The sequence below is a fragment of the Aquiflexum gelatinilyticum genome (genome assembly GCF_024741135.1).
Taxonomy (GTDB): Bacteria; Bacteroidota; Bacteroidia; order Cytophagales; family Cyclobacteriaceae; genus Cognataquiflexum; species Cognataquiflexum gelatinilyticum.
Map to the genome: position 1 here is coordinate 1 of NZ_JANSUY010000012.1, position 57,671 is coordinate 57,671.

Sequence of the window (57,671 nt, forward strand, 5' to 3'; positions counted from 1 at the left end):
ACGCACAAGGCCTGGGCCGGCCCGGTCCGCCGTCATTCCTTCCCGCCTCGAACAAATGAATTTCAGTTTAGGGTAGGGATTCGGTATCTACGGTACTTCCGTCTTCCGTCTTCCGGCCTGTCTGAATTAGGATAATGAGGCTTTTGCAAAGAGGCTGAAAATAAATTCACATTAACTCCAAAATAACCCAAAAATGACGATGTTCGACAAAATGGACAAAATCAACAACGGGTCCAAAACCCCGAAGTACCAGCAGGTAGTCAACCTGATCCTGGAAGATATCGAAAGCGGCAGGCTGAAGATCGGAGAGCGGATCTCTTCGATCAACGAGATGAGCTTTGATTTTTTGCTTTCGAGGGATACCGTCGAAAAAGCGTACAACGAACTCAAAGACCGGGGCATCATCACTTCGGTCAAAGGGAAAGGCTTTTATGTGAGTTCGACCAACACTTCCAATAAACTCAAAGTCCTGCTCCTTTTCAACAAGCTCAGTTCCTACAAGAAAATCATCTACTACTCGGTCTTGGAAACACTCGGCGAAAAAGCCACCGTGGACATCCATGTTCATCATTACAATAAGTCGATGGTGCAGGAACTGCTCGAAAGGAATATGGGAAAATACCATTACTATGTGCTTGCACCCCATTTTTATGATGAAGATTCGCACCTGATGGATTCTTATGACATTGCACGGCAGTTTCCCGAAAACAAACTGCTGATCATGGACCGTGCGGTCAAAGGCCACGAAAATGAATTCCCCGGCGTTTATCAGGATTTTGAAAAGGATATTTTCCATGCCTTGGAAGATGGGATCGAGCATTTGAAAAAATACCAAAAACTCAAACTCGTCTATCCGCGGGGACTGATGTATCCGCCTGAGATTGTGGATGGGTTTAAGAAATTCTGCTTTTACTACAATTTTGACAATGTCATCCTTGACGGTATCGACGCCGAACCCCTGTACGAAGGTGATGTCTATATCACATTGGCGGAGACGGACCTGGTGAATGTCGTCAAGAAAAGCCGGGAACAGGGTTTGGAATTGGGAAAGGCAGTGGGATTGATTTCTTATAATGACACGCCGCTAAAGGAAATTTTGGCGGATGGCATCACGACGATCTCCACGGATTTTGAGCATATGGGAAAAAGGATTGCAGAACTGATTTTGGGAAAAACCACCGAAAAAGTCTCCAAAAATCCATTTAAGATGACGGTGAGGAAGACGCTGTGAGGTTTAAATCAGGTTTTTTCAATTATCCGATTTCAAAAAATCAGATGCTTTAATAAATAATTATTTGATCCAACCACCTTATAAATCCCATACCTGATAAAGTCCTCCTCCACATCAGGATTGATCAATTGGATCAAAAGCCTGTTGCCAGGTAAAGTCATGGTTACTTTTCCATTAGTTGGCAGTGGAATGTCAGCACTTACTTGTTTGGTCCCATCAAACAAAATGAGTCTGTGGTACGCAGGATCTTCAAAATGATGATAAGTAGGATCGTCAGCTTTCTTACTCTCATAAGTACCATATTCTATTCCCCGGATATAATCGAGAACAATCATTCCACCGTCAAGGGAAAACAATTTGCTGTTTTTAGGACTTAAACTGATTCTTCCATGAGACGGAAAATCATCATCTGATATCAGACTCTTTTTGACCATGCCAAAATCACCATGGTTAATCTTTATTCTTGACTCCAATTTCCGGGAAGTCAAATCATAAATAGTGATTTCATTGTCCAAATTCGTTGTCAAAAAAAGCTTCTTTTTCTTTGGGTCAATTTTGTAAATAATTGAATGAAGATTATTTATTGTTGATTTATCGAATTTCTTATTCATGGACCTATCTAGGGCGGGGGACATTTTGTACAACTCCTCTTTCTCTACCTCATAAATTTCAATCAAATCAGAACTGTTTTCCCTATCAGGCCTGGTAGAATTTGTACCTGAGGGAGTGGTGATAAATGACAAACTTGATTGGGATTGATTTTGGTAGAAATAGGGAAAAAATTCCATTCTCCCATAAATATGCATTTTTGTACCCGACAGATAGCGGATCTTGTTTTTAACATTCAGCTTTTGGTTATAAAGAAAAAGCTGATAAGGCGTCTGAAGCCAAATATCACCTTCTTCTGTAAAAGCCATGGCATTGAATGCAGCCGAGGATTGATTAGGTCCTTCCCCTACCAAACCTTTATTGATGACAAATTCTCCTTGTTCGTCTATCAGGACTATCCTCGTCCCTTTAGAATCGGAAATATATCCCAAGTAAAGTTTGCTCTCTGGATGGTAATCAACGATTACGACCGGAAGCAAGGAGTTGATTTTAAACTCTTCCACCTTCTCTAATTGGTATTGGGAAAAGGAGTCTGTTGGCAAAAAGAGCATTGATAAAGAAAAAACAAATTCCAGCGATAGTTTTTGGGTTATTGTGGCCATGGTCTGGGGAAATAAATGGTTGAAAAGTGTTTGGATAAGGCGTATAACGATCTAAAATAAGTTTAGGTTGTTATTCAAAATATTCATATTCCTCAAAAATACCCCTCACATCATTCCTCTACTTTCAGCCCTACCCTGAACAACCTGAAATAATCTTTTTCTTCTTCCTCATTCGGTTTTTCCATCATCCAGAGTTCTCCGTTTCGGAGCAGCATACTTCTGGGTTCCAGACCTTCCGGAACAAAATCATTGATGACATTTCCAAGTGAGTCTAGGATGGCAATTCTTTTTGGATACTTTTCCATCATCTTTTCTCTAAAAATCGATGCTTCTACTGGAGATTTGTTTTCAAAATTGGTTTCAGAATCTGTTTCATTATACCCCTGAAAATAGGCAACTATAAATACTCCATCAATCTTTTTGATATTGTCAATCCTACCTGAGGAAAAAAGCATACTTATAAACCTGAAATCGTTTGGATCTTCTGTTCCTTTAGAATAATTATAATCAGGAAGATTAAGTGGAATGGAGGATTTTAGAGAATAAGGCTCTTTAGCTTCATAAACATGAATTACAGGCTCTAAACCAAATGCTACATAAATATGCTCTTTATCAACGGTAAAAACAGGAAACCATGTGGGAGAAAAGAAATAGTTGCCATTTAAAAAAACACTGTTCTCCGGAAACCCGATGATTGCATTTCTTTTTCCACCTACGGGATCAATTACTGATAACAATTTGAGGTCTTTATATTGATGGACTTCCGAAGGCCTCGGCTCAAAATTAAGGTAAAGGAGCTTATCTGTTAAATTTTCCATACCAAATCCCATGGCCGTCATACGTTCGTTGGGAACATGAAAATCATCGTATTTTACCAAAGACAATAACTTCCCATCAAAATCATAAGTAAAAAAACCTTTATAGCCATACACCAAAAAAGAATCAGGTCCAGTAATTTTAATTGTGCTCATCAAAGCCCCATACGTATCAGGCATGTCACCGAACTTGGAAAAAGATGAAAGGATCTTACCCTCAAAGTCAGCGATAAAGATATCTTCCGAAAATTCTTTATGATCCATAAACAGAACCGTTCCGGATTTTGGATCAATATCATGAACAGTGGGAATGCCTAGGTAATCAATCTGGATACTATCCAGCTTTACCAAGGAAATTGATTTTTGAGGTGAAGAAGTCTCTATAACTTCTGTATCCTGATTTTTTGAATTGCAGGAGATAAATAAAATGAACAAAATAAAGAAGACCAGATACCGCATAGGATCAATTTTTTTTAAAACCTGAACCGATTCCTGGAGTAAGTAGCTTTTTGGAATCGGGAGACAATTAAACCTAAAAAATAAATTCTATACATCAAAATGAAATTATCCACCTAATCAAGATTCAGGAAAAATAATCTTAAGATTTAGGAAACCTGAATTCAAAAAATATTGATTTCGGCATGCCAAATTAAGCCCAAAATAAAAAAACACACAAAGCTAATGGCTGATTTTTCAGATCGTAATCGAAAAATTAGGCGTATTTTTTCGATTAGGGGAAAAGGAAATCCCACTTTCAAATTATTCTTATATCCCAAGACCCGACACTACAGGATATTTTATTAATCAGACTTTTTGAGATTGAGAAACAAAATTGTTTTAAATGATATTGGTGGATACTAATTGATATTTATGGATATTAACAGACATTATAGAGCACTAATTGTACTGCATTTCCTTCACCAAAATATCAATCAATATCTCTGTATCCATTAATATCAAATTCATAAAATGCCCGAGAATAAAATAAAAATAGGACTTTTCATCCCCTGTTACGTCGACCAGTTTTATCCCAAGGTGGCGATTGCGACTTTGGAATTGCTTGAGAAATTGGGTTGTCAGGTGAAATACCCTATGGGTCAAACCTGTTGCGGGCAGCCCATGGCCAATGCGGGGTATGAACGGGATACAATTGCCACGACCAGGCATTTTATCAGGATTTTCAAGGACTTTGATTATGTCGTCGCCCCATCAGGAAGTTGCGTCCTCCATGTCAAAGAACATGCTCCCGTGATCGCAGGAATGGAAAAAGAACAGGCTGAGCTCCATGACAAGATTTTTGAACTGACGGAGTTTTTGACTGATATTCTGAAAATAGGGAACATCAAAGGAAGCTTTCCACACAGGGTCGGCTTCCATGCCTCCTGCCATGGGCAACGGGGTTTGAGGCTTTCGTCCTCAAGTGAATTACACCAAACTCCTTTCAACAAAGCGAAGCAATTGATGGTTAATCTGGAAGGATTGGAATGGGTGGAATTGGAAAGGAAAGATGAATGCTGTGGTTTTGGAGGCACATTTGCGGTCAGCGAAGAAGCCCTTTCCATCCAAATGGGCAAAGACAGGTTGGCCGACCACCAAGAACACCAAGTCGAAATCCTGACCGGAGGCGACATGTCCTGCATCATGCATTTGCAGGGAATCGCCAAACGAAACGGAAATCCGATCCAGTTTAAGCATATCGCCGAAATCCTTAACGAAGCCATCTCATGAGTCATCCCATCCAGGCAGCGGAATTTTTGCAGGATCAGGCCAAGTCCAAATGGCACGATGAAACCCTGTGGTTTGTCAGGGACAAGCGGGATAAAATCAGCAAATCCGTCCCCGAATGGGAAAACCTCCGGGACCTTGCCTCCCAGATCAAAGACAATGTATTGGCCAATTTGGGCAGTTATCTGGAGGAATTTGAAAAAAATGCAAAAGCCAACAACATCCATGTCCATTGGGCAAAGGATTCAGAAGAACATAACCGGATTGTCCTTGGGATTTTGAAGGAAAAGCGCTGCAAAGCCATCGTCAAAAGCAAATCCATCCTGACAGAAGAATGTCACCTGAATCCCTATCTGGAAAAAAACGGCATCGAAGTCGTGGATACGGACCTTGGCGAGCGCATCGTACAGTTCCTTAATCAGGCCCCAAGTCATATAGTATTACCTGCAATCCACCTGAAGAAAAGGGATATTTCTGAGATTTTTCACGAAAAACTCCATACCGAAAAAGGAAACGAAGATCCGGATTACCTCACCCACGCGGCAAGAATCCATTTGAGAGAAAAATTCCTTTCCGCAAAAGTGGCGATCACAGGAGTGAATTTCGGAGTGGCTGAGACGGGGGAGTTTGTGGTCTGCACCAATGAAGGCAATGCCGATATGGGTGTCCACCTCGCAGATGTGCACATCGCCTGTATGGGAATAGAAAAAATCATCCCGAAGCGGGCCCATTTGGGGGTATTTCTCCGTCTGCTCGCAAGATCGGCAACAGGACAAAGCGTCACCAATTACACTTCCCATTTCAGAAGTCCATCTCCGGGAAAAGAAATCCATATCGTCTTGGTCGACAATGGCCGGACTGCCCAATTGGCAAGACCTAAATTCAAAAATTCCCTCAAATGCATCCGCTGTGGGGCCTGTATGAATACCTGTCCGATTTATAGGAGAAGCGGTGGTTTCAGCTATGAAAGCACTGTTCCCGGACCGATTGGGTCTATCCTTTCCCCCGGTATCGATTTACAAAAACACAGTTCACTGCCTTTTGCCTCCACCCTTTGCGGCAGCTGCACCGACGTCTGTCCAGTGAAGATCAACATCCACGAGCAACTCTATGAGTGGCGGCAGGAAATTACCAAAGCACAGCCTGACAGGGCTAAAAGCCTGGCGATGAAGATTGCCAATGGGGTTTTTGCGGTTCCTTTTGCCTATAATCTGAGTGGAAATATGATGCGTGGCGCTTTGAAAATCCTGCCTGACAGCATCACCTATTCAGGTTTGAATACTTGGGGAAAGCAACGGGACTTGCCTGAGTTGCCAAAAGAATCATTCAAAGACTGGTATAAAAAGAACCGCAAATGAGCAGCAGGGATCTGATATTGTCCAAAATCAAGGCTGTTCCTTTGGCAGCAAAGAAACTACCTATTATCCCTGAATTTGAATTTGAGGGTGATTTGAAAGCCAGGTTTATAGCTTCCATCCAAGCCAACAAAGGTGAAGTAATTTCAAAGGCCGATCTTCTGGGCTTATTGGCTTCAGGGGTTTTCGAAAAAGTTTATTCCCGTATTGAAGATTTTTCTTCCTTCACCAATATCAGAATCACTGAAGACGCCCATCAACTCAATGACCTGAATCTTGCCATTATTCGGGGACAATTTGGGGTGGCAGAAAACGGGGCTATATGGCTGGAAGATCAGGATATGGGTTTGCGGGCACTGCCTTTCATCACGGAGCATTTGGTGATTGTACTGGATTCCGCCAATCTGGTGGGGAATATGCATCAGGCTTATGACATGATCGGCTTGCAGGAATCAGGTTTTGGGCTGTTTTTAGCTGGACCTTCCAAGACAGCTGACATCGAGCAGTCACTCGTCATCGGAGCCCATGGCGCAAAAAGTCTGAGGGTGGTATTTATGTAGAAGCGAGAGTTTAGAATCGAGAAATGAGACTAGTGCCATAATGTTCCGGAGATAAAACTTAAAAATAGAATTAACGTAAAGGAAAAAGCAGTTATAGATTTTTTGCGCTTTAATTCTACATTTCATTCATGTCTTAATTACAGAAAAGATGAAAAAGTTATCCTTCCTAATTTTATCGATTTTCTTTGGATCATTTTCTTGCCAAGAAAAAGCCGAAGAACCCACATTTGAGGTTTGCGGTGTAAAAGACCCTGTTAAAGAATTGGCTTGGCTGGCTGAAAGAATAGCATCTTCTGGACAATCTGAATTGAATAAATATTTTTTCATTACGGTAGCCGAATACAATGAAGAAAATATTTTTCTAATGAAAAACTGTTGTCCCTTTTGCAATTCAGTTGTGACAGCATATAATTGCGAAGGTACTTTCTTGGGTGTAGTAGGTCCGGAATCTGAAATTGATGGCATTCAATTATCAAATGAAAGAGTTATCTGGAGGCCTGTTAATTCTTCTTGCTCAATTTGATTTTATACTCTTATTTCAGGATCACTATAAAGCAAAGAGTCTGAGGGTGGTGTTGGTTTGAGATTGGAGTTTTTTATTTAAATTAGAGTTATTATAAATGCAGGAACATGAGAGAGGTCACCTTAAAAATTCCCGACGAAAAATTTGAGTTCTATATGGAGCTTTTTGAACAACTTGGTTTGGAAGCAGAGATGGAATATAACATTCCTGAAGAACACAAGGAGATCGTAAGGGAACGGATTAGGAATTCCAAGGCGGAAAACTTAATCCCTTGGAAGAACGCCAAAAAAATGCTTGATCACATCGCTGATTCCGATGGGATTTGAAGTTGTAATTGAACCTGCTGCTCTGCAGGACATTCAAGATGCTGTTAATTATTAAAATTTACAAGCACCAGGCTTAGGATATAAATTTGAGGAAGAACTGGATCATTCTTTTGAAGTTCTTGAAAACACCCAATTTTTCAGATAAGATATGATGAGACAAGATGTCTTCCACTCAAAAGATTCCCTTATATGATTCATTACTCTGTGGATGAAAATAACAAATTGGTTATCATAAGGGCGATTTTCAATACTTCCCGAAACCCAAAAATCTGGAAATCAAGAGAATGAAAACAGAACATCGCACATTTGCCTTCAAGATGTCTATCCGTCCCGGCATGGAAGAAGAATACAGGCGGAGACATGATGAAATATGGCCCGAACTGAAAAAACTACTCGAGGATTCAGGAATTTCTGAATATTACATTTTTTTGGACAGAGAAACATCCACCCTATTTGCCTTTCAAAAAATAACCGGAAAGGGCAATTCCCAAGAACTTGGTAACCATCCTGTCGTACAAAAATGGTGGAAATACATGGCCGATATTTCTATTTCAAATCCAGACAATTCCCCTATTAGTGTTCCAATGGAGGAAGTATTCAGGTTGTGATTTTTCTTTCTTCCAACAATATCATTTTGGTAGTGTAAGAATTTAAAAGGAAAATTTTAAATTCCTAAATTGTAGACAAAACCCACCATACCATGAAAAATTTCCCAAAATACTTCTTCATTTTCTGGTCGATTGTATTCTTGCTTTTTGCCTATTGGCAAGTCAACGACCCCGATCCTCAAATATGGGTATCCGTCTATATACTTGCAGCTATATTTAGCGGACTTGCCGTAATGGGAAAACATCCAATAATCCCTTTGGGAATAATTATTGTAGCCTGCATCGTCGGAGCGGTTTATTTCTATCCGACTTCGGTATCCGAGTGGGTCAATTATGAACTGGAAAACAAGGACCTGACCATGAAAACCCAGGAATCCGAAGAAGCAAGGGAAACATTTGGCTTGCTTATCATTGCAGCAATCCTTTCCGTATCAGCCTATTTTGGCTGGAAAAACAAAATCTAAAATTACAGTCCAATTAAATTATAATTCCTTATGAAAAAGTTTTCAATTATTATTTTGGTCCTTTGCGGCCTGATTCCCAATCTGATCCATGCTCAGGATACCCGGTATTTTGAAATGAGGACTTACACTGCACATGAAGGAAAAAGACCCGATCTGATCAAAAGATTTCAAGACCATACCCTAAAATTGTTTGAAAAAAACGGAATTGAAAACATTGCCTATTTCATTCCTACGGACGAAACCAATAACACCTTAACCTTCATTCTTGCCTATCCCAACAAAGAATCAAGGGATTTATTGTGGAATAAATTTGCCAACAGTCCCGAGTGGCAAGCCGCTGCGAAGGCCTCAGAAGCAAATGGTCCTTTGGTAGCGAAAGTTGAACAGGTATTTATGGAAAATGCACCTGACCTGACACCGGAAATCATCCGCGATGATTACCAAGGAGAAAGGGTTTTTGAATTGAGGACGTATACCATGATGCCAGGAAAAGTGGACGCAATCCATGCGAGATTCAGGGATTATACACGTGAATTGTTCCAAAAACACGGCATGATCAATGTGATGTATTGGTACACTGTCGAAAAAGATCCTGCTGTACAGACCAAATTGGTTTATCTTTTGGCACACAAGAATGAAAAAGCTGGCAAAGCATCCTTCGAAAAATTCGGAAAAGATCCTTCTTGGATTGTGGTCCGAGATGCTTCAGAGCAAAACGGAAAAATAGTCGAAAAGATAACCTCGGTATACCTTAAGCCTCTCCCTTTTTCGCCTTTGAAGTAAAGGAACATTTATTTGCTATTTTTCATTTTCAAATAAGAAAGCCCCAAGAAAATCTGTCGATTTTGTTGGGGCTTTACTTTTGACTGTAATCAATCGTGCTAATTAATGCAAACAAAGTCAGAGGCTTACTTGGCCTTGAATTCCGCAGATACCAAAATCGCTGTTGGTTCTCCTGCCGCCGCCGGTCTTGTTACAAAATAAATATCGTGCTTTTTGCCATCAGTAATTGGTTCAATGGTGATGTTTGCCATTCCCCCTGCGCGTCCTCCGGGACCACCTGGATAAGTCATCAACTTGGTTTCGCCGATTTTCTTACCTGAAGGTGAATCCAATCTGACTTCAATGACAAAACCTTCATTACTAGGTTCCTGACCACCTCCCAATACCTGTATAGAGCCTATATCAGTAAGGTCAATTCCTTCGAAAGCAAAAGATGCTTCTTTGTCAGGAATCATCATCAAGGTCATTCCGCCAAACGACATGGTTGAGAAATCGACGAGGTTTCTTGCCTGATCCATTCCCATCTTCGGATTTCGGAGGGTTACTGCACTGTTTCCTGTCAAAGGTTTGACTCCTTCTGCTCCTCTGTCCGTAAAACTTCCTGAAAGGACAAACACCCCATTGTCACTCAGGGCCTTACTAACCGTTGGGTCTACCGATCCAGATGCCGGTAGTGAAGGCTTTTCGACAGCATCTCTTCTTCCAAGTGAAAGGATATAGGCAACTACTTTTTTGGCATCATCATTCTTCAGGTTCGGGTTTGCAGGCATTACCGTTTCACCCCAAACACCGCCTCCTCCTTTTTGGATTTTATTCACAAGGTAAGTTGTTGCGGCTTCAGGGTTTCTTCTGTATTTCCGCGCCACATCCACATAAGCAGGGCCGATGGATGCTTCGTCTTCTTTGTGACAAGTCATACAAGTCAATGAACTTATTAGGCTCTTTCCTGTCATGGCTTCAGTCATAATCAGGTGACCTTTGCCTGCCTCTGCCTGATCCAATCCTGAAATATAGTCTGCTGAGACATACAAGGTCGAAAGATCATTGCCTGCATCGGCATCATCAGGATCTGATACAGAAACATTGTATGCTACTTTCTTACCAGGGAAATAGAATGTCTGATTCCCTTTGAGTTCAATGTTTACAATCGGGGCAACATTTCCTGCATAAACAGAAGCTATCGTACTTTTTGCACTCAAATTGCTAGGATCGATGGCCGAAACCTGTACATCATAATCACCGACTGCAGTGAAAGTATGTGTCAATTTTGGTTCTGTGGTATTGACTGTTTCTCCGTTTCCAAGATCCCAAACAAAATTCAAGGGGTCGTTTTCGGGGTCATTGGCTTCTACAGTAAATGTTGCCGTGAAGGGAATTGAACCGGATTTTTTATCTACGGAAATTGATTGGACGACAGGGGTTCTGTTTCCTGCATTGAAATCAATTCTGGATAGTCCCGAATCCGCATTTTTGGTAAACCACCCATTTCCATATTCCAACACATAGAATTTACCATCCGGGCCGACTTCCATATCGATCAGGGCATTGAATTTGGTTTTGGACATAAAGGGCTCCATTTTGTCAAAGTCACCGTTTGGCAACATAGTCACCACTTTGATCCAACCCCTTACCCAATCATACATAAAGAACTTCCCATCATAGTAGGAAGGATATTTTGTATCTGCAGGATACATGTCCGAGTAATAGACAGGACCTGCCATGGCATTTCTGCCGCCTGTACCGAGCTGTGGAAACTCAGCAGAAACTCCATATGGATACCATATAAATGCAGGCGACATCGGCGCTACCACTTTCACCCCGGTATTGTTTTTGGAGTTGTTGGCTGGCTTCTCAGGATCGAAAGCCGCACCAGGAGTTCCTGTGGTGTAGTCAAATTCACGGTAAGGGTAATTATTGCCAACAAAATACGGCCAACCAAAATTACCCGCTTTTCTTGCCTGATTGACTTCGTCATAACCTCTTGGACCTCTTGTATCCAAGCTGTCATTGGCTGCATCAGGACCTACCTCTCCCCAATAGAGGAATCCTGTTTTTTGATCCACGGAAATTCTATAAGGGTTTCTGTTTCCCTGAACATAGATTTCAGGTCTTGTGCCTTCTGTTCCTTTTGGATATAAATTGCCTTCTGGGATATCGTAGCTTCCGTCTTCGTTTACTTTGATTCTCAAAATCTTTCCTCTCAAATCATTGGCATTTCCCGAGCTTCTTCTAGCATCAAATTGCTCAAAACCATCTCTGTTGTCCAAAGGTGCAAAACCCCTATTGACAAATTTGCTGTCTTTCTGATCAAAAGGCGTAGAATTATCTCCTGTAGAAAGGTATAGTAATCCGTCTTTGTCAAAAGCAATGGAACCACCGGTATGACAGCATATTTCCCTTTGGGAAAACAATTCCAAAATGATTTTTTCAGAAGCCAAATCCAGCTTGTCATTTTCAAATTTAAACCTTGAAAGCCTGTTGACTTCCTTGCCCGTTGGGCTGTAATACATGAAAATAAAATTGTTTTCCGCGAAATTCGGATCTTTCTGAATACCCATCAAACCTTCCTCAGCATTGACACCAGGCGTACTTGTTTTCCAATACACATCCAGCTTGGCAATCTCTCGGACTGTGGAATCACCGTTTTTGTACAGCATGACCTCACCTCTTCTTTGTGCTATCAAGATGTCAAGATTGGGCAAAATGGTCATTTCGGTAGGTTCGGTAAATTCACCGACTACAAGGTTGATCTTTTCAAACCTGTTTTCTTCAGGAACTCTTTGGGTTTTTGCTTTGGAATAATCAAGTTCTTTGTTATCTCCAATGGCATATTTGATTCCTTCCAAAACGTGCTGAAGGAAAAGCTCTTCTGTATATGATTCCTTGGTGTGACCGCCGGCTGTGTAGAATGCCCTTCCTCCGTCAAAATCATGGTACCAAGCCATCGGATGGAATCCCATCGGTTTGGTCTGCAAGTAGCTAGACTCATCGATGTCCATCAAAACATTGACGTCAGGATTCATCTTTTTGAAATGATACCATTCGTCTCTTCTGTTCCAAATCTCCGGTAAAAAACGGGTGGTAGAATGATTCCTATCCGTAACATTCAATTTACCATCCTGAACATTTGGATGTGGGTCACCTATGCCGGGATGATAAGAAAAATTAGCGCCGGCAAGTCTACTATACCATCCCCACTCATATTCTGTATCCGCTGCAGCGTGGATACCTACATAACCCCCACCTGACTGGATGTATCTTTCAAAATCAGCTTCCTGATAATGATTGAGCACGTCACCTGTTGTACTTAACCAAATGACTGCTGAATATTGTTGAAGGTTCTCCTCCGTAAACATCTCCGCATTGGTCGTGGTGTCCACGTCAAATTCGTTTTCTGCACCGAGCTTTTGGATAGCAGCTACCCCATCCACGATGGATTCATGATAAAATCCGGCTGTTTTACTAAATACTAGGACTTTTGGTTTTCCGCTTCTCTTATTGCAGGACGAAAAAACCACCAAGACCATCACTAGAAGAAATAAACTTCTTTTCAAGGAATTCAAGGTTAACATAGGTTATTGTATTTTGGAAATATTTGGAAAGATAGAGAGATTCTCAATATGCTTGCGGTTGAATCATTTAAGTGGGCATTTGGCCGTAAGATTGGTCGATTTCTTTGAACCAAAAGCAAATATTAATTAATTAAATTGACCTGCAAAAATTTCATTATGTATTTTTTACATTTTGAAATACATTTGGATATAAATACGCTGACCATGAAACAAATAACCAAAAAAACCATCCCCATGTTTGCGATAGCAGCCATGTTGATGTCCTGCGAAAAAAATGTGGTGGAAGAAACCCCATTAGATGGAAATATCACCATCCTCACCCAATCAAAAGGTGCAAAACTCGGTTATTCAAAATCTTCGGGTGTCAATATTCTTGATGAAAAAGGGTTGAAATTCAAGGACCTGAACAAGAACGGAGAACTTGACAAATACGAAGACTGGAGGCTTTCCTTTAAGGATAGGGCAACTGACTTGGCCACCAAATTGTCAGTCGAACAGATTGCAGGACTGATGCTTTACAGTTCTCACCAAGCCATCCCTGCTGCACCCGTGGGATTTGGTGCAGGTACATACGAAGGAAAACCACTTTCTGAAAGCGGTATGCCATCTTCCTCGCTTTCAGACCAACAAAAGAAGTTTTTGACTGAAGACAATCTCAGGCATGTATTGATCACAGGGGTAGAAAGCCCTGAAGTAGCTGCCCAATGGAACAACAATGCCCAAGCTTATGTCGAAGGTTTGGGTTTCGGAATCCCGACCAATAACAGTTCAGACCCAAGACACAGCCCAATCGCGAGTACGGAATACAACGCTGGCGCAGGAGGCAATATCTCCATGTGGCCTGAAGCCCTAGGATTGGCAGCGACTTTTGATCCGGCTTTGGTGCAAAGGTTTGGAGAAGTTGCTTCCATAGAATACCGGGCTTTGGGATTGACGACAGCACTTTCTCCGCAGATAGACCTTGGTACCGAACCAAGGTGGAACAGATTGAAAGGGACTTTCGGAGAGGATTCAAGACTATCGGCGGACATGGCACGGGGATATGTAGACGGATTTCAGTCTTCTGCACCTGAATATGAAATCTCCGGAGGTTGGGGCTTTCAAAGTGTCAATGCCATGGTCAAACACTGGCCAAGTGGCGGACCTGAAGAAGGAGGAAGAGACGGACATTTTGCTTACGGAAAGTTTGCGGTGTATCCCGGGAACAACTTCGAAGAACATTTGGTACCCTTCACAGAAGGCGCATTTAAGCTGAGCGGAAAAACCAAATCTGCTTCAGCAGTCATGCCTTACTATACCATTTCTTATGGGCAGGACAGCAAAAACGGAGAAAATGTAGCCAATGCCTACAGCGAATATCTCATTACCGATTTGTTGAGAGGAAAATATGGATATGAAGGCGTCGTCTGCACCGATTGGGGAGTGACAGGCAATGAAAGAGACAATGTGGAAGTCTTCGCAGGAAAACCATGGGGCATGGAAACCGCCAGCATTGCCGAAAGACATTACCGGGTAATCATGGCAGGTGCCGATCAGTTTGGCGGCAACAATGACATCAAACCTGTCTTGGAAGCCTACCAGTTAGGCGTTAAAGAACATGGTGAAGAATGGATGAGAGCAAGATTTGAAAAGTCAGCGGTGAGGCTGTTGAGGAATATTTTCCAGACAGGCTTAATTGAAAATCCTTACCTCGAAATCGCCCATACCAGGGAAACTGTCGGTAATCCGGCATTTATGGAAGAAGGATTTCAGGCGCAAGTCAAGTCCGTGGTCATGTTGAAGAATAAAGAAAATGTCCTTCCCATCGCCAAAAACAGCAAGGTCTATATCCCTAAAAAATTTATTCCTTCAACTACCAATTGGTGGGGAATCAAATCGGAAGAACAATGGGTAGATGCAGTGAACCTTGAAATCGCCAAAAAATACTTTCAGGTTACCGAAAATCCCGAGGAAGCAGATTTTGCATTGGTCTTTGTCAGCAACCCTGAATCAGGAACGGGATATGACCCTGCAGACAGAATGAATGGAGGCAATGGCTATGTGCCCATCAGTCTCCAATATGGCACTTACACAGCTGCTACTGCCCGAGAACAAAGCCTTGCGGCAGGAGATCCGGTACTCGCTCCACAGGTTACCAACAGGTCTTATAAAAACAAAACCATCACAGCTTCCAATCTGAAGGACCTTCAAAACATCATGGATACCAAAAAAGTCATAAACGGAAAACCTGTTATAACCATTATTTCGGCCTCTAACCCAATGGTTTTTTCAGAATTTGAAAAAGAGGTTCAGGGAATCGTGTTGCACTTCAATGTTCAGGATCAGGCAATTTTAGATATTTTATCAGGAGCTGCAGAACCAAGCGGATTATTACCGGTACAGATGCCTGCCAATATGGAAACGGTAGAAAGCCAATTTGAAGATGTAGCCCATGATATGGATTGCCATGTAGATGAGGCAGGCAATACCTATGATTTCGCTTTTGGATTAAATTGGAAAGGAGTAATCAAAGACTCAAGAACAGAAAAGTATAAGAAAAAATAAATAGCCCTAAGCACGTAAATCAAGACCCACAGTCAAAAGACTCATAGTCTTCTTTGAATATGGACCACAATTTACCGTCCTCATCACGGTAGGTTATGGTCCCTGTTCTTGTATTCTGCCTGATGTCCTGACTCATTTCGATGGTGGTACCATCCTTAAGAAGGACAGTACATGTTCCTGAGATTTCTTCGATATCGGATATACAACCTGCCAATCCCAGGATAAGGATGGATGTAAAAAAGATTTTTTTCATGGGTGAAGATTTAACAATAAAGGCCAAAATTACAATTTTGTAGCAAAACGCAAGGAGGATTGAATTATTCTTTCTTATATCATTTTTGGAGGTAAAGGACTGAAAGAAAAAAGGCCGACAATTACCGGCCTTTTTTCGTAATCTATTCACTTACTTTTTATTAACTTTTATCAAGGCATTAAAGCTGCCACTCCTGGCAATACCTTGCCTTCCATGTGTTCTAGCAAAGCACCTCCACCGGTAGACACATAAGATACTTTGTCACCAAAACCAAATTTGTTGACAGCCGCGGCCGAATCACCGCCACCGATCAAAGAAAATGCGCCGGCCTCTGTGGCGTCTGCGATAGCTTGGGCTACAGACACGGTTCCATTTAGGAAACTACTCATTTCAAAAACCCCCATTGGGCCGTTCCAGAGAATGGTTTTGGAGTTTTTGATGACATCTCCGAACAATTTCCTTGTTTCCGGTCCGATATCCAATCCCATCCAATTGTCAGGAATTTCTCCGGCTTTGGCCAGACCCTGTTCGGCATCATTGGCAAAAGCCTTAGAAGTAACCGTATCCAATGGAAGGATGATTTTCACTCCTTTTTGCTCTGCCTTTTTCATCAACTCCAACACATAGTCCAACTTGTCAGGCTCACAGAGAGAGTCTCCGATATTTCCACCCTTTGCTTTGGAAAAAGTATAGGACATTCCGCCGCCGATGATTAAGTTGTCGACTTTGTCCAATAACCTTTCGATGATCAAAATTTTATCAGAAATCTTTGCGCCGCCCATGATGGCTGTATAAGGTCGCTCAGGATTTTCAAGAACTTTGTCAGAATTGTCAAGTTCTGAAATCATCAGGTAACCGGCGGCTTTGGTATTGAAAAATTTGGCAATCACAGCCGTGGAAGCATGTGCACGGTGAGCGGTGCCAAAGGCATCATTCACATACACATCACCCAATTTTGAAAGCTTTTCTGCAAAAGCTTCATCTCCTTTTTCTTCTTCTTTGTAAAACCTGAGATTTTCAAGCAAAAGCACTTCCCCTGGTTTCAAGCCTGCAGCAAGGTTTTTGGCTTCCTCTCCGATACAGTCAGGAGCAAATTTCACCGATTGTCCCAATAATTTTTGGAGATTGCTGATGACATGTTTTAGGGAATATTTATCCACAGGACCATCTTTTGGCCTGCCAAGATGCGACATCAGGATCACTGAACCGCCGTCTTTCAATATTTTTTCGATCGTGGGAATGGCCGCACTGATTCGCGTATCGTCTGTTACATTTTGATGCTCATCCAAAGGGACATTAAAATCTACCCTGACAAGGGCTCTCTTACCCTTAAAATCAAGATTGTCCACACTTTTGATTCTGTTGTTCATGTTTATTGTTGTTTAAAAGGTTTTGAAGATTAAAGAAAGTGGGAAGTAGGAAGTTAGAAGTAAGAAGTTGGAAGTAATTTTGGTTTTTTGACCTTTCATCGAATGAAGAAAATAATTCTGACACTGAAAACTGATCCACTGACACAGGTTTTTTACTGAACACTGCCAACCGTAAACTGAATACTGTAAAACTGCCCACTGAAACCTGCCTACTGAACAGCCGCTCTCCGCAGTCTGTCGTTGATCGCCCTACCCAATCCTTCTTCAGGCAAAAGCTCTGATAAAATTACGGAAACATCCATGGTATCCAAAGCCCGCATGGCAGCAAATAGATTTTTTGCTGCTTCATTCAAATCCTTTGTTCGGCTCAATTGGATTTGTTTGGATTGATCTAGGGATGAAAATTTTTGATGGAAAGATAAAATCGCGAATGGAATTCCTTTTGTGGAATATTCCAAAACAAGATCTTCTAATTTACCAAGAATAAATGGTTTTGTGGGAGAATAATGGCTCTTGAGCATACCAGGTGACTTTGGATTGGAGCTCGAATGCGTCATTACTTTCACTTCGCCCACCACTTCACGGATGGCATTCAGGTCCAAACCTCCCAAACGGTAGACTGTCACTTCTCCTTCTTCCAATCCTACGATTGTACTTTCCAGTCCGACTTCACAGTCTCCTCCGTCAAGGATATAAGCTATTTTGTTCCCCAATTGGTCATTGACATGGCTTGCTTTGGTAGGACTGATGTAGCCAAAGGGATTGGCACTCGGCGCTGCCAAAGGAAAAGCCAGTTCTGACAATAGCTCGTTGGTCAAGGAATGACTCGGCACCCTTACTGCCACGGTATCCAACCCACTTGTCACCAAGTCAGGTACAATTTCTTTTTTTGGCAAAAGCAAAGTCAGAGGCCCCGGCCAAAATTTTGATGCCAACAGATCCAAAGGAAAAGGGATTTCATTGACAAAATCATGGACCCGTTCCATGGCCGAAGTATGCAAGATCAAAGGATCAAAATCCGGACGGTTTTTGGTTGCAAAAATCATGGCCACGGCGTCAGGATTGAGGGCATTGCCGGCCAATCCATAAACCGTTTCGGTTGGGATTCCGACCAATTGCCCTTGCTCGAGCAGGGTTTTTGCTTTTGATATATCCTTACCGATTGTGGCCATTATTCTTTACAAAAATCGTCTATCCAGGTTTTTGCCTCGGCATATCCTAGGCTTAAGGCAAGCTTGAGATTGGCACAACCGTCTTCTTTCTGACCGAAAGCACTCATCTGCGTCACACCCAAAAGGTAATAGGCCGCTCCGTTTTGCTTGTCAAGGTTTACAGTATTGATCAGTGAGTTGATGGCTGAGACAGGGTCATTGTTGCCCAGTTGGGCTTTTGCTTTGTTGAATTGTGCCAAGGCATTGTTTGGATCCGACTGAAGCGCCACATCAAAATCGAAGATGGCATCTTCATATTGTTCCAAAGCCAATAAGGCAAGCCCTCTGTTATAGTAAATGTCGTTTTGTTTTGGATCAAGTCCATTGGCAGTATTGTAATCCAACAGTGCTTCTTTGTAGGATTTTTTCTCCAAATAGGCATTGCCTCTGTTGAAGTACGGTTTGTAAGAAGTGGAATCCACATCAATTGAAGCTGAAAAAGAGGCTATGGCTTCATCAAATTTACTTTGTTGGAAAAGGGCAACACCTTTTGCATTCAGTGCGGTGGTATTTGCAGGATTCTTTTCGATGGTCCTGTCAAAGAACTCAATGGCTTTGTCATATTGCTCGGTTTCCATCATTTTGATTCCCTCATCTAAGAGCTCTTGCTCGGAAGGACTACAAGACCAAAACGAGATGATGGCCATCAGCCAAAGGAGATTTTTTTTCACGGTTTTTTAATTTTGGGCAAAGATAAAGAATTATGCCTCTTTGGAAGATTTCCCCATTAATTTTAAAGCATACTCCTCGGGAACAGGGACAGGGCGCATTGTGTGCATGTCCACAAAAACCATAGTGGTATAAGCTTGGGCAAAGATTTTATCCCCGCCGTCTTTTGATTTCCCCATCAATACCTGCTCCAATACAAATGAAGTATTCCCGATTCCGGTACATTTTACATAGACATCGGGCTTGTCCTCTGCATGGATGGGAGTCCGATAGTCAATATTAATATTGGCCACTACCGTACCTACTTTAAAAATATCCCATTCGCAGACCCTAAATAAAAATTCTGCCCGGGCATGCTCAAAATAATTGAAATAGATTCCGTTGTTGACGTGCATATAGCCATCGATATCCGAAAAGCGGACTTGGATTGGGACTGAAAAAGAAAAAGAGGACAGTACATCCTCAATTTTATATTTATTCATATCATTTAATTATTGATGTACTACATCAAAATTTCGGACTTAGAAGTTTTTTCCAACATCCTTAAAATAGATGGATTTAGCCCCACTATATCCTCCACGGCATCAAACTGTATCCAGGCAAGATCCTTACTTTCTTCTGAAATCTGCAACGGCTCGTTCATTTCGGCTTCAAACAAAAACCGCACATCATAATGAAAATGCTCAGGAACATCGCCTCTCTGCGGAATCGTGTGCCTGTCAATGTCAAAAATCCTTGAATCCACAATCCTCAAAGATGTCAACCCGCTTTCTTCCTGTGCTTCGGCCATGGCCACCTCGAGAAGGTTTTCATGCCCATCCGCATGGCCTCCTAGTTGGAGCCATTTGTTCAGTTTCCGGTGCAAAGTCAACAAAGTATGTGTCCTTCTCTTATTGACAATCCAAGCCGATCCGGTAAAATGTCCCTCCAGTCTTTCCCTGACATAGGCATTGTCATCAAAGGTCAGCTCGATGAAATCATCCACAAAAGAGGATTCATCTTCAAAGGGTGTTCTGTAATTTTCAAGGTTTTCTCTAAGTGATTTTCGGTCCATACTAAGGGTAGGTTTGAAATAAATCGTCGATAAACTGGTCAAAGGGCTTTGCGTTTTGATACAAATGGTCTGAATAGACCGTGACCAAAACTTTGAGGAAGCTGGGTTTATCGTTGATATTGACCTTTTCGATGCTCACATTGCCAAACATCTGGTCAATCTTTTGGGAAAAATCAGTGCTACTCAGGGGTGGCTTGAAATACTGTTTTTCAGTAGTCCTGACATTTTCCTGAATTTCTTCCATTTTTCTGTCCAGACTTACACGATGGTATCCCAAATCTAACATTCGTCTGCCAAAAGCAAAGAAAAGATGGGAAAAAGTTTTTTCGTCCAAAGGGCTTTCAAAAGAAACTGCAAATCCGTTGGCATATGGGGAATTGAGGATATGCACCTCAGGGGAACCCGTGATTCCTGACTTTTTGAAATGGTAATTTTTATTGATGAGCTTCAGCGTCGCCAGCCCCTCCTCTGATTCCATCCAATTCGCGACCATGTCCTTTTCCCCTTCAGATTGGGAAAAATTCTCTTTCACGTTCATGGGAGCTGATTTTTTTGGAAAAAGTTTTCCCAAAATATCATCAATAAATGAAGCCATCAGCTTTTGATTTTATAGGTACCATTTGATTCAGTCATGATCAGTCCTTCTTCTTCGAGCTCTCTCAAAATCCTGACCGTAAAGTCATCGTTTTTTAATCCTGGAATTTCATGAAGATTATGGAGTGAAAACAAGGTTCCTCCACTTAAAGTTTGAATAATCTTTTTCCTGAGCCTTTCTGCTTCGGTCTCATGGTGTTTTCGGTTTTCCAGACACACATCACAGATCCCGCAAAAATCATCGCTTTCTTCCCCAAAATAAGAGGAGATCTGATTTGCCCGGCAAAGCGAAGCGTTCTTGATATAGCCTAACATCGATTTGGCTTTGGAAATGGCGTTTTGCCTCCTTTCCTCAATTCTCTTTGCATTCAAGGGAAGCTTTCCGGCATCAAACCTCGCTGTCAGAAAAGTGATTTGGGGTTTGTCTTTTCTGGGATGGTAAGCCAAAATCCCAACCTGATCCAGGTATTCGAGTTGTTTGATCAGGTCAGACTCTTCCATCTTAGCGTTTTTGGCCACTTTAGATTCTTGGATTTTGAGGTATTCGACAAAAAGCTCCCCGCCATAGGTCCGCATCAAGACTTTGATCAAAGGGTCCAATTTGGCATTGGCGATCTGAAATTCGTAGAGTTTGCTTTGGTCCACCAAAAAATGAATAGTCGAAGGTGAATAAAATCCTTCATTCAGCTCCAAAAACCCTTCTTCTTGAAGAACTTTCAAAGCATTATACGTGGTCAGCAAATCAAGCCCATAAGTCGACGTAAAGGAAGACATGTCAAAATCATAACTGACCATAAATCCGCTTCCCACCGCAATCCTGTATTGGTTTGCCAGACTTTGGTATACCTTCTTCAAGAAATCAATCGGAGGATAAGCCATTGCCGCACGCTCCTCCAAGACCATCATGTCCTGCTCATTGGTGAGCAAAACCCCATAAGCTTTGTGTTCATCCCGCCCTGCACGACCTGCTTCCTGATAGTAGTTTTCCAGGTTTTCGGGCAGGTCCATATGGATTACTACCCTGACATCAGGTTTGTCTATACCCATCCCAAAGGCATTGGTGGCGACAATGACCCGGATTTGGTTTTTCTTCCATTCATTTTGCCGCTTGTCTCTCGTCTCATTGTCTAGGCCGGCATGGTAAAAACTCGCCGAAATCCCCATCTGATTGAGCACATTGGCGATATCCTTGGTGCCTTTCCGGTTTCTGACATAGATAATGGCCGAGCCGGGGATTTTATTCAAAATCTCAATGGCTTTTTCCAGTTTGTTTTCTACTAATCTGACCGAATAGCTGAGGTTTTTTCTGGAAAAAGAACGGACAAATACCGATGGTTTTTTGAGCTCCAACTTCTCAATGACGTCTGCCTTTACTTTCAAAGTAGCGGAAGCAGTCAGGGCAAGACATGGAACATTCGGGTGGAATTCACGGATCAGCGCAATCTCCAAATAAGGCGGTCTGAAATCATATCCCCATTGTGAGATGCAATGCGCCTCATCAACAGCGATCAGATTGACTTTCATTTTTTTGAAGCGCTCAATAAAAATCTCGGTTTTGAGCCGCTCTGGGGAAACGTAAAGGAACTTGTAATTACCGTAAATGCAGTTGTCCAATACGGTATCGATCTCTCTTTTTCCCATCCCTGAATAAATCGCTGCAGCCAAAACCCCCTTTTTCCGAAGGTTGTCCACCTGATCTTTCATCAAAGCAATCAGCGGGCTTACCACCACACAGATTCCGTCCATCGTCAGAGCCGGAACCTGGAAACAAATGGATTTCCCCCCCCCGGTGGGCAAAAGGGCAAGCGTATCCTTTCCTTCCAAAACAGAAAGCACGATCTCCAACTGAACAGGACGGAAGTCACTGTATCCAAAAACCGTACTGAGAATATGGAAAGCCTTTTCTCTCAATTTACCATTTGATTTGCTCTTTATTCAAAAATGCGGTGACGCCTTTTTTACAATCATCTGTTCCTCTAGCCTTGGCATTCATCGAAGCTCCATATTCCAAAGCCTCTTCCAAAGTCCTTTCCTGCACCCTTCCGATCATTTCTTTGGTAAGCGACATGGCTTCACCCGAGTTTTGTTCAATCAGTTTTTGCGCAAAAGCATAAACCTTTTCCTCTAACTCGGCGGCTTCGACCACCCTGTTGATCAGTCCAATGGATTGGGCATAGGTAGCAGAAATCAGGTCTCCTTCCAGAAGCAGCTGCTTGGCTTTGCCTTCACCGAGTTTCCGAAGGAGAAAAACCATAACAATCGCGGGAATAAATCCGATTTTGACTTCAGTATAACCAAATTTTGCTTCGGAAACGGCAAATGAAAAATCACAGATACTTGCCAATCCACATCCCCCGGCCAAAGCATGTCCCTGAATCTGTGCGATGATAACTTTCGGAAAAGTATAAATTTTGTGAAAAAGGTCTTTAAGACCACGGCTGTCCATCAGATTTTCCTCGAAAGAATTGAACTGAAGTGCATGCAATGCTGCAAGGTCAGCGCCTGAACAAAAAACTTTCCCTTCCGCTTTTATAACAATTACTTTGACTGCGTCATCCCTTTCAAAATCCGTCAGTGCAGCATCAAGATAAGCGATCATTTCGCCGTTTAAAGCATTTCTTTTTTCGGGTCTGTTGAGGATGATGTAACCTATCCTGTCTTTGATCTGCGTTATTATCGGTTGGTCCATGGCGACGGAAAATTCTTAAAGCTTGTGAAAATCGATAATTGAAAGATAGCCGACTGCTTCTGCTCTTCCAAGATTAGGGTGAGTTTAATATTATTTTGTACGAATGTGAATCCATCAAAATAGAATCTGATTTGGTAACAGATGTCCATTTGTTTTCCTCCCATCTAAAAATTGAAAAATCAATGCCCCCACCGGCAAAGTGAATAGTGTTCTTTTGAATTACAAGATTTTGACTCTGTCCGGGAATCGGGATTTCAAGCCCGTTTTCGGTTTCAAAAGCAACCATTGGAAATCGGGATTTAGCCGTGGATGCATTTCGGTTTGGCAATACCTTGAAGCTGATATCCTGCTCTGAAGCTTGGTCATACCAAAAAAGAGTTTCACCGAAATGGTAATCTAAGGCCATTCCTTTTCCGGCAGCATATAAAGTGATTTCATTTTTCTCTTTTGGAATAAAAGCAAAAACCAACCGCGAAATCCCAACCAATCCTAACATTACCAATATAGTATAGGCCATTTTTCTGCCGGGATAGAGCCAAAGTAAAATGAATAATGAAAGCATCAGCCAATACACCCAAATGAAATTTAAAGAAAAATAAATATCTGAAATCCTTGAACCGGGCAATTCCTGAAACCAAAAAATCAGTGTATTGACCACAATAATCGTTTTTTCGGTCACCCAAGCCAAGACCAGAGAAATATAAGGAACCTTGATCAGAACCATAAGGGGAACTCCCAAAGCCATCATCAAAAATGCCCCGGGAATGGCCACCAAGTTGGCGATTGCAAAATATGTAGGGAAGACGTGAAAGTAGTAAGCTGAGATTGGAAAAGTGGCCAGTTGTGCTGCAAAACTGACTGTTGTAATTTGCCAGATATAGTCGACAATCCTGTTTGTGGGACTCCAAAGACGAACCAATAGAGGCTGAATTACCAAAATTCCGATCAGTGCCAGGTAGGAAAGCTGAAACCCCACAGCATAGATCAGAAAAGGGTCATAAACTAATAAAACCACCGCTGACAAGGCAATGGCATTGAAAATGGAAGGATTTCGGGATTTCATTTGCGCCAAAGCCATCAGAGAAAACATCGTCGCTGCCCGCATAACAGAAGGCGACATTCCCGTCAACAAAGCATATCCCCAAATCAATAAAATAATTATGCTGAGATAAATGATCCTTTTTTTGACTTTGAGCCGATAGGGTTTTATAAACAAAAAGAAAAACCCATACACAATCCCGACATGCAATCCAGAAACTGCCAGAATATGCATGGCTCCCGCAGTGACATAGGCATCTGAAATATCCCGATCCATATCTTTCTTTTGTCCCAACAAAATCGCCTTCGCGACCTGATTTGCCTGCCTGTTATGTATGAGACTGTCCATTCCTGAGAGGATTTCGGACCTGATGTTGATAAAAAAAGTCTCGATTGGGTTTTCAGTCAGTTTTCCAATTTTTTCAAATTTTTCGCCTATAAAGTGCTGGTGAGAGACCTGTTGGTTTTGCATGAATTTGCGGTAATCAAATTCAAAAGGATTGGTGGGTCCTTGGATGTTTTGCGGACTGCCCGAAATCAGTAACAAATCTCCGGAAGAAAGTCCCTGAGCTGAGCGGTGGTAAATCAAAACCTCTCCCTGTTTTTCTTCCCAAACTTTCCCGTCAAATACTTTTTTTACATTGATCCTGTTTGCTATCGAATTGGGCTTTGGTTCGTCATAGCTTATTACCGTACCCATATAAGCCTTGATTTCCTTGTTGGAATTCAGAAGATGGTTTGGGTGATTTTTGATGTCTTTTTGATAAGTGAAAAAAAAACCGGCGGCGGCCAATTGAAGGTAAGCCAAAAGTGGAAGGATGATTTGGAATTTATACCTTCTGCGATCGTCATTGGCAAAAACCAAAAAAAGGTAAATCAAACCAGAAGCGGCTGCAACTCCAATTATAACCCAAATCCCGATTTTGCTTAAAACGGGATATAAAACTATCCCGAGGATAAAGAATAGAGCATATCGCAAAAAAGGAAACTCCGAAAAACGCATGGGAAAATTGTTTCTCGGAATTTAAAAACAAAAAAAGAAAAAGGAGTCATCCCTGACTCCTTTAACCCTAATTTAAACGTTTAATATTTTTTAGAAACGGTAACCGACGTTGAAACCGGCATTCAATTCTACAGCCGAAAACCTATTTTGTACTTCTTGGGAAAATTGCCTGTTGACAGATCCAAATGGTCCAAAAGCAAAATTATTGAAATTCCATCTATAGCCCGCGGTAAGTCCTATTGCTCCACTGTTCATGCTTGTGACTGTAGTTGTATTGCTTACGGTTTCAACAAATTCCCCAAACCTGTATTTCAAAAAAGGAGAGATATAGATTTTACCGTTGCCATCTCCTGCAAAGTAAAAATTGTAGGAAGCTAAAATTGAAGTGGTAGAAAAGTCCCTTGAATCATTTTGGCTTCTATAGCTGAAGCGGTCATTTAAATGCAACTCAAGACCAAGAGATTGATCAGGTTTGAAGAAACTTTCATACCCGATTTCAACAGATCCCAAGATAATGGTATTCAAAAAGTTGAGCCTGATTTCACCTTTAGGATCTTCAAGCGATTGGGCATATGAACCAAAGGTAATTAAGGTAATGCAGGCAAGGGTAAACAATGATTTTTTCATATCACTAAAGTTGGTTTATGGTAAATCAATCCTTCCGGATTTCACAAATATAATTCCATTTTAAAATGTTTGATATTGCACTCTTCGAACATGTCTCCAACTTGCCGGAAACCAAATTTGGCATAGAGTGGCATCGCATCCAATTGGGCATGTAGGTAAAGCTTCTTTCCCTTGGCATCGGGGTTAAGTTTGATGTCCTCTACCACTGCATTGACCAATGCATACCCGACGCCCTTTCCCCGCTTGGATTTCAATACAGCGAATCTTTCCAGTTTAACACCCTTGTCAGTAAATCTCCACCTCGCAGTGCCGGCAGGTTCTCCATCAGATTTTGCCAAAAAGTGAAGAGAAATATCCTCAAACTCATCATATTCCTCTGAAGGATCTACTTCCTGTTCGATGACAAATACTTCCTCTCTGATGCCAAAAACCGTATCAAGCTGTTCCTTGGTCTGTACTTTTTCTACGGAGATAGGCTTCTCTTCTTTCATCTCTTTGGGATTCATCTTTTTCGTATGCTTCTATGATCGATTTGACTAATTTATGACGGATGACATCTTTGCCGCTTAAGCTCACCACCCCGATTCCTTTGACATCCTTCAGGATATGTAGGGCTTCAGTCAACCCTGATTTCTTTTTAGATGGAAGATCGACTTGGCTTTGATCACCGGTAATGATGACTTTGGAATTGGGGCCCATCCTGGTCAGGAACATTTTGATCTGCTCGCTGGTTGTATTCTGTGCTTCATCTAACAGAACAAAAGCATCGTGCAAAGTTCTTCCCCTCATATATGCAAGTGGGGCGATTTCAATCACCCTGGTTTCTTGGTAATATTTGAGTTTCTCTGCCGGCACCATGTCTGCCAATGCATCATAAATGGGCCTTAGGTATGGATCCAACTTTTCCTGCAAATCCCCCGGAAGAAAGCCGAGGTTTTCTCCTGCTTCCACAGCTGGACGGGTGATAATGATTCTTTTGACTTCCCTGTTTTTCAATGCCCTGACTGCAAGTGCAACAGCAATGTAAGTTTTGCCTGTACCGGCAGGTCCTAATGCAAAAACCAAATCATTTTTAAATGCAGACTCAACGAGTTTGCGTTGATTTGGGGATTTTGGTTTGACTACTAGGCCTTTGTTGCCATATAGGATAACATCGTTATTCTCATTTTCGGTAAAAGGCTGTCCTTCCAACGCAATATATTCCTTGACATTGTCGGGAGTCACATGACCGAATCTGTGAAAGTGCTGCAAGAGCATATTGATCACATCATTGATTCTGAGGATTTCGGGTGCACGTCCCTGAATCCGAATTTCATTGCCTCGGGATACTATCTTGCTTTCGGGAAAAGCATCGGCAATCCGGCGGATATTTTCGTTTTCTGAGCCTAAAAAATCCAGCAAAGGGATGTTTTCCAGTGTGATTATTTTTTCTACCAATCTAATTTCCTTGAATTGTGAAGTCTATTGAAGGTATAAGGATAAAATCCCTAATTTTGTTCCAACCCCTACAAAAGTACAAAATTTTAACAGACTTGCTTCCATGGCATTGATAACATTCACCTCAGATTTTGGAGACGCCGACTACTATGTACCGGCGGTGAAGGCCAAAATGTTATCCATCAATCCCCAATTGAACATTGTCGACATCACTCATAAAATCGATATCTATGATATCGCCCATGCGGCTTTTGTCCTTAAAGCGATCTACAAAGATTTCCCAAAAGGAACGGTCCACCTTGTTGCCATGAACAGCACAAGTGCCAGCACAGAAGGCTATATTGGTATTAAGTTGGAAGAACATATTTTCCTTGGACCAAACAACGGCGTACTCAGTTTGCTTTCCGATTATGACCCAGGGATTTGTGTTCTTTTTTCTGAAATGCATATTAAAGAAAGTACCTTTCCGGTAAAGGATATCCTTGCCCCTATTGCCGCCAAAGTGGCCTCAGGTGCTGCGATTCATGATTTTGGTGGACCTTTGATGCAGATCAAAAAGATGATTCCCAGACAATTCAAAGCCACCAAAAAACAGATAATCGGACATGTCATCAGGGTTGACAATTATGGAAACCTGATCACCAACATCCCTAAGGAGGTTTTTGAGAAACTCAATCCGGGCAAATACAATGTGGAGTTTGGACGGGAAAAAATCAGCAGGCTCAACAAAACCTATGACAATGTCGAAGCAGGAGACTGCTTTGCATTTTTCAACAGCATAGACATGCTGGAAATCGGGATCAACCATGGGCATGGGGCTGACTTGTTGGGATTGAGGCATGACAGTCCGGTATTTATCAATTTTGAAACCGAATGATATGCTGATCCGGATAGTGAGGATGACTTTTAGAGAGGAAGCGGTGGAAGCGTTTTTGGAAAATTTTGAAGGAAACAAGGAAAAAATCAGAAATTTTTCAGGCTGCAGCCATTTGGAATTGTGGAAGGATGAAAACAGCAAAAATATTTTTATGACTTTCAGCCATTGGGAAAGCGAGGAAGCTTTGAATCAATACCGTGATTCCGAGCTATTTAAAACTGTGTGGTCGTTTACCAAAACCCTTTTTGCAGAAAAACCTGTTGCTTTCAGTTCCAAAAAAATCCAAGAACTGCCCTGAAAGGTCTTGCAGGAAAAAAAATCTTTACTCATATTTGCATCCCGTTCAGAAAGGGACGGGCAATGATTGAAATGCCCAGATGGCGGAATTGGTAGACGCGTTGGTCTCAAACACCAATGAGGTTACACTCGTGCCGGTTCGACTCCGGCTCTGGGTACAGAGAAGCTCGCAGAAATGCGGGCTTTTTTTGTTTCGTTGTTTTTTGGGAATTGAAATGTTTTCGGGAATTCAATTCAAACCTGCGATTTTATTTTGGGTAGAAAACGAATCTCTTTTTATTTTACAGTGCAGGTACCATTACTGAACCTGTAAAATCTTCCAGTATTTCTGCTTAAATTATTTCAACCTATTTCGCAAAACGTATTTCTATCTTATTTCCTTGACCCTTTTCCCAAACTCCTCCAATCCCTCATCCCCAAAATCCAAGTGGGTCACAAACCTGATCTGATCCTTGCCAAAGCGTACTGCTTTAATACTAACAACATCTAGCTTTTGGAGCATTTCGGCAGGGGTGATATCTTTTAATCTGGCGATTACAATATTGGTGACAACGGGAAAAACTTCAGATACTAAAGGATGTTGCTCCAGGATATGCCCTAATTTCTTTGCCCTGTCATGGTCCTCTGCCAGTCTTTTGACTTGGTGATCTAGCGCATAAATTCCCGCAGCGGCCAAAAAACCTGCCTGCCTCATCCCGCCACCAAAAGATTTTCTGACTTTTCTTGCATGCTTGATATCTGATTTGGTTCCCAAAAGGACAGAGCCTACCGGACAACCCAAACCTTTACTCAGACAAACCGAAATGGTATCGAACATCGCTCCCCAAGCTTTGGGACTTTCACCTGTGACTTCTAGTGCATTGAAAATCCTGGCTCCATCAAGGTGAAGTTTCAAACCATGCTGATCACATAGGGCTTTAATGGGTTTGATTTCCTCTAAAGTATAAATACTGCCGCCACCCTTATTCATGGTGTTTTCAAGAGAAACCAAGGTAGTTTCGGGCGCATGAATATCATCAGGATTGATGGCATCGGCGATGTCGGAGGGACTGATTTTTCCATATTCCCCGTCCAAAAGTTTTACCGAAGCATGCGAATTGGACATAATTCCTCCTCCTTCATAAAGGTAGATATGGGAATATTTATGACAGATCAGTTCGGTTTGTGGCCGGGTATGAAGACGGATGGCAATCTGATTGGTCATGGTACCCGAAGGACAAAAAATCCCTGCTTCCATACCAAACATGTCCGCCATCTTCTGCTCCAGGGCATTGACAGTCGGATCTTCTCCAAATACATCATCTCCAACTTGAGCTGACCACATGGCTTCCAACATGCCTTGGGTAGGCTTGGTGAGGGTATCTGAACGTAAGTCTATAATCATTTGGATGAATGGTTTAAAAGAAATATGCTTCGCGAAATAAATGGAAATATGCCTTCGGCGAAATAATTTTACAACATCTAGCCTTATTTCTTTTTATATCAACTTTATTTCAATTGTATTTCAATTGTATTTCAATTGTATTTCTATTTTATTTCTATTTTATTTCAAAATATTTGTTTTTCGAACTTTCCTTAGGAATAAGGGCTTTGATCGCCTCAGCAGCCTCAATCGGCCGGTCGGTAGCAAGGATATCTGCTCCCTTCCTTACAAAATCAACATATATCTGGTCACCATTTGCCATCGCACTTTTATCCAAATTTCCGAGTACTCCTAAAATGGTAAACACGCCCATTTCATGAAGCTTGGAATTGAACTCGGAAGGTCTTTCTGAAGTGCCTGTAAATGCAATCCACTGCTCTATTGGAATGCCGGAATCTTCAAATCTTTTCAGTTCCTCCTCATTCCTGATAGTTACTGAAAGCATCAGGTCAGGGTGAAGGCTATGAACTTTTTTGGCTGCGTCTACACTATAGGTGATGACTGCAGCATAGGCCTCGGCTTTGTGTTTTTTGATTGCATCCACTACCATTTCAAATGGAACTTCACGCTTGATGTCCACTGTAAACAACACCTTTCCTTTTCCCCATATCAAAGCCTCTTCCAAAGTCGGCACTTGATAACCTGTCTCTTTTCCATCATTATCCACCAATCTGAGTTTTCTAATTTCATCAAAAGTTTGGTCAATGACTTTTCCTGAACCATTGGTTGTCCTATCCAAAGTATTGTCGTGCATAAGTACCAAGACGGAGTCTTTGGAAAGCGCCACGTCAAATTCAATAATCGAAGGAGTTTGCTCAATAACATTTTGAAATGTCTCGATGGCATTTTCAGGAAAACCAGGGTATGGTCCGCCCCGGTGCGCACTGACCAACGGTATCCGATCCGAAGTCCAGGTATAAAAACTTTTGGCTTCCTCTACTGATTTTAATGAAATATAGTATTCCGCAGGTTTTGAAGAGTGTACTACTTTTCCTGTTTTGGAAGAATTACAGGAAAAAAGGATTATTGCCAGAAGTGAAACCCTAAACACGCTTTTTAATTTACTCATCGTTTTTTTCTTTTTTGAACCAAAAATCCAAACCGCTTTTCCGTTTTTCAAATATATTTTCCATGTCCTGCAATTCGAGTTTTAGGGCTTGGTTAGAAATAAAAATCTCCACCAAAGAAATGCCCAATGAAATCAGCAATGTCAGCATACTGGCAATAAACACATAATCTGCAGCAGGCTGAATCTCCATAAATATGAGGTACATACATACCACGCAAAGGAAAAAACTCAAAACCCCACACAGCTGCATGTATTTGATCATGCTGAGACGGCGTTTAAGGTTGTGAATCTGGTCAATGATAATTTCATGATCGGGGTTTTCCAAAAATTTTTTATGAAGTCCCCGAATCAGACTCGCAACGGCCAAAAACCTGTTGGTAAAAGCAAGCATCATCAAGGTAATGGCTGAAAATAATAAAGCCGGTGTTGAAATCTGAAGTTCCATAGGTTGTGGTTTTGGTTGGTAAGTTGGGGAATAAACAAGAAAAATAAAACCCGACATCGCTGCCGGGTTCTATTTACCAATAACTTAATACTCTTATTCTTTAACCCACATTTCCAATTACCACTAACTTCTCCAAGGTAGGACTTTGACTTCCTCCTTTTGGTTCGATGGTGATGGCAAATGTACCTGCTGAGGCTACAGCTTCCATTTGTTGGAGCGAAAACTTTTGGTCAGCATTGACCAAGCCGATTCCTACAGGACCTTGGTCACCAATAGCCCATAACTGGTAATCGTATTGATCTTCCAAGCTCGAGAGGTTATTGACAGATACAAAAACCGAATTGGCTCCCTTATCCCACCACACATCTACAAGGGCATCTTTTTCTATCTCAAACCCATCACCTTTCATTGAAACCTTTTCGAAATTACCTGCAAGAAGGGTCTCCAATTGGACATCTGTCTTTTCAAAGTTTACCTTGTATTGGTTCAATTCCTCTGCCAAAACAGACTGTTCCTGAACCAAAGCAGTAAATTTTTGATCGATGTCAAAATACTGGTTGGCATAATAAATGGCTGCAAAAGTTGCCAAAACTGCTGCTATACATGCAGCAGCAAAATAGGTTTTCCAAGGCTGCATCGGAATAACCTTTGCCGGCGAAACTTCTCTGACGGGCGACTTCACTTCCTTGACTAAGTCAGCCTCCAAAGTCTTGAAGATTTTATTTTTCACCGAATCAGAAGGAGCAATTCCGGATTTTTGGTCAATTTCCAAAAAAGCATCTTGCAACTGATCCAATTCCTTTTGGATTTCAGGGTATTTTTTGGCCATTCGGACCACTTCCTCCCTTTCTCTTTCACCCAACTCCCCCAATAGAAAGAGTTCGAGTTTTCCTGACGATATGTAAGCTTGAATATCCACTTAAATCTTTCCTAAGTTCTTTTTTAATACATTTATTGCGGCACGAATTCGAGACTTGACGGTGCCAAGGGGAATATCAAATTCCTCGGATACTTCAGAATGGGTATATCCTTTGAAATAAATACACTCCACCATAAAGCGCTGTTCTTCATTGAGGTCGTCCAAGAGTTCTTTGACTCCTATAGCATCGACCAAATCTGAAGTCCCTGATGCACTCTCCAAACCATATACGTAATCATCGATCGTATTGGTCTTACTGCTATTGGAGAACTCTTTCGACCTCGTCCGATCAATCGCTGCATTCCTGCATATATTGGACATCCAGGTATACAGTCTTCCTTTAGACTCTTCGTAACTGTCGATTTTCCGGGTGATTTTGATAAAGGCATCATGAAAAACTTCTTCAGCAATGTCTTTGTCAATAATGATCCTCGAAATCACAGTAAACAGGGCTTTTGAATATTTATCATATAAGTATTCAATAGTCTTTCTATCCTTCGCCCTTAATCCTGCAATGAGTTGTGGCTCTTCCAAATTTTAATTTTTTTACGCTACTGGTTTTGTTTAAAAAGAAAAACACAAGACCTATTGGTATGGCCTTGTGTTTCGAAGATAATGATTTTTATAAAATTAAAGGTGGATTACTTCACCATAAGCTTGTGCTGCTGCTTCCATAATGGCCTCAGACATTGTGGGATGTGGATGTACAGTCTTGATCAGATCCATACCTGTTGTCTCCAATTTTCGAATAGCTACGATTTCAGCGATCATTTCAGTCACATTGGCTCCTATCATGTGCGCTCCGAGAAGCTCTCCGTATTTGGCATCAAAAACAAGTTTTACAAACCCGTCTTTGGCTCCTGCCGCTGATGCTTTTCCAGAGGCAGAAAAAGGGAACTTGCCCACTTTCACTTCATAGCCTGCTTCTTTTGCTTTGGCTTCGGTATATCCTACTGAAGAAATCTCAGGAATACAATAAGTACAGCCCGGGATATTGTTGTAATCAAGCGGTTCTGGATGGTGGTTGGCGATTTTCTCTACACAAATGATTCCTTCGGCTGAAGCAACGTGTGCCAAGGCCGGTCCCGTTGTCACATCACCGATGGCATAGTAACCGGGCATATTGGTGCGGTAATATTCGTCTGTTTTGATTTTGCCACGCTCAACCAAAATCCCTACATCTTCCAAACCGATATTTTCGACATTAGACACTACTCCAACAGCGGATAAGACCACGTCACATTCGATGACTGTTTCTGCTCCCTTCTTATCTTTTACGGTTACTTTACAGCCTTTGCCTTTGGTGTCCACTGCAGTCACCTCCGTGGAGGTCATGATTTTCAATCCGTTTTTCTTATATATTTTTTCCAAGGCTTTAGAAACCTCCTCATCTTCATTCGGTACAATCCTGTCCATAAACTCTACTATGGTCACTTCTGTACCTATAGAGCTGTAAACATATGCGAATTCAACACCGATGGCTCCTGAACCTACCACAACCATTTTTTCAGGCTTCTTTTCCAAAACCATGGCTTTGCGATAGCCAATTATTTTTTCGTTGTCGATTTTTACAGCAGGAAGCTCACGGGCACGGCCACCTGTAGCGATGATGATATGGTCAGCAGAATAGACTGTCTTTTTACCCTCACTGTCTTCTACTTCAATTTTCTTACCGGGCTGTACTTTTCCCCAGCCTAAAAGTTGGTCGATTTTATTTTTTTTAAGCAAAAACTGAATCCCTTTGGACATGCCTCCTGCTACATCACGGCTTCTTTTGACCATGGCCGTGAAATCCACTTCTGCACCTTTTACCTTGATTCCATAATCTTCTGCATGGTGGATATATTCAAAAACTTGAGCACTTTTGATCAATGCTTTTGTCGGGATGCAACCCCAATTGAGGCAGATTCCACCGAGTTCAGCAGCTTCTACCACTGCAGTTTTCAAACCCAATTGGGCAGCACGGATGGCAGCTACATAACCACCGGGACCGGAACCCAAAACAATCACATCATATTTTGTTGAAGACATATTTTTACTGTTTATTTTAATATAAGCTTCGCAAAAATAGGGCTTTTAGGCTGAGAAAAAAATCTAAAAAAGACATAAGATGAGAGATTTGAGACATGAAACTTACTCAATAAATTGTGAAAATTTGCCAAATATTCGATTTATGGATTTAAAATTCAATTTGTTTTAGGCAGCAAATAAATCCTTCGATGTATTCCTCATTCAACTTTGATCATTCTTTTGCGTCTTCGCGTCTCTGCGTGAGTAATAATCCTAAAATAAAAATTCCTTATTTTTGGGTTTTTAACAGAAACCTATCAAAGAAAATAACATGGGATTATTAAGCGGAAAAACAGCTCTGATCACCGGAGCATCCAAAGGAATCGGTAAAGCAATAGCTGTAAGATTTGCCCAAGAAGGTGCCAATGTAGCCTTCACGTACTTGTCAAGTGTAGAAAAAGGACAGGCTCTTGAGGCAGAATTGACGGCATTTGGGATCAAAGCAAAAGGGTACCGTTCGGATGCCTCTGACTTCAAAGCTGCTGAGGAACTTGTCAATGGTGTGGTGGCTGAATTTGGCAGTTTGGACATCTTGGTCAACAATGCGGGTATCACTCGCGACAATCTCCTGATGAGAATGACCGAGGAAGCTTGGGATGAAGTCATAGGAGTCAACCTAAAATCCTGCTTTAATACCGTCAAAGCCGCAACGCGTCCAATGATGAAAGCCAAGTCAGGTTCCATCATAAACATCACTTCTGTGGTAGGCATCAAAGGGAATGCCGGACAAGCCAATTATGCAGCTTCCAAATCCGGGATTATCGGCTTTACCAAGTCAGTAGCTTTGGAATTGGGTTCAAGAAATATCAGGGCAAATGCCGTGGCACCGGGATTTATCGAAACGGAAATGACAGCGGTATTGGATGAGAAAACTGTTCAGGGCTGGAGGGACGGTATCCCGATGAAGCGCGGCGGCCAACCTGAAGAAGTTGCCAATGCCTGCGTTTTCCTGGCTTCGGATATGAGTTCGTATATCTCAGGACAAGTCATCCAAGTAGATGGAGCGATGCTAACTTGAGAAGCGTGAGATTAGAGGCGATAAAGTAGAAAATTTAGAATTTAGAATGTTCAAAAACCCTGAGCGGAATATCCCGGTCAGGGTTTTTTGATTTTGCTGAGATCCAATCTATAAAACTCGTATTGGTCTTCAGAAACCTGATCGGGTTTATTCAGATAAAAACCGTCTGAAGCTATAAAGTAATTTTCCAATTTGGATCCGGGACCAAAATCGAATGTGTATTCGGATATTGGATTTAGATCCGCATCATATATGCTGAGTAGGTGATGTTTTGTTCTTTCCCGGGTGGTTTCACCAGCGCCGGATTCATTTATTTTTGAAATCCTGATAAATACATTTCTGTACTTATCGTAAAGAAAATCTAAATGAGAACTAGCCTCTTTTTTTAATTCAACATAACCGTATTCCCCTCTAACGATGTTTTCACCGCCAATGAAATTAAATTCAACTCCGGAGTCTAGTTTTTTTCTGTCAACTATTTTGAAATCGGACATGACAAATACGGAATCAGAATATGGAAATAAAACATAATTCTTACTGTCCATAATTTCAACGATTGGTGGATAAGACAAGTGGTCTTCAACAAAATCTGATCTATATCCAAAAGGAAAAGTTAGATTCTGAACAGCTGCCTTGTTTTCTTTCGAATCAAAAATGATAATCCATTCTTCGATTTTATCAAAGGCCTTTGTTTTTCCTGAAAAATTGCTACTTGGTGCAACCAGTGGAACTACTGAAATTTGATACTGACTTTCAGAGACTTTGGTAAAATTGTTCCTCCTTCCATGGTACATGCTACTGTAATACGTATTTGGAAATTCCAGTTTCGAATCAATATGTTCCTCTTTTATTCTATTACCTTGATAATAGTCATAAAACCAACCGTCCATATTTACTATGGTCAAGGAATCCATCCCTTCAGCTATTAACAAGCCAATGTAACCTTTGAAGCTGTCTGGCCCATCAAAAGGAAGTTTGATTTCCTTGACTTTTTCTCCAGTTTGGATTGAATAATACTGGATCGTCCTCTCCCTATCAGCCAAGGAAATGATAAAATCAATTCCTTGATGATGGATTACCTGTTTGACTTCTATATTTTTTGTCAAACTATCTTTCTTGACGAGTAGATCGCCTGCTACCAATTCTTCAATTTTCCCAACATATATTTCATCAGAAGCCTTTTCCCCACAAGAAAACAGGGTAATCGAAAGAAGAAAAACCAGAATTTGGGAAAAGGGACTTTTGAACATAATCCAAAAATAACAGATTAGTCGAAAAAATTTCATTCTTTTTGTAACTTTTTAAATCAAAGAAAGTATATTGCATTGATATCATTTTAATATCATAACAATATGGAAAAAATAACTAAACCTATTTCCGGCTACTTGATGGTTTTGGTGGTCATCGCACTGATTCCGGCCACAGCATTTTCATTTATCAATGAATGGCATCTTTTGGGGGCAATCCTCGGGTTTGCCTTTATCATGATCACGCCAGGGTTTTTTACACTCCAGCCTAACATGGCGATGGTACTTGTCTTATTCGGTGCTTATAAAGGCACGGTGAAGGACACCGGTTTCTTCTGGGTCAATCCATTTATGACCAAAAGGAAAATCTCTCTCCGTGTCAAGAATTTTGAAAACAAACCCCTCAAAGTCAATGACAAAATCGGTAACCCGGTCATGGTCGGCACGATTGTGGTCTGGCAGGTAGAGGACACCTTCAAAGCATCATTTGAAGTGGAAGATTATGAAAACTTCGTCCACCTACAGACTGATGCCGCAGTCCGAAAAATGGCAGGTTTGTATCCTTATGACGATTTTGAGCATCAACATGCCGAAGTGACCCTCCGCTCGGGTGTGGAAGAAGTCAACCATTCATTGGAAGCAGAAATCATCGACAGACTGAAGTCTGCCGGAATCAAAGTCATCGAAGCCCGTATCTCCCACTTGGCTTATGCTTCAGAAATCGCCTCGGCCATGCTCCAAAGACAACAAGCTACTGCTATTGTCGCCGCCCGTAGAATGATCGTTGACGGAGCAGTAGGCATGGTCGAAATGGCCTTGGAAGACCTCAAAATTAAAGGCATCATCGACTTTGAAGAATCCAAAAAAGCCGCAATGGTCAGTAACCTGATGGTAGTGCTCTGCTCTGACAGAAGTGCAAGTCCGGTTCTGAATGTGGGAACTTTGAACCAATAGAAAATGGTAGTCAATGAGACACAAAGTTTCAGGGGAAGTTTCATCATGTTTGGAATGATCATGCTGGAAGTCCCCACCTTGGTGCTTTTGATTGTACTTTGGCAAAAAGGAAAACTGGGAGAAGATGGTTTGCCGGCGATATTGTTTGTCGGAGCGATCATTTTGATCACTTTCCTTTTTCTGATGAGCATCAAACTGGAATTGAGAATGGACGATAAATCCATTGCTTTCAGAAATCCTCCACTGAAAAATAAATGGCAGAAAATCCCATTCTCGGAAATAAATTCGATTCAAGTCAAAAAAATGGATGGGCTGTTGGAATATGGAGGTATTGGAGTGAGATATTCAAAAAATGTAAAGGCATACATTTTCTTTTCTGATCATGTAGTGGAAGTTCAGCTTCAAACCAAAAAGCTGGTCTTCAGCACCAGAAAGCACAATGAAGTCAAAGAGATGATTGAAGTTTGGAATGAAAACGGATTTGAAAACAAGACCTAACATGAAGCATTTTATATTTAAAGAAACCCAAAAATTCACTCAACTGTGGATTTGGATGCTATTGGTTGTTGTGGCAGTAATCGTATTGCTCAGCATTATCAGTATTGAAGATTTTAATCTTTCAGACAAATTGATCCCAATCGGAATCGTTGGACTCGTATTTGTACTGTTTCTCTCACTGACGCTCAAAACCACGATTGACTCAAAATCATTGTCATTTAGCTATTTTCCTTTTGTAGGAAAAAAGACGTTTGGCTTTAATGATATTGAAACCATGGCCTTGATCGAGTACAACTCACTTTGGGAATATGGGGGATGGGGGTTGAGGTACAATTTTGATTCCTGGGCCTACAATACTGGTGGTAAATTCGGTATCATGGTCACCACCAAAGACAAAAAATTCCTCCTTGGCACGCACATGCCTGAGGAAGCTCAAAAAGCCATTGAGATGTTTGAAGCATACAAATCCAAAAATCATGGCAGCTAAGAAACCGTTTGCCTTACGGATAGATGAAAACCTCATGAAGGCTGTAGAGAAATGGGCAGAGGATGAATTTCGCAGTGCCAACGGGCAACTGGAATGGATCATCCATGAAGCCTTAAAAAAATCCGGAAGGTTACCTTCCACACTAAAAAAAGACCCGGAATCTTAATAGGTTCCGGGTTTTGTTTTTAATCTGCATCAGGATTGTACAGCAATTGCCTGAATTCAAAATCATATAAAGTCAACTGACGCATCTCATAAAAGGCTGTCCAATAATCCCTCAAGGACTGGATGTAAGCCCTTCGGTTTTGGTCTTTTTCCTGCTGCGCAATATTCAGGTCGGTGATGGTCACATTTCCATTTTGATACCTTCGCAAGGAAATCTCATAGCGTTTTTCCGCTACCTCATCAGAAAGTTCAGTAATTTTAAGCCTGTCACGCAGCATGGCAAAATTCTTTACTTTCGTAAAAATCTCCTGCTCAAAATTGATGATATCCTGCTCGACGGTATATTCTACTAATTGCTTGTTTGCCTGTGCCTGACCCATTCTTGCTTTATTTCTACCCCAATCGAGAATAGGGATCGAAAAGCCGAGATTGATAAGGGTCTGCCTGTTGGGATCGACGTAAATATCTCCCCAAGTCAAACCTGCATTATTGAGACCGTAACTCGCATTCAACAGGACATTGAAGCGCTGTCCCCTTGCCTGTGCCAGGTCCGATTCAGCTTCCAGTTTTCTCCGGTCAAATCCCATCGCATCTGCCCTGTTGAGAAAAGCAAACTCGATTGCCTCCTCCACTTTGATATCGATAGGGACGATCACATTGGGAGGAATGAGGGTCAGTTCAGAAGTCTCGTTAAGTCCAATGTATGATTTGAGTCTAAGGTTGTTGGCCTCCAGGTCCAATTGGGCCTGGGCGAGATCTTGTCTCGCCTGCAAAACCTGTAACTCTACCTGAAGGAGTTTGTCCTCATATGTGGTCCCGATATTGTACCTCCCCTGTTCGATTTTGAGGATTTCCTGTGTATTGCTCAGGTTTTTTGTCGCGATTTCCAGATTGACCTGAGATACCAAAAAGTCAAAAAACAAAGCAGTTACGGTCATCCCGATCTGTTCCATTTCCTCTACATATCCCCTCTTGCTTTCCTCAAAAATCAGAGGTTCAATTTTTCTGTCCCATTTCAGGGGATTGAAAGCAAAAATAGGTTGCCTCAACCGAACATTGACAGGCACACCACTCCATTGGGTCTGAGGAGAAGTGACCGGTGCCAGAAAATTATCAAACCTGTTGGTGGAGGAATTGATGGAAATATTGCCACCGGTAGCGGCTATTTCTTGTTCAATACCTAATTCCAAATCCATGAAGTTTTGCCTCACTTCTCTAAATTCGATGGTTCCATCAGGTTGGGTGACATTGTTGAATGCCTGTGAAAATCCCGGGATGGTACCGCTCAGCCTGAGCTGGGGATTATAATTGGATTGGTAAAAACGGTAATTCCAATACCTGTTTTCTTTTCTCGTTTGTGCCCTCAGTGCAGCCGGAGACCTTGCCTTGGCCCTGGCTACCATCTCCTCGAGGGTAAATGTTACTCTTTCTTGGGAATAAGATTGGATGGAAAAACCAAACATCCAAACTATTAAAATACTCAAATAATAATGTTTACTCATACCTTAAAGAAGTTATAGGATCTTGCATTGCTGCTTTTCTTGCCGGGGCGATTCCAAAAATCAATCCGACGGTAGCTGCGACGCCAAATGATAGGACGATGGAGGGAAGGGTGATGATGGTCGGAAAATCCCCAAAAGTAGATACCAAATGGGCCAATAAAATCCCCAATATTACGCCTATTATCCCTCCTGAAATACTGATCATGACGGCTTCAAACAGAAACTGATTGACAATATCGGATTTTTTTGCTCCCAACGAAAGCCTTAATCCTATTTCCTTTATTCTTTCCATCACGGAGGCAAGCATGATGTTCATAATCCCAATACCACCCACCAAAAGTGAAATGCCTGCTATTGCCCCTAGGACAATATTGAAAATATTCTGCGTCCGCTGCTGTTGTTTGAGCAATAGCTCAGGGATGGTAATTTCAAAGTCCACCACATTCATATGCCTCCTTTCCAAAAGCTTTGAAATCACTTCTGCAGTGGGATTGAGGGATTCACTCTCTACCACTTGAACTACTATTTTATCTATCTGATGGTAATTGGGGTCAACAGAAAGGGAGGCAGACTCTTGATCCATCACCCCTGCACCTGTGACCAAATCCCTGTTTTTGAACCGGATCAACATCGTCTGAATAGGAACATAGACATCCATATTGAAATCCCGGATACCCAACTTGGAAATACTCTGCTCTGATACCAACCGCTCCTCCATCACGCCAATGACTTCAAGCCATTGGTTTCCACTTTTTATCATCTTTCCGATGGGGTTTTCCTTAGAGAAAAATTTGGTTTGAACGGATCTTCCGATGATACAGACAGGATCGCCGTTGAGGAGGTTCATTTCCGAAAACATTTTTCCTTCTCTAAGGTGAAAATCCAATACTTCAAAATAAGCCGGCGTGACACCGACAAGTTTGGCAGACCTCCTGATCCCACTCTTGACAAGATTCGTTTCCAAAACGATTTCAGGACTGATATTTTTAATTCCGGGGATGGTTTTCACAATGGATTCTACATCCGAAAGTTTCAATCCAGGAGAATACTTTCCTTTTTCTTCTTCAAGATCAGAATCTTCCGCTAGGTTTTCTTCCACCTGATTGACCACAGGTGTGATGACGATATTGTTGACACCGACCAATCTGATCTGTTCGAGGATTTCCTGCTGTGCGCCATTGCCGATAGCGAGCATGGCGATTACTGCTGCCACTCCAAAAATTATCCCCAAAGCCGTCAACAGCGACCTCAATTTGTTGGCGAGAACTGCTTCAAGGGCGATGTGGAAATTGGCTTTTAATCTTTCATTACGATCGAAAATGAGACTCATAGGTAGATTTAGTTTCTGACAGGCCTGATTTGATACCCGGGTCTCATGGTGGAATCCGCCTCAGAAGTTATCTCTTCCCTGTTAAGGTTTCGTTTTCCGTCCAATTCTGCCAATAAACTGATACTTGTATCCTGAGACCATTCAGGTGTGGAAAGAAAAATACCCTGTCCTTCTTCCAAGCCCATCTCAATAATGACGTCATTGGAATTTGCCAAACCTAATTTTACTTCCTGTTTTTTGCCGTTTTTAAGATAAACGTAATTGATACTGTCACTTTCGACATTGATGGCCTCCAAAGGAACATAGACCACATCGCCTTTTTCTTCTATCAAAATCGAGTTGCTTGTAGTCATGGCAGGTCTAAGGAGCACGTCACTTTCATTGACCCTGACCAACACCTCAAATACCTTCGCATCTGAGTTTGGTCTTTGCTGCCCAACATTGGCTACCTGGATCACCTGACCTGACAGTTTTTTGTCAGGAAAAGCATCCAACCCGATTTGCACAGTCTGACCTACTTTGACCTTTCTGATATCCACTTCATTGATGTAGGTGATGCTCTGCATGGTGCTGAGGTCAGGGAGTGTAGCCACCACAGGATCCCATGAACTGATCTGTGAGCCTTCCTTGACTTTTCCTCCCCTCCCCTGACGGTAGATAACCATGCCGTTTTGTGGAGCCAAAACTGTAAACTTTTCCAAAGCTTCCTGCATTTGGGACACTTCCAGTTCCGCCTCTCTCAACCTTGCGGATACCTCGACCATTCTAGCTTTTTCCTGAAGCGTCTTGATCCTGTACCGCTCTTTGGCCTGCTGCAGGTCACGAATGGCCTTTTGGTAATTATATTCGTTTTGTTTGATGATTGCAGGCGGTTCATATTGGGACTGATCCAAGACAAGCTTCTTGGCGCCAACTTCATAATCCAGGTTGATCAGGTTATCCCTTTCCAACCGCAGTACCAAAGAAGTATCCAATTGGGTTTGTTCAAAAGCCGCACGTGTCTGTTCCAAATCAAGCCTTCGGTCCTCAAGGCGTCCAAAAAGTTCTGTTTTGTCCAGTGAAGCAATGAAGTCGCCCTTTTTGACCACTGTGCCCTCATCCACCATAGTCTCAATGGTGAAGTTTCCTATTCTATATCTTCGCGCTTCAATAGGCCCGAGTATCTCAATGGAATTGAGCGCCTGCAATTCTCCTGAGGAGGTGATTTCGACCTTGAATTGGCCTTTTTTGACTTCTGACAATATTTCAAAGCCTTCTTTCTTTCCGGAGGAAAAAAATAGCCAATACAGTGCAATGAGCCCAACAAAAATCCCTAATCCTATATAAATATTCTTCTTTTGCATGGTTGGTAAGCTATTTTGGTTATTTCAAAGTTAGCCAAAAATAGGCTCAAAATCAGCCCAATAAGCATGCTATAAAGCCATTAAAGTAATTTTTAATTAATCCTGTGGACAGAAAGAGAAAACCGAAAAATTGAAATGGTTTTGATAAATTGCGCGCTTATTGGGGAAATAAAATCCCAAAAAACCGAGCAAATCCAGATATGAAGTCATTGATCAGTTTTATTATCCGATACATTCCAAGGAAATATTTACAGCTAGTTTCCCACTTTTTCCTGAGAATTATGGCGGTATTTTATCAGGGAAATCAGGTGACGTGCAATGTCTGTGACCATTCTTTCCGGAAATTTTTGCCTTATGGAAGAAAGGGACGTGACAATGCACTCTGCCCAAACTGCCTTGCTTTGGAAAGGCACAGGCTGATGTGGCTTTTTTTGCAGCAGGAGACAAACTTCTTTACTGATAAACTCAAAGTCCTTCATATCGCACCTGAACTTTGCTTTATTGACCGGATGGAGGCCATGAAAAACCTTGATTACATCACCGCTGATATTGAGTCTCCTTTGGCCAAAGTCAAAATGGATGTCCATCAGATCCCATTTGAGGCCAATACATTCGATGTGGTATTCTGTAACCATGTCATGGAACATGTCGACGATGATATCCTCGCATGCAGCGAGATCAACCGCGTGCTCAAACCAAACGGTTGGGGAATCATCCAATCTCCGGTCTATGACATTCCCGAGACCATAGAAGACAAAACCATCACCGATGCCGCCGAGCGCGAAAGGCTCTTCGGCCAAAGGGACCACGTCCGCAAATACGGGCATGACTACGCCAAGCGCCTCAGCCAATCAGGACTCGATGTCCAAGAAAACCTCTTTGTCAAAACCCTTGATCCCGCTGTTGTCCTGAAAAATGCTTTGCCGGAGAATGAGGTGATTTTTTATTGTGAAAAAGGGAGATAAAAGGTGAAGGGTGAGGGATACGATTTGACTCGCTTTTGAAATAAAAAATTTATAAGCAATTTGAAATTAGGATCCAATTACTGGTCAATTTCAATTTTAAACAGTTCGTGTAGTTTTTGTTGTAAAAGTTTTTTGTCCGGCATTTGGGTTTTATACTCTGAAACCATTGTCGAAGGAAGACTTCTGCTTAAAGCATATTCTACAACTTCATTGTCTTTGTCCTTGCAAAGCAAAACTCCAATACTCGGATTTTCATTTGGCTTTTTAACATCCCTGTCTAATGCCTCTAAGTAGAAATTCAATTGTCCTAAGTGGTCGGGCTTAAACTTGTCTGCTTTAAATTCAAAAGCGACCAAACATTGAAGTCCACGGTGGTAGAAAAGCAGGTCAATGTAAAAGTCGCTGTTACCAACTTGCAGTTTATATTCTTCTCCAATAAATAGAAAGTCTTTGCCAAGTTCAAGAATGAAATTTTTTATTTGACTTACTAGTCCTCGTTGTAAGTCGCTTTCATTGTGTGGCTCTGCCAGGTTTAGAAATTCAAAAATGTAACTATCTCTGAAGGTATTGCTTAAGTCACTTTTACTTTCTCTCAACACTGTTGAGAGTTTTGTATTACCTATCAAGGTACGCTCAAATAAGCTAGCAGAAATTTGACGGTCGAGTTCACGGAAGCTGTAACTCTCTTGTTTAGATAGTTTTAAATAAAATTCCCTTTCTTCAGTAGTCTTGCACCTTGAAAATATTGCCAAATTATGCGACCAACCAATTTCTCTCAACAGTGGTGAGAGTTTTGGAAAATCTTTATAAGTCTCGTAAAACTGCTTCATCCTCCAAATGTTCTTATCGGAAAAGCCTTTTATTTCAGGCTCATTTTGTTGAATGTATTTGGCCAATTCAGATACCACAGAATCACCCCACTCCGATTGTTCAATTTTCTTGCTAATATAATCCCCAATATTCCAATATAGATTAATAAGTTCAGCATTTACGGCTCTTATCGCGTTAGTCCGAGATTGATTTATTAGCTTAATTATGTCCGTAAAGCGATTATCCATTTTTAGTCTGAAAAGTTTATTTTTTTAGGTAATTTATTTACCCATCAGTTGATATTAATACCATTGTGCAAATGTTTTGTTTTTATGATTGTTGATCTTTCAAAGCAAATCTTTTTCACACATTGCCGAAATAAAACTAACTTAAAAATAAGAGTGCCACATGCACCTAGATTTACAAGATTTTGGCAGACTACCTTTCGTCCGACCATTTATTTATACAAAACTGTATCTTCTTATAATTTTGAAAGAGAAACAAAACGTTGGTTGCTAACAATTAAAGGTTAAATGTATAACTAAGTTTGCATTGTATCCCTAATCTTCTTTCTCTTTAGTCTTTTTACGAAATACATTATAAATAAAACAATTAGTCCTAAAATAAGTAAATAACCAATAATTTGTCCAATTAGATAGCTTATATTATAAGAAGTTGAGCCTTGAACTACTTGACTCTTTTGATCCTCCATTGTCGCAGTGGAAGGAAACTTTATAGAAGAAAATAATTTTTCCCTAATTTCACTCATTTCGTTTGACATTGATTCAAGTTCCCAAAAATTTAACATATAAATATTATCGTTAAGAAAGACAATTAAAAAATGTCTGATTTGCCTTTCATTTTCCATTATAGCTGAAATTGAAAATCTTAAAATCTTAAGTGCTTCTTTATCAAGTATTTCCTCTTTAATCAATTGTCCATTTTGTGAACGGGTAACTCCTCTTTGAATTCCTTTATATGCTTCAATCAAATCGTTTTCGTTTTGAATATTGAGCTTTGTTTTTCCTTTATTCTGCATTACCGTGAGTAAAATCAGTCCATTGTCAATTTGAGCTATTACTCCTTTTTGTCCTAAGGTATCAGTCAATTCGTAATTTTCTGGGATTGTAATTGTCAGTGAAGGATCAACCTGGAATTCAATCCATTGTTGACCAAAACTGTTAATTGTAACCAAACTCAGAATTATTAGTAAGATATTTCTCATTGCAAATTGTATTTTTAATTCAGTTGGATCATTAACATGTAGCCTTGTATGGCTTTCAAAAGTTTGGTTCTCTCAATCATTTGACCATGTATTTCAATTACCTAAACATAAAACTAATACCCTAAAAATCCAACCAAACTTCTTGACTATTTGCATGTAAAAAGTTAATAGGATGTTACCCCCTAAAAACCTTCCTCACCCATTCCGTCATTAATCCTACGCCGTAGCTACTCAGCTGCCCAAATGCAGTAAAAATAGAAAGGAATCCTACCCAAGGTGATTTGTTTATGAAAGTAGAATGAACGAAAACAGCTAGAATCCAAAGCCCATAAACCAAGAACCCTGCTGTCAAGAAAAATAAGAAGGTGGGAAGCCAATAACCAATAACAATTAACCCAATTACCATCATCCAACCCAACAAAAAGAACGCCGGCATCAGATGCACCAACTTCACCGCATTGGGGTGGTAACGGCTAACGTTGATCCGGTTTTGGCCAAAGGAATAACTCTGCCTGAAAAATGTCTTCCAGGTGTTTTTCCTTTTGTGGTACACAAAGGCTTCCTCCACCAATTCCAACCTAAATCTCATTTTTTTGAGCCGAATGCTGAGCTCGATATCCTCTCCCCTATTTGGGTCGACAAAACCTTTGGTCGCTTCAAATGCTTTTTTGGAAAGTCCCATATTGAATCCACGGGCTTGGTACTTGGATGGATCTTTTAATTTCCCCCTGATTCCTCCAGTAGTCAATACAGAGGTCATACTATAATTGATTGCTTTTTGGAAGTTGGAAAAACCCTCCTCAGCAGCATCCGGACCACCATGGGCATCGAGCTTCCGGGTTTTGATGGCTTTATTCAAAACCTCAAAATAATGAGAAGGAATAATGCAATCGGAATCAAAAAGCACAAAATAATCGCCTTTGGCAAGCTTCATCCCGAAGTTCCGGGCAAAGCCTTGGGCAATATTTTCAATCCAAAAATACCTGACTTTGAGATTTTCATTAAAGGATTCCACTGTAAGTCGGCATGGATTATCTGATCCGTCATCTACTACGATCACCTCAAAATCTGTAAAAGTCTGTAAAGTCAGACTCTGAAGCAATTCCCTGATTTCATCGGGACGGTTGTACACCGGTATGATAACCGAAAAAACCATCAGTCTTTTAAATTCAGTTCGGAGTCAATGTTGTAATCTGATTTTCGGCTGCTGTTGGAGGTCATCATCTCAGCGAGAAATCCCGTCAAAAACAACTGAACACCCACAATCAATGCCACCAATGCCAAAAAGAACAAAGGCTGTGCGGTGATTTCCCTTACCGCTCGGCCTTGATAAAGTCCATAAATTTTTTGAAAAATAAGCCAAGAAGTAATGAAAAAACCTGCCAAAAAGGATACTGTACCCAAGGTCCCAAAGAAATGCATGGGACGCTTTTTATATCTGTTGACAAAAGAAACGGAAATCAGGTCGAGGAAACCATTCAAAAATCTTTCCCAACCAAATTTGGTATAGCCATATTTTCTCGGTCTGTGTTCGACTACTTTTTCACCGATTTTGGAGAAACCTGCCCACTTTGCAATCAGAGGAATATAGCGGTGCATCTCTCCGTAGAGGTGGATATTTTTAACGACTTTTCTGTCGTAAGCCTTAAGCCCACAGTTGAAATCATGAAGTTTTATACCTGAAATCACACGGGTCACCCAATTAAAAAATCTTGAAGGAATGGTCTTGCTGATCGGGTCATGTCTTTTCTTTTTCCAGCCGGACACAATTTCAAAACCGTCCCTGACGATCATTTCATACATTTCGGGGATTTCATCCGGACTGTCCTGCAAGTCCGCATCCAAGGTAAAAACCACATCTCCTGAGACTTTGCTGAATCCCATATCCAAGGCAGCAGATTTACCATAATTCCTGCCAAAACTGATCCCTTTTACAAAAGGATTGAGATTGGCGAGCTTTTGGATTTGGTCCCATGAACCGTCGTTGCTGCCGTCATTGATAAAAATGATTTCATAAGAAAAGCCGTGTCCTTCCATGACACGGCATATCCAATTGTGTAATTCTGCAAGTGATTCCTGTTCATTAAAAACAGGGATAACTACTGAGATTTGGGTCATTTCTGTTTAGTAGTCCAATGATTTGTCTCTTTTCTTCAATATCGCTCCTAGGATCAAAGCTATAATAGCATATACGATCACGATAATCCCGAAGGCCTTCAACTGTCCAACTATGGTATAGCCACTTTCAAGATTGCTCCTGATTTCATCAATCTGTTCGGATGTCATGGAGTCAGCTGCACCAAAACGCTCCAGCATAGCCATTTGGGTTTCCATCTGACTTTCTATCAATACACCTGGAAGCGCAGGATCCACCACATGGTACAGCAATTGGCTGCCCAACATACTTATAACTCCTGATACAACCATTGCAATGAAAGCAAAATTAAATGCTGTTCCAAAAGGCATAAAACCTCCGATTGAATTCCTGTATTGGATACCATAATAAATGATCAAGCCGATATACAATACCAAAATCCCGATGCCCACATACCATGCGACCAACAAAGTAGGGTCAATAAAATAAACGATGTAAGTAATTACAATTGAAATAATCCCCAAGATCAATCCTGAATTGAGTCCTGCTTTGAATGGCGATTCTTGATTTTCCATATAGTTTAAAGTTTTGTTCTCCTTAAAATTATTGAAATAATGATTGTAAAAAATAAACCTGGCAGGATTTTCCAAATAAAATCATTCATGGCAATATCCAAAGCCGTCATTGCCTGTATTTTTTCATAGGTAAAGTCAAAAGATTCCTGACCTAATTGTCCCACTATAAGCTCCTCGTTGGTTTCCATCACGGCAACTTTTGCGGCTTTGATTTCCTCAAAGAACCCAGGGCTCAAAGACAAAACCAACCATATCCCCAAGCCTGCGACTATCCCTATCATGGTATATATCAAAAACCCTATGGTCATACCGTGGGCAAAGGAAAGCTCTCCCCCATTGATGTCATTCCTGAAATACCGGATTCCCAAAAACACAAATATCGGAATCAGCACATACCCAAAGAGCATGCTGAGGTTGGTGGCATCAAATCCGATCCATTTGAATAGCAGAAAAGCAAGGACACAAAAAACACCCCCGATTAATCCAAACAAGTACGTAGATCCAAGATAGCGCTTCATCTAGATTTTGACAAAACGGCCTTTGTTGATGACAAATTTAACTTTCCCTTTCAATTTGGTATTGAACCAAGGCATATTGGCAGAAAGTGATTTATTCGATTTTTGGTCAAAAACCCAATTTTCTTCCGGGTCAAAGACGGTAAGGTTATCCATTTTGGAAAGTTCATTTTGTAAAACCTTTGCCGGCCCTTCCGTAATTTTGGAAATCAGAAGGGGCCAAGTGAGTTCTTCGGCCAATTTTACCATCCCGGGCAAGAAAGTCTGCAAACCTGCCATGCCAAAAGCTGCCAAATCAAATTCCATAAATTTGGAATCAAAATCTTGCGGCTGATGATTGGAAACAATTGCATCAATGGTACCGTCTTTCAGGCCTTTTATTAAAGCCTTCCTGTCTTCTTTTCCTCTGAAAGGTGGCATTACCTTAAGGTTGGTATCAAATGAAGCCATGTCCTCATCCGAGAACAGCAATTGGTAAAGAGATACATCTGCCGTGATTTTCAGTCCTTCTTTTTTGGCTTCACGGATTTTGTCCACCGCTCCTTTGGTACTGATGGTCTGCAGATGCAATTTCCCACCTGCATATTTGAGGATCTCAAGGTTGCGGTGGACGGCGATTTCTTCCGATAGATTTGGAATTCCTTTCATCCCAAGCCTTGTAGAGGCGACACCTTCGTGCATCTGCCCAAAAAGTGATAGGTACGGATCATAAGTCTGGTCAAATAACAGCCCTCCAAATTTCTGCAGGTATTGCAAGATCTTCAAAAGACGGTCAGGATTGGAAATAGGATGGGTCCCATCTCCTAATACAAAAACCCCTTCGTGGTGCAAATCAAGGATATCAGTAAAATCTTCTCCTTTGCAATCTTTGGTTGCCGCTGCCTGAATCAACAAATCCGTAATCCAGCCAGAGGCTTTGGACTGCACATATTGGACTTCATTCTTGGTTTGGATAGCAGGTTTGGTATTGGGCATCAACACGGCTTTGGTAAATCCGCTAACTGCAAGCAATTCTCCCAGACTATCCAAGGATTCACGGTATTCTTCCCCGGGTTCGCCTGACATACACCTCAGGTCGATCCATCCCCTAGAAGCAAAAAAAGTCGAACAATCGATGGTTTCTTTGATTTTCAACCCAGAATCACCATTGTCTTCTACGATTTCAGAACCTGTAAAAATGTAATTTTTGGGAGGGTGGATCCTTTGCGGGTCTATTAACCTGAGCGATTGGAGCAGTACGGCCATAAAGGTTATTATTTGTGCAAAACTGCAATAATATTCCAAAAAATGAAAGGAAAATCAGCTTGAGGATATGTAACCGTTTCAAAAAGGCGAAATAGGAGTATGATTCAAGGACCTGTTGGATCGGCTATTTTTTTAAAGGAAAGATTGAATCAATGCGAATTTCATTTTTGGGTTAATCCCAATAACTCCAACAATCTTTCATTTTCAGGATGGGTGAAAAACTGATCAAATTCCAGGTAATATCCGCCAGGATCAAAACCGACAAATCCTTTGAATTTGCCTTCAGGGCCGACCTCGAGGCTATCTTGTCTCAAAGGAAATGCATTATTGTTTCTGACATAGTCAAACCATCCCTCCACATCCTCGACCAAAAAAGAAACATTCACGGCCTTGGTTTCTGAAAAAGTATGCATGCCACGGCGTTCGTCCACGAGGCCGATATAGCCTGTCTCCGACACCTGATATACTTTGGCCCAACCCTGATCCACGATCAACCGCAGTCCCATGATTTCCTCATAAAACTTCTCAGCTTCCACCATGTCTTGGTAATAGGTCCAAGTCACCGCTCCGTAAAAACCCAATCCAGCTGCCACACCTTCCGAAACCGTAGGCAAAGCAGAATATTTCCTCATCTGAGGTACCAGCCATTCGTTCTCTTCGTGTTGCTTAAACATTTCAAATTCCAACAGATATCCTTCAGGATCGATGGCCACAAATCCATCATGGGCATTGTTTTCTTTGGGTTTGTAAGTGTATTTGATCGGGACATTTTTGCTTTGGAGGTACTCGTACCAATCAGGAAGTTGGTCGGTCAGCAAGGCAATGGCTACAGTCTTGGGTTCGGTGGCTTTATGCATGCCTTCGGATTCATCCACCAAAGTCAGGAAAGCATCATGGGAAATCCTGAAGGTTGCCGCAAAACCATAATCCGAAACCATTTCCATCCCCAAAATCTCATTATAAAATTTCTTGGCTACAGCCAGATCTTTGTAATACAAAAAAACATTTGTACCCAATATCCCAAAATCTGGCATAGTCCGGAATTCGGTATTTTTGGCCAAAAGCGAATTGATGTGGTGGTTTGGATAGCCCAACAATCTCCCAAATCGGCGCGCTTCAGCGGTACTGTTATTCCCCTCCATAATTGTTTTTTTCAAATCAAGGTATGCCTCCAAAGTATTCGGTTTGTGGAATATCATGACTTCTTTTCCCTCTGCAACAGACTCGGGAAATAGCATTGTTTTGATGAGATCAGACTCCCTGTATACCTCCACCCCATAACCTTTAGCAATTTCCTGGGCATCTGTCCACAAATTCTCTGCTTCATGGGAAGTAAGAGGCTCACTCAAAGCAATAGGCTTGACATCAGCAGCTACCATTTCCGCCATGGCGACCATGTTTCCAAGGTGTTTCAGATGGTCGCTATCCTTTTGATCATGACAAGAAAAAGAAAACAAAACGATAGCTAATATTAAGATTGGGTTTTTCATATTGGAAATTGAAGATGTAGGGAATTGCCGAAGCTTAAACTTAGCCTGCCAAAACTTAAAGTCAAAAAGCTGATAAAAAATAATCAGGGGGCAAAACTTAATTTTGGCAATTTCCCTGTCAAGGTCAATAAGAAACACCCTCTATATGGGCGTAAATTTCCTCAAAACTGAAAATCCTTTCTTTGCTTGAATTTGTAAAATCAAGCAATTCCGGCAAAGGCAAGCCACCACTTTTGCCGATAGCAGGCCATTTTGGAGGAGTTGAAATCCAATTGCCATGATCATCCTTCATATGTCCCCGATCAGAAATAAAAGAGTGGATAAAATCCCCAGATGTGATGGCTTTGAATCCTGGAAGGTCTTTGCTTTCTTGAGAATGATCAGTCGGAAAAGTAGCTTCCAAATAACTTTTTAACGAGGAAGGAAATTCGAGGGTTGAATCAAAATCATAGATCAATTGGGATTCATGGTTAGAAGCCAACAAAACCACATGGTAATCCCACCAAACCACTTCGTCGCCGTTGGGGGATTTTTGGAATCTGAAGGAACAATTTCTGCTGCTGTTGGAGATGATCAACACCTTTTTGGTAAATCCATCAAGTTCAGGATTCTGACATAGGTGCCAGATGTTTTCTTCGCAAAAATTTTCGGAGTACTTGAAGGTTTTGATTTTCATTGGCTGCCGCAAAAGTAACACAGACTTTGGCAATTGGCAGCATCTCCAAATTTATAATTTGGAAGAAAGAAATTGAATTGGAAATAGGAACAAAGAGAATTCAGTCCAAATCGGGTTAAATCAGGTTCTCGGAGAGCACAAGGTCTTCTTTTGTGCGTTCCCTACAGATTTCTATTAATTGATAAATATCAGAGTCGAGGTAATCCGATTTTTTGATCTGAATGTCATTTTCATTCCTGAAGGAAAAACGCAGACCTCCCGATGAATCTATATGGTCAATCTTGGTCAAACCTGAAATGTTGCGGTGAAACACGATGACACCCCGGAATTTCAATTGATAGCCGTCCAGGACTAAAGTGATTGGATTTAGATTTTTGACCAAAAGAAATAAAAAACACTCATACAAAACGATCAACCAAAAGAGCACCAATGTCCATTTAGGTATTGGAACTCCCACAAAAAACAATAGGGTACCTACCACAGCAAGGGCTATAGTCCATGTTTTGAAACTCTTCTTTTGCCTGCGCAAAAACAATTCCCCACCTACTCCCCTTGTCACCAATTTGTAATGCTCCCTTCCGTAAAAGGCAAACATCAAAATCAGACAAAAAGAGATAAGCCAATGATGATGACGAAGGTCCAAAACCAGAATCAAAACAATGGAAAGTATCAAAAAAGCTGTAACAATGATTTGTCTTTTTCTCATAAATCTGAAGGAAAATAAACTGTGGATGAAAAAATCTTGGCGTCTAAGAAATTGTCATGTTTCAAATTAACTGATTCTGAACAATAATTAAAATCTTTAGCAGAATGAAAATGCTGAAAAAGCAAAAAGAAGGAACATATTTACCTGTTCCTTCTTTCATTTTATGGATTTTGTTGTTTTTCTATTCCCACTCAATAGTAGCCGGTGGCTTCGAAGATATGTCATAAACAACTCTGTTGACGCCTTTGACACGGTTGATGATTTCGTTGGACATTTTACCCAGAAACTCATAAGGCAAATGGATCCAATCCGCAGTCATACCATCGACAGAACCTACAGCTCTTAAGGCTACAACTTTTTCATAAGTACGCTCATCTCCCATGACACCTACAGATTGAATGGGAAGGAGGATTGCACCTGCCTGCCATACCTGATTGTACAATCCTGAGTCTTTGAGGCCTTGGATAAAGATGTAATCGACTTCCTGAAGGGTTTTTACTTTCTCAGCAGTAATGTCTCCCAAAATCCTGATAGCAAGTCCCGGACCTGGAAAAGGATGTCTTCCGATGATTGCCTCCGGTATGTCCAAAGCCCTTCCAACTTCCCTCACCTCATCCTTGAATAAGGTATTCAAAGGCTCTACCACAGAAAGCTTCATAAAGTCCGGCAAGCCTCCCACATTGTGGTGGGATTTGATAGTGGCAGAAGGTCCTTTGACAGATACCGATTCGATCACGTCAGGATAGATGGTACCTTGTCCAAGCCATTTGACACCTTCGATCTTGTGGGCTTCGTCATCAAAAACTTCGATAAATGCACGGCCTATTGCTTTTCGCTTTGCTTCAGGATCTGACAATCCCGCCAAGGCATCATAAAAACGTTTCTTGGCATCAACTCCGATCACATTCAAACCAAGAGTTTTGTAAGATTCTAAAACTTCTTCGTATTCATTTTTGCGGAGCAATCCATTGTCCACAAAAACACAATAGAGGTTTTTGCCGATAGCCCTATGGATCAATGTCGCAGCCACTGAAGAATCTACTCCCCCTGAAAGGCCCATGACTACATTGTCGTTTCCGATTTTTTCTTTGAGCTGAGCGACAGTGCTGTCTATAAATGTATCAGAAGTCCAATCTTGTGAACAACCACAGATATGGACCACAAAATTTCTAAGCAGGTTTTTACCTTCCAATGAGTGTGTTACCTCGGGATGGAATTGGATCCCGTAGGTGACTTCGCCCTGGATTTTGAAGGCCGCTACTTTGACGGAGGCAGTACTTGCAATGATGTCAAAACCTTCCGGGAGTGTCTTGATGGTATCCCCATGAGACATCCAAACCTGAGAACCATGGGTCATTTCTTTCAACAAATCATGGTGCAGGTCAATGTGGTCGAGGTTTGCACGGCCATATTCCCGGATTTCTGAAGGAAGCACTTCTCCTCCGTATTTGTTTGCCAACAACTGCGCTCCATAGCAAACCCCCAAAAGCGGCAATTTACCCCGGAGGCTGTCAAGGTCCAAATCAGGGGAACCAGCATCTCTTACGGAACATGGACTGCCTGAAAGGATCACTCCTTTGATATCAGGGGTAATTTCAGGAATCTTATTGAAGGGGTGAATTTCGCAATATACATTGAGTTCCCTCACGCGTCGGGCGATGAGTTGTGTGTATTGGGAACCAAAGTCTAGGATGAGGATTTGTTCTGCCATGCGCAAAGGTACATAGGGCAGCCATAACGGGAAAAGGATTTCAGAAGATTATTTTGGAAAATGGGATTGGAAAATTAGAAAATTGGAAGATTGGAAAATTGGGGAGCTAATGGGTATTAAGTTAATTGGTTATAGGGTTATTTGTTAACCTGCTTCCCTGTTATCCTTTTTCTCCTGAAGCAAGATGGATTTTTTACCTGTTTTTTAATTTAACCGAGAATGCCTTCGAAGGATTTTTGATCAACATCAAATCCAATTCAGTTTGTGTAAATCCCTTTTCTTTCAGCATAGGGATCAATTCATCAAACAATGCAGTAAACCCTTTAAAATCCCCGCCATTTACTTCACCAGGGCTATACCATCCGGCATCGTGTGACAAAAGTACATGGTCCAAAAGCCCATTTTCCTTGCAGAAAGCTATCCTTTCCAAATGACCCGGTATATCCCAAGCTATGCCATCCAAGCTGATCCAAACTCCTTCATTTTTGGCTTCAATGTATTTTTGAAAATCTTTTTCTGCCTGTGCATGCACCCATACAAAATGACCAAGGGCAACCTTTTCATTTTTCAGAACTTCGATTTGGGCTTTGGCTGTCTCCCATGTCCCTGTATGGGATACGATCAAAAGACCGGTTTTCTTGTAGGTCAAGGCAGCTGTCTTGACCAATTTCTCATCCATTTCTGAAAGTGAAGGACCACTGTTAACTGATATTTTGATAAAGCCCGGCTTGATTCCGGTATCTTCGATTCCATTTTGAAATTCTGCAATCCACCTTTTTGAAAGTTCTTCAACGGATTCTGAATAGGCATGGGACGGGAGATATTTACCCTCCACTGCGCCGTAGTAGCCAGTATTGGTAATAAACTGAATACCGGTAGCTCCTGTAAGCTTTTGGAGTAAAACAGGATCTTTACCCAAATAAGAAGGCGTACATTCAACCAAGGTTTTGACACCTCTTGCTTTTATTTCCGCCAAAAAAGGCAAAACCTTTTGCACCACGGAATCCTTATCCCAACGGTGATATCCTGTAGAATCTGCTCCGATAAAGTCCACCAAAATATGTTCATGGATCAATGTCAGGCCTATCTCCTCAGGGGAAATTTCTCCTGATACGGTAAGAATTTTACCCTCATCAATCTTTTGAGGCGAACATGCAAATAAGATTAGCAATAATAAAACGGGGAAGAATGTTCTCATGGGCATTGATTTTTCCCTTAAGGTAAAAAAAAATAGGCTAAGAATCCTCCAAATTGCTGTTTTCCCCTTCAAACAAAGTCTTCAATTCGACTGCGTGGATTTTCTCCACTTCTTCTAAATACCTTCCAAAAACCGCCGTGCTTCCATGGGTCAGGTATACCTTTTCAGCTTCAGTGGCTTTGATGGCTGATATCAATCCTTCCCAATCCGCATGGTCTGACAAGACAAATCCGGCATCTGCTGCCCGTCTCCTCCTTGCTCCCCGGATATTCATCCATCCCGAACATATGCCTGTTTGATAAGGCGAAAATTGCTTCATCCATTGAGAACCCATAGCCGATGGCGGGGCAATGATCATGGTTCCTCTAAACCGACTCTTTGGAATTTCTTGATTGACTTTTGGGATCTCAGTTACTTTTACCCCATTTGCGAGAAGGGCCTGATTGGTATTCCAGATTGCCCCATGTGCAAAAACTTCTCCGATAGAAAGATCAAGATGATTGATAATCCTTTGGGCTTTGCCCAAGGAATAAGCAAAAAGCACCGAGTTTCTACCTAAAGATGAATTTTGCTTCCACCAGGCGTTAATCGAAGTGAAAATTTCTTTTTGGCTTTGCCATTTGTATATAGGCATACCAAAAGTACATTCAGACACAAACTCATGGCATTTTATCGGTTCAAAAGGTTGGGAAAGTCCATCGTCTTCCGTCTTATAATCTCCTGAAATTACCACGGTTTTTCCTTTGTATTCCAACCTGACTTGTGCCGATCCGGGAATATGGCCCGCAGGATGCAGAGATAAAATCACCCCATTGATTTCCAAGCTTTCTTCATAGTCCATAGTTTCCAAAGAAATCTCCTGACCGAGACGGAGCTTCATGACTTCGGCAGAATGATGATGAGAAAGATAATGTTTCATTCCCCATCGGGCGTGATCAGAATGTGCATGGGTGATGACTGCCTTGTCAACAGGTCTCCAAGGATCTATAAAAATATCTGCTTGAGGGCAATACAATCCAGAAGGTGTCAATTCAAGTAGGTTCATCTTTCTATATTTTTTCTTTACCTTCTTAAAAAATCAATTCCTTTACCTTCGTCCCTTTTCTAAATTTCCTCCAATTCTTTTCCGGGCTTGGGATAGCTTAATCTGGCGA

Annotated in this window: 58 protein-coding genes and 1 tRNA gene (1 of these 59 running past the window's edge); 19 read left to right on the forward strand and 40 right to left on the reverse strand. The window is 41.4% G+C overall.

The features are described 5' to 3' along the window. Nucleotides 1–193 precede the first annotated feature (193 nt). Nucleotides 194–1,231, forward strand: a complete 1,038-nt coding sequence (locus tag NU887_RS13365) for a GntR family transcriptional regulator (protein WP_241141978.1) — start codon at nt 194–196, stop codon at nt 1,229–1,231. 32 nt (nt 1,232–1,263) lie between these two features. On the opposite strand, the gene NU887_RS13370 is transcribed toward NU887_RS13365, so the two are convergent. Next, a complete protein-coding gene (locus NU887_RS13370; protein WP_258423886.1) occupies nt 1,264–2,442 on the reverse strand; it encodes a hypothetical protein in 1,179 nt (392 codons plus the stop codon). A 110-nt stretch (nt 2,443–2,552) separates the two neighbouring features. Next, complete coding sequence (locus NU887_RS13375; protein WP_258423887.1) at nt 2,553–3,716, reverse strand: hypothetical protein; 1,164 nt, start codon at nt 3,714–3,716, stop codon at nt 2,553–2,555. A gap of 510 nt (nt 3,717–4,226) precedes the next feature. Here NU887_RS13375 and NU887_RS13380 point away from each other — a divergent pair. From NU887_RS13380 to NU887_RS13415, 8 genes are all read left to right on the forward strand, one after another. After that, complete coding sequence (locus tag NU887_RS13380; protein ID WP_258423888.1) at nt 4,227–4,985, forward strand: (Fe-S)-binding protein; 759 nt, start codon at nt 4,227–4,229, stop codon at nt 4,983–4,985. Further along, nucleotides 4,982–6,340 carry a lactate utilization protein B gene (locus NU887_RS13385; protein ID WP_258423889.1) on the forward strand — a complete coding sequence of 453 codons (1,359 nt, stop codon included), beginning with the start codon at nt 4,982–4,984 and terminating at the stop codon, nt 6,338–6,340. The genes NU887_RS13380 and NU887_RS13385 overlap by 4 nt, the downstream gene beginning before the upstream one ends. Continuing rightward, nucleotides 6,337–6,897, forward strand: coding sequence for a LutC/YkgG family protein (locus NU887_RS13390; RefSeq protein ID WP_258423890.1), 561 nt, complete (start codon nt 6,337–6,339; stop codon nt 6,895–6,897). Before NU887_RS13385 ends, NU887_RS13390 begins: the two co-directional genes overlap by 4 nt. A 148-nt stretch (nt 6,898–7,045) precedes the next feature. Beyond that, on the forward strand, nt 7,046–7,420 hold the full coding sequence (locus NU887_RS13395) for a hypothetical protein (RefSeq protein ID WP_258423891.1): 375 nt from the start codon (nt 7,046–7,048) through the stop codon (nt 7,418–7,420). Nucleotides 7,421–7,527: 107 nt separating this feature from the next. Next, entirely contained in the window at nt 7,528–7,746 is a 219-nt protein-coding gene (locus tag NU887_RS13400) for a hypothetical protein (protein ID WP_258423892.1), read from the forward strand. Between the two features lie 284 nt (nt 7,747–8,030). Then, on the forward strand, nt 8,031–8,354 hold the full coding sequence (rhaM, locus tag NU887_RS13405) for an L-rhamnose mutarotase (RefSeq protein WP_258423893.1): 324 nt from the start codon (nt 8,031–8,033) through the stop codon (nt 8,352–8,354). A 92-nt stretch (nt 8,355–8,446) separates the two neighbouring features. Further along, nucleotides 8,447–8,818, forward strand: coding sequence for a transmembrane 220 family protein (locus NU887_RS13410; protein ID WP_258423894.1), 372 nt, complete (start codon nt 8,447–8,449; stop codon nt 8,816–8,818). Nucleotides 8,819–8,848: 30 nt separating this feature from the next. Beyond that, a complete protein-coding gene (locus NU887_RS13415) occupies nt 8,849–9,601 on the forward strand; it encodes an NIPSNAP family protein (RefSeq protein ID WP_258423895.1) in 753 nt (250 codons plus the stop codon). A 125-nt stretch (nt 9,602–9,726) separates the two neighbouring features. Here NU887_RS13415 and NU887_RS13420 read toward each other — a convergent pair whose 3' ends face one another. Next, entirely contained in the window at nt 9,727–13,155 is a 3,429-nt protein-coding gene (locus NU887_RS13420; protein WP_338081001.1) for a ThuA domain-containing protein, read from the reverse strand. Nucleotides 13,156–13,377: 222 nt separating this feature from the next. Here NU887_RS13420 and NU887_RS13425 point away from each other — a divergent pair, with 222 nt between their 5' ends. After that, nucleotides 13,378–15,717 carry a glycoside hydrolase family 3 protein gene (locus NU887_RS13425; RefSeq protein ID WP_258423897.1) on the forward strand — a complete coding sequence of 780 codons (2,340 nt, stop codon included), beginning with the start codon at nt 13,378–13,380 and terminating at the stop codon, nt 15,715–15,717. Between the two features lie 19 nt (nt 15,718–15,736). On the opposite strand, the gene NU887_RS13430 is transcribed toward NU887_RS13425, so the two are convergent. The 13 genes from NU887_RS13430 to NU887_RS13490 all read right to left on the reverse strand — a co-directional run bounded on the left by NU887_RS13430 (nt 15,737) and on the right by NU887_RS13490 (nt 27,662). Further along, a complete protein-coding gene (locus NU887_RS13430; protein ID WP_258423898.1) occupies nt 15,737–15,970 on the reverse strand; it encodes a YgdI/YgdR family lipoprotein in 234 nt (77 codons plus the stop codon). A 170-nt stretch (nt 15,971–16,140) separates the two neighbouring features. After that, nucleotides 16,141–17,340 (reverse strand): phosphoglycerate kinase, encoded by a 1,200-nt coding sequence (locus NU887_RS13435; RefSeq protein WP_258423899.1) that lies wholly within the window; start codon nt 17,338–17,340, stop codon nt 16,141–16,143. Nucleotides 17,341–17,549: 209 nt separating this feature from the next. Then, nucleotides 17,550–18,512 (reverse strand): L-threonylcarbamoyladenylate synthase, encoded by a 963-nt coding sequence (locus tag NU887_RS13440; protein ID WP_258423900.1) that lies wholly within the window; start codon nt 18,510–18,512, stop codon nt 17,550–17,552. After that, complete coding sequence (locus NU887_RS13445) at nt 18,512–19,198, reverse strand: tetratricopeptide repeat protein (protein WP_275982399.1); 687 nt, start codon at nt 19,196–19,198, stop codon at nt 18,512–18,514. Before NU887_RS13445 ends, NU887_RS13440 begins: the two co-directional genes overlap by 1 nt. A 54-nt stretch (nt 19,199–19,252) precedes the next feature. Beyond that, nucleotides 19,253–19,702: an acyl-CoA thioesterase gene (locus tag NU887_RS13450; protein ID WP_258423902.1), complete on the reverse strand. Its 450-nt coding sequence runs from the start codon at nt 19,700–19,702 to the stop codon at nt 19,253–19,255. A 20-nt stretch (nt 19,703–19,722) separates the two neighbouring features. Beyond that, the gene (locus NU887_RS13455; RefSeq protein ID WP_258423903.1) at nt 19,723–20,274 is read right to left on the reverse strand and encodes an NUDIX hydrolase; all 552 of its coding nucleotides are present in this window, start codon (nt 20,272–20,274) and stop codon (nt 19,723–19,725) included. 1 nt (nt 20,275) lies between these two features. After that, on the reverse strand, nt 20,276–20,869 hold the full coding sequence (locus NU887_RS13460) for a hypothetical protein (RefSeq protein WP_258423904.1): 594 nt from the start codon (nt 20,867–20,869) through the stop codon (nt 20,276–20,278). Beyond that, on the reverse strand, nt 20,869–22,779 hold the full coding sequence (locus NU887_RS13465) for a RecQ family ATP-dependent DNA helicase (protein ID WP_258423905.1): 1,911 nt from the start codon (nt 22,777–22,779) through the stop codon (nt 20,869–20,871). The genes NU887_RS13460 and NU887_RS13465 overlap by 1 nt, the downstream gene beginning before the upstream one ends. 1 nt (nt 22,780) lies before the next feature. Beyond that, nucleotides 22,781–23,557 carry an enoyl-CoA hydratase/isomerase family protein gene (locus NU887_RS13470; RefSeq protein WP_258423906.1) on the reverse strand — a complete coding sequence of 259 codons (777 nt, stop codon included), beginning with the start codon at nt 23,555–23,557 and terminating at the stop codon, nt 22,781–22,783. Nucleotides 23,558–23,630: 73 nt separating this feature from the next. Continuing rightward, nucleotides 23,631–25,598, reverse strand: coding sequence for a ComEC/Rec2 family competence protein (locus tag NU887_RS13475; protein ID WP_258423907.1), 1,968 nt, complete (start codon nt 25,596–25,598; stop codon nt 23,631–23,633). A 90-nt stretch (nt 25,599–25,688) separates the two neighbouring features. Continuing rightward, nucleotides 25,689–26,225: a DUF3575 domain-containing protein gene (locus tag NU887_RS13480; RefSeq protein ID WP_258423908.1), complete on the reverse strand. Its 537-nt coding sequence runs from the start codon at nt 26,223–26,225 to the stop codon at nt 25,689–25,691. A gap of 41 nt (nt 26,226–26,266) precedes the next feature. After that, nucleotides 26,267–26,716: a GNAT family N-acetyltransferase gene (locus NU887_RS13485; RefSeq protein ID WP_258423909.1), complete on the reverse strand. Its 450-nt coding sequence runs from the start codon at nt 26,714–26,716 to the stop codon at nt 26,267–26,269. Further along, entirely contained in the window at nt 26,661–27,662 is a 1,002-nt protein-coding gene (locus NU887_RS13490) for a PhoH family protein (protein WP_258423910.1), read from the reverse strand. Before NU887_RS13490 ends, NU887_RS13485 begins: the two co-directional genes overlap by 56 nt. A gap of 103 nt (nt 27,663–27,765) precedes the next feature. Between NU887_RS13490 and NU887_RS13495 the strand changes: the two genes are divergently transcribed. The 3 genes from NU887_RS13495 to NU887_RS13505 all read left to right on the forward strand — a co-directional run bounded on the left by NU887_RS13495 (nt 27,766) and on the right by NU887_RS13505 (nt 28,994). Then, the gene (locus NU887_RS13495) at nt 27,766–28,539 is read left to right on the forward strand and encodes an SAM hydrolase/SAM-dependent halogenase family protein (protein ID WP_258423911.1); all 774 of its coding nucleotides are present in this window, start codon (nt 27,766–27,768) and stop codon (nt 28,537–28,539) included. A gap of 1 nt (nt 28,540) precedes the next feature. Continuing rightward, nucleotides 28,541–28,837: a putative quinol monooxygenase gene (locus NU887_RS13500; protein WP_258423912.1), complete on the forward strand. Its 297-nt coding sequence runs from the start codon at nt 28,541–28,543 to the stop codon at nt 28,835–28,837. Nucleotides 28,838–28,910: 73 nt separating this feature from the next. Continuing rightward, nucleotides 28,911–28,994 (forward strand) — tRNA-Leu (locus NU887_RS13505). A 209-nt stretch (nt 28,995–29,203) separates the two neighbouring features. Here NU887_RS13505 and NU887_RS13510 read toward each other — a convergent pair. From NU887_RS13510 to lpdA, 6 genes are all read right to left on the reverse strand, one after another. Further along, nucleotides 29,204–30,220, reverse strand: coding sequence for a threonine aldolase family protein (locus NU887_RS13510; RefSeq protein ID WP_258423913.1), 1,017 nt, complete (start codon nt 30,218–30,220; stop codon nt 29,204–29,206). A gap of 154 nt (nt 30,221–30,374) precedes the next feature. Then, nucleotides 30,375–31,328 (reverse strand): glycerophosphodiester phosphodiesterase family protein, encoded by a 954-nt coding sequence (locus tag NU887_RS13515; protein ID WP_258423914.1) that lies wholly within the window; start codon nt 31,326–31,328, stop codon nt 30,375–30,377. Further along, the gene (locus tag NU887_RS13520; RefSeq protein ID WP_258423915.1) at nt 31,321–31,773 is read right to left on the reverse strand and encodes a DUF2721 domain-containing protein; all 453 of its coding nucleotides are present in this window, start codon (nt 31,771–31,773) and stop codon (nt 31,321–31,323) included. The genes NU887_RS13515 and NU887_RS13520 overlap by 8 nt, the downstream gene beginning before the upstream one ends. A gap of 100 nt (nt 31,774–31,873) precedes the next feature. Beyond that, nucleotides 31,874–32,692 carry an anti-sigma factor gene (locus NU887_RS13525; protein WP_258423916.1) on the reverse strand — a complete coding sequence of 273 codons (819 nt, stop codon included), beginning with the start codon at nt 32,690–32,692 and terminating at the stop codon, nt 31,874–31,876. After that, entirely contained in the window at nt 32,693–33,226 is a 534-nt protein-coding gene (locus tag NU887_RS13530; RefSeq protein ID WP_258423917.1) for an RNA polymerase sigma factor, read from the reverse strand. A 96-nt stretch (nt 33,227–33,322) separates the two neighbouring features. After that, nucleotides 33,323–34,723 (reverse strand): dihydrolipoyl dehydrogenase, encoded by a 1,401-nt coding sequence (gene lpdA, locus NU887_RS13535; RefSeq protein WP_258423918.1) that lies wholly within the window; start codon nt 34,721–34,723, stop codon nt 33,323–33,325. A 310-nt stretch (nt 34,724–35,033) separates the two neighbouring features. Between lpdA and fabG the strand changes: the two genes are divergently transcribed. Further along, complete coding sequence (fabG, locus tag NU887_RS13540; protein ID WP_241127090.1) at nt 35,034–35,780, forward strand: 3-oxoacyl-[acyl-carrier-protein] reductase; 747 nt, start codon at nt 35,034–35,036, stop codon at nt 35,778–35,780. A gap of 77 nt (nt 35,781–35,857) precedes the next feature. Here the strand turns inward: fabG and NU887_RS13545 are convergent, their stop codons facing one another. After that, complete coding sequence (locus NU887_RS13545; RefSeq protein WP_258423919.1) at nt 35,858–37,030, reverse strand: DUF4221 domain-containing protein; 1,173 nt, start codon at nt 37,028–37,030, stop codon at nt 35,858–35,860. A 102-nt stretch (nt 37,031–37,132) separates the two neighbouring features. Here NU887_RS13545 and NU887_RS13550 point away from each other — a divergent pair, with 102 nt between their 5' ends. From NU887_RS13550 to NU887_RS13565, 4 genes are read left to right on the forward strand one after another with little or no spacing between them, the layout of a single operon-like run. Then, entirely contained in the window at nt 37,133–37,981 is an 849-nt protein-coding gene (locus NU887_RS13550; RefSeq protein WP_258423920.1) for an SPFH domain-containing protein, read from the forward strand. Between the two features lie 3 nt (nt 37,982–37,984). Next, a complete protein-coding gene (locus NU887_RS13555) occupies nt 37,985–38,479 on the forward strand; it encodes a hypothetical protein (protein WP_258423921.1) in 495 nt (164 codons plus the stop codon). Between the two features lies 1 nt (nt 38,480). Further along, a complete protein-coding gene (locus NU887_RS13560; RefSeq protein ID WP_258423922.1) occupies nt 38,481–38,966 on the forward strand; it encodes a hypothetical protein in 486 nt (161 codons plus the stop codon). Continuing rightward, a complete protein-coding gene (locus tag NU887_RS13565) occupies nt 38,956–39,132 on the forward strand; it encodes a type II toxin-antitoxin system antitoxin (protein ID WP_258423923.1) in 177 nt (58 codons plus the stop codon). The genes NU887_RS13560 and NU887_RS13565 overlap by 11 nt, the downstream gene beginning before the upstream one ends. Nucleotides 39,133–39,151: 19 nt before the next feature. On the opposite strand, the gene NU887_RS13570 is transcribed toward NU887_RS13565, so the two are convergent. The 3 genes from NU887_RS13570 to NU887_RS13580 are packed head-to-tail and all read right to left on the reverse strand — an operon-like array spanning nt 39,152 to nt 43,306. Beyond that, nucleotides 39,152–40,633, reverse strand: a complete 1,482-nt coding sequence (locus tag NU887_RS13570; protein ID WP_258423924.1) for a TolC family protein — start codon at nt 40,631–40,633, stop codon at nt 39,152–39,154. Continuing rightward, nucleotides 40,626–41,963, reverse strand: a complete 1,338-nt coding sequence (locus NU887_RS13575) for an ABC transporter permease (RefSeq protein ID WP_258423925.1) — start codon at nt 41,961–41,963, stop codon at nt 40,626–40,628. The genes NU887_RS13570 and NU887_RS13575 overlap by 8 nt, the downstream gene beginning before the upstream one ends. 8 nt (nt 41,964–41,971) lie before the next feature. Beyond that, nucleotides 41,972–43,306 carry an efflux RND transporter periplasmic adaptor subunit gene (locus NU887_RS13580; protein WP_258423926.1) on the reverse strand — a complete coding sequence of 445 codons (1,335 nt, stop codon included), beginning with the start codon at nt 43,304–43,306 and terminating at the stop codon, nt 41,972–41,974. Between the two features lie 200 nt (nt 43,307–43,506). Here NU887_RS13580 and NU887_RS13585 point away from each other — a divergent pair, with 200 nt between their 5' ends. Continuing rightward, nucleotides 43,507–44,271 carry a class I SAM-dependent methyltransferase gene (locus NU887_RS13585; protein ID WP_258423927.1) on the forward strand — a complete coding sequence of 255 codons (765 nt, stop codon included), beginning with the start codon at nt 43,507–43,509 and terminating at the stop codon, nt 44,269–44,271. Nucleotides 44,272–44,348: 77 nt separating this feature from the next. On the opposite strand, the gene NU887_RS13590 is transcribed toward NU887_RS13585, so the two are convergent. The 14 genes from NU887_RS13590 to NU887_RS13655 all read right to left on the reverse strand — a co-directional run. Further along, nucleotides 44,349–45,329, reverse strand: coding sequence for a PDDEXK nuclease domain-containing protein (locus NU887_RS13590; protein WP_258423928.1), 981 nt, complete (start codon nt 45,327–45,329; stop codon nt 44,349–44,351). A gap of 293 nt (nt 45,330–45,622) precedes the next feature. Next, nucleotides 45,623–46,306, reverse strand: coding sequence for a hypothetical protein (locus tag NU887_RS13595; RefSeq protein ID WP_258423929.1), 684 nt, complete (start codon nt 46,304–46,306; stop codon nt 45,623–45,625). 175 nt (nt 46,307–46,481) lie between these two features. After that, entirely contained in the window at nt 46,482–47,462 is a 981-nt protein-coding gene (locus NU887_RS13600; RefSeq protein ID WP_258423930.1) for a glycosyltransferase, read from the reverse strand. Further along, complete coding sequence (locus tag NU887_RS13605; RefSeq protein WP_258423931.1) at nt 47,462–48,424, reverse strand: glycosyltransferase family 2 protein; 963 nt, start codon at nt 48,422–48,424, stop codon at nt 47,462–47,464. Before NU887_RS13605 ends, NU887_RS13600 begins: the two co-directional genes overlap by 1 nt. Nucleotides 48,425–48,430: 6 nt before the next feature. Further along, on the reverse strand, nt 48,431–48,976 hold the full coding sequence (locus NU887_RS13610) for a DUF4199 domain-containing protein (RefSeq protein ID WP_258423932.1): 546 nt from the start codon (nt 48,974–48,976) through the stop codon (nt 48,431–48,433). A gap of 5 nt (nt 48,977–48,981) precedes the next feature. Then, nucleotides 48,982–49,494, reverse strand: a complete 513-nt coding sequence (locus tag NU887_RS13615) for a DUF4199 domain-containing protein (RefSeq protein WP_258423933.1) — start codon at nt 49,492–49,494, stop codon at nt 48,982–48,984. Beyond that, the gene (locus tag NU887_RS13620) at nt 49,495–50,736 is read right to left on the reverse strand and encodes a dihydroorotase (RefSeq protein ID WP_258423934.1); all 1,242 of its coding nucleotides are present in this window, start codon (nt 50,734–50,736) and stop codon (nt 49,495–49,497) included. It abuts the gene before it with no gap. Between the two features lie 161 nt (nt 50,737–50,897). Continuing rightward, nucleotides 50,898–52,226, reverse strand: a complete 1,329-nt coding sequence (locus tag NU887_RS13625) for a VOC family protein (RefSeq protein WP_258423935.1) — start codon at nt 52,224–52,226, stop codon at nt 50,898–50,900. A gap of 124 nt (nt 52,227–52,350) precedes the next feature. Then, the gene (locus NU887_RS13630; protein WP_258423936.1) at nt 52,351–52,902 is read right to left on the reverse strand and encodes a protein N-terminal glutamine amidohydrolase; all 552 of its coding nucleotides are present in this window, start codon (nt 52,900–52,902) and stop codon (nt 52,351–52,353) included. Nucleotides 52,903–53,017: 115 nt separating this feature from the next. Then, a complete protein-coding gene (locus NU887_RS13635; RefSeq protein ID WP_258423937.1) occupies nt 53,018–53,608 on the reverse strand; it encodes a hypothetical protein in 591 nt (196 codons plus the stop codon). A gap of 181 nt (nt 53,609–53,789) precedes the next feature. Further along, entirely contained in the window at nt 53,790–55,319 is a 1,530-nt protein-coding gene (gene guaA, locus NU887_RS13640; RefSeq protein WP_258423938.1) for a glutamine-hydrolyzing GMP synthase, read from the reverse strand. A gap of 193 nt (nt 55,320–55,512) precedes the next feature. Then, nucleotides 55,513–56,517 (reverse strand): phosphotriesterase family protein, encoded by a 1,005-nt coding sequence (locus tag NU887_RS13645; protein WP_258423939.1) that lies wholly within the window; start codon nt 56,515–56,517, stop codon nt 55,513–55,515. A 37-nt stretch (nt 56,518–56,554) separates the two neighbouring features. Continuing rightward, nucleotides 56,555–57,562 (reverse strand): ligase-associated DNA damage response exonuclease, encoded by a 1,008-nt coding sequence (locus NU887_RS13650; RefSeq protein WP_258423940.1) that lies wholly within the window; start codon nt 57,560–57,562, stop codon nt 56,555–56,557. Nucleotides 57,563–57,621: 59 nt separating this feature from the next. Then, on the reverse strand, nt 57,622–57,671 hold the final stretch of the coding sequence (locus NU887_RS13655; protein ID WP_258423941.1) for a flavin reductase family protein. It continues 580 nt past the right edge of the window; 50 of the gene's 630 nt are visible here — the last part of the coding sequence; the start codon falls outside the window, past its right edge; its stop codon occupies nt 57,622–57,624.

What these genes read in the sequence shown, in the direction of transcription:
- NU887_RS13365 (WP_241141978.1), top strand. Translation starts at nt 194, where the DNA reads ATGACGATGTTCGACAAAATGGACAAAATCAACAACGGGTCCAAAACC.
- NU887_RS13575 (WP_258423925.1), bottom strand. Translation starts at nt 41,963, where the DNA reads ATGAGTCTCATTTTCGATCGTAATGAAAGATTAAAAGCCAATTTCCAC.
- NU887_RS13585 (WP_258423927.1), top strand. Translation starts at nt 43,507, where the DNA reads ATGAAGTCATTGATCAGTTTTATTATCCGATACATTCCAAGGAAATAT.
- rhaM (WP_258423893.1), top strand. Translation starts at nt 8,031, where the DNA reads ATGAAAACAGAACATCGCACATTTGCCTTCAAGATGTCTATCCGTCCC.
- NU887_RS13565 (WP_258423923.1), top strand. Translation starts at nt 38,956, where the DNA reads ATGGCAGCTAAGAAACCGTTTGCCTTACGGATAGATGAAAACCTCATG.
- NU887_RS13475 (WP_258423907.1), bottom strand. Translation starts at nt 25,598, where the DNA reads ATGCGTTTTTCGGAGTTTCCTTTTTTGCGATATGCTCTATTCTTTATC.
- NU887_RS13620 (WP_258423934.1), bottom strand. Translation starts at nt 50,736, where the DNA reads ATGGCCGTACTGCTCCAATCGCTCAGGTTAATAGACCCGCAAAGGATC.
- NU887_RS13590 (WP_258423928.1), bottom strand. Translation starts at nt 45,329, where the DNA reads ATGGATAATCGCTTTACGGACATAATTAAGCTAATAAATCAATCTCGG.
- NU887_RS13545 (WP_258423919.1), bottom strand. Translation starts at nt 37,030, where the DNA reads ATGTTCAAAAGTCCCTTTTCCCAAATTCTGGTTTTTCTTCTTTCGATT.
- NU887_RS13625 (WP_258423935.1), bottom strand. Translation starts at nt 52,226, where the DNA reads ATGAAAAACCCAATCTTAATATTAGCTATCGTTTTGTTTTCTTTTTCT.
- NU887_RS13595 (WP_258423929.1), bottom strand. Translation starts at nt 46,306, where the DNA reads ATGAGAAATATCTTACTAATAATTCTGAGTTTGGTTACAATTAACAGT.
- guaA (WP_258423938.1), bottom strand. Translation starts at nt 55,319, where the DNA reads ATGGCAGAACAAATCCTCATCCTAGACTTTGGTTCCCAATACACACAA.
- NU887_RS13380 (WP_258423888.1), top strand. Translation starts at nt 4,227, where the DNA reads ATGCCCGAGAATAAAATAAAAATAGGACTTTTCATCCCCTGTTACGTC.
- NU887_RS13495 (WP_258423911.1), top strand. Translation starts at nt 27,766, where the DNA reads ATGGCATTGATAACATTCACCTCAGATTTTGGAGACGCCGACTACTAT.
- NU887_RS13370 (WP_258423886.1), bottom strand. Translation starts at nt 2,442, where the DNA reads ATGGCCACAATAACCCAAAAACTATCGCTGGAATTTGTTTTTTCTTTA.
- NU887_RS13600 (WP_258423930.1), bottom strand. Translation starts at nt 47,462, where the DNA reads ATGGTTTTTTCGGTTATCATACCGGTGTACAACCGTCCCGATGAAATC.
- NU887_RS13605 (WP_258423931.1), bottom strand. Translation starts at nt 48,424, where the DNA reads ATGACCCAAATCTCAGTAGTTATCCCTGTTTTTAATGAACAGGAATCA.
- NU887_RS13500 (WP_258423912.1), top strand. Translation starts at nt 28,541, where the DNA reads ATGCTGATCCGGATAGTGAGGATGACTTTTAGAGAGGAAGCGGTGGAA.
- NU887_RS13635 (WP_258423937.1), bottom strand. Translation starts at nt 53,608, where the DNA reads ATGAGAAAAAGACAAATCATTGTTACAGCTTTTTTGATACTTTCCATT.
- NU887_RS13455 (WP_258423903.1), bottom strand. Translation starts at nt 20,274, where the DNA reads ATGGACCGAAAATCACTTAGAGAAAACCTTGAAAATTACAGAACACCC.
- NU887_RS13630 (WP_258423936.1), bottom strand. Translation starts at nt 52,902, where the DNA reads ATGAAAATCAAAACCTTCAAGTACTCCGAAAATTTTTGCGAAGAAAAC.
- NU887_RS13395 (WP_258423891.1), top strand. Translation starts at nt 7,046, where the DNA reads ATGAAAAAGTTATCCTTCCTAATTTTATCGATTTTCTTTGGATCATTT.
- NU887_RS13555 (WP_258423921.1), top strand. Translation starts at nt 37,985, where the DNA reads ATGGTAGTCAATGAGACACAAAGTTTCAGGGGAAGTTTCATCATGTTT.
- NU887_RS13650 (WP_258423940.1), bottom strand. Translation starts at nt 57,562, where the DNA reads ATGAACCTACTTGAATTGACACCTTCTGGATTGTATTGCCCTCAAGCA.
- NU887_RS13440 (WP_258423900.1), bottom strand. Translation starts at nt 18,512, where the DNA reads ATGGCCACAATCGGTAAGGATATATCAAAAGCAAAAACCCTGCTCGAG.
- NU887_RS13410 (WP_258423894.1), top strand. Translation starts at nt 8,447, where the DNA reads ATGAAAAATTTCCCAAAATACTTCTTCATTTTCTGGTCGATTGTATTC.
- NU887_RS13435 (WP_258423899.1), bottom strand. Translation starts at nt 17,340, where the DNA reads ATGAACAACAGAATCAAAAGTGTGGACAATCTTGATTTTAAGGGTAAG.
- NU887_RS13570 (WP_258423924.1), bottom strand. Translation starts at nt 40,633, where the DNA reads ATGAGTAAACATTATTATTTGAGTATTTTAATAGTTTGGATGTTTGGT.
- NU887_RS13375 (WP_258423887.1), bottom strand. Translation starts at nt 3,716, where the DNA reads ATGCGGTATCTGGTCTTCTTTATTTTGTTCATTTTATTTATCTCCTGC.
- lpdA (WP_258423918.1), bottom strand. Translation starts at nt 34,723, where the DNA reads ATGTCTTCAACAAAATATGATGTGATTGTTTTGGGTTCCGGTCCCGGT.
- NU887_RS13515 (WP_258423914.1), bottom strand. Translation starts at nt 31,328, where the DNA reads ATGAGTAAATTAAAAAGCGTGTTTAGGGTTTCACTTCTGGCAATAATC.
- NU887_RS13510 (WP_258423913.1), bottom strand. Translation starts at nt 30,220, where the DNA reads ATGATTATAGACTTACGTTCAGATACCCTCACCAAGCCTACCCAAGGC.
- NU887_RS13645 (WP_258423939.1), bottom strand. Translation starts at nt 56,517, where the DNA reads ATGAGAACATTCTTCCCCGTTTTATTATTGCTAATCTTATTTGCATGT.
- NU887_RS13560 (WP_258423922.1), top strand. Translation starts at nt 38,481, where the DNA reads ATGAAGCATTTTATATTTAAAGAAACCCAAAAATTCACTCAACTGTGG.
- NU887_RS13580 (WP_258423926.1), bottom strand. Translation starts at nt 43,306, where the DNA reads ATGCAAAAGAAGAATATTTATATAGGATTAGGGATTTTTGTTGGGCTC.
- NU887_RS13390 (WP_258423890.1), top strand. Translation starts at nt 6,337, where the DNA reads ATGAGCAGCAGGGATCTGATATTGTCCAAAATCAAGGCTGTTCCTTTG.
- NU887_RS13385 (WP_258423889.1), top strand. Translation starts at nt 4,982, where the DNA reads ATGAGTCATCCCATCCAGGCAGCGGAATTTTTGCAGGATCAGGCCAAG.
- NU887_RS13445 (WP_275982399.1), bottom strand. Translation starts at nt 19,198, where the DNA reads ATGGCCATCATCTCGTTTTGGTCTTGTAGTCCTTCCGAGCAAGAGCTC.
- fabG (WP_241127090.1), top strand. Translation starts at nt 35,034, where the DNA reads ATGGGATTATTAAGCGGAAAAACAGCTCTGATCACCGGAGCATCCAAA.
- NU887_RS13615 (WP_258423933.1), bottom strand. Translation starts at nt 49,494, where the DNA reads ATGAAGCGCTATCTTGGATCTACGTACTTGTTTGGATTAATCGGGGGT.
- NU887_RS13460 (WP_258423904.1), bottom strand. Translation starts at nt 20,869, where the DNA reads ATGGCTTCATTTATTGATGATATTTTGGGAAAACTTTTTCCAAAAAAA.
- NU887_RS13425 (WP_258423897.1), top strand. Translation starts at nt 13,378, where the DNA reads ATGAAACAAATAACCAAAAAAACCATCCCCATGTTTGCGATAGCAGCC.
- NU887_RS13400 (WP_258423892.1), top strand. Translation starts at nt 7,528, where the DNA reads ATGAGAGAGGTCACCTTAAAAATTCCCGACGAAAAATTTGAGTTCTAT.
- NU887_RS13430 (WP_258423898.1), bottom strand. Translation starts at nt 15,970, where the DNA reads ATGAAAAAAATCTTTTTTACATCCATCCTTATCCTGGGATTGGCAGGT.
- NU887_RS13610 (WP_258423932.1), bottom strand. Translation starts at nt 48,976, where the DNA reads ATGGAAAATCAAGAATCGCCATTCAAAGCAGGACTCAATTCAGGATTG.
- NU887_RS13480 (WP_258423908.1), bottom strand. Translation starts at nt 26,225, where the DNA reads ATGAAAAAATCATTGTTTACCCTTGCCTGCATTACCTTAATTACCTTT.
- NU887_RS13520 (WP_258423915.1), bottom strand. Translation starts at nt 31,773, where the DNA reads ATGGAACTTCAGATTTCAACACCGGCTTTATTATTTTCAGCCATTACC.
- NU887_RS13450 (WP_258423902.1), bottom strand. Translation starts at nt 19,702, where the DNA reads ATGAATAAATATAAAATTGAGGATGTACTGTCCTCTTTTTCTTTTTCA.
- NU887_RS13470 (WP_258423906.1), bottom strand. Translation starts at nt 23,557, where the DNA reads ATGGACCAACCGATAATAACGCAGATCAAAGACAGGATAGGTTACATC.
- NU887_RS13485 (WP_258423909.1), bottom strand. Translation starts at nt 26,716, where the DNA reads ATGAAAGAAGAGAAGCCTATCTCCGTAGAAAAAGTACAGACCAAGGAA.
- NU887_RS13550 (WP_258423920.1), top strand. Translation starts at nt 37,133, where the DNA reads ATGGAAAAAATAACTAAACCTATTTCCGGCTACTTGATGGTTTTGGTG.
- NU887_RS13415 (WP_258423895.1), top strand. Translation starts at nt 8,849, where the DNA reads ATGAAAAAGTTTTCAATTATTATTTTGGTCCTTTGCGGCCTGATTCCC.